Here is a 57,671-nt window from a genome sequence, read left to right as displayed (position 1 = left end):
ATGGCAGTTATTGCAGTAATGGTAGGTGGATTAGTTGCTTTGATGGAATATTTAGGTGGTATAGATTGGTTATTACATAGGTTAACTAGAAATGTTAAAGGAAGAAGTGGAGCAGAACTTGCAATTGCATTTTTAGTATTTTTAGTAGATGTAGCAACAACAAATAATACTATTGCAATAATAACTGTTGGACCAATAGCTAAGGATATATCTGAAGAATTTGGAGTTGAGCCAGCAAGAACAGCTAGTATATTAGATTTGTTTGCAAGTATAGGAAACGGTATCACACCATGGGCTGGACAAATACTTTTAGCTGCAGGAATAGCAAAAATATCCACCTTGTCAGTAGTTCCATATTCTTGGTACAGTCTTTTATTAGCAATATTTGGAATAATATTCATTATAATAGGATTCCCTAAAAATGTGACAAAAAAAGGTGAATAATTATGGAGTCAAAACTGCTAAATAACTTAGAAATTATAGATTATGTTGTAGAAAAAGGATTTTTTAAAGACAAATCTACTTTGGAGTGTGTAGAGATAGGTGATGGAAATATTAACTATGTATTTAAGGTTATAGACAAAAAAACTAACGAGTCATTAGTTATAAAACAATCTGACACCTTATTAAGATCATCTGGTCGACCTTTAGATATCAATAGGAGCAAAATAGAATATAATATTCTAAAAACTCAATATGAGATTTATCCTGGATCAGTACCAGAAGTCTATTATTATGATGAAGAGAAATCTATGATAATAATGGAAGATATATCATCTTATAAAAATTTGAGAGAAGAACTATCAAAAGGAAATATTTACAATCACTTAAGCGATAGTCTATCAGAGTTTTTGGCTAAAACTTTATTACCGACTACAGATCTTGTTATTTCTAGAAAAGAAAAGAAAGAAAATGTAAAAAAATATACTAATCCAGATTTGTGTGATATATCTGAAGATTTAGTTTTTACGGAACCTTACTATAACTATAAGAATAGGAATATAATAACCGAAGGCTTGGAAAGTTTTGTAGAAAAAGAACTTTACAATGATGAGGAATTAATAGGTGAAGTTTTAAAACTAAAAGATAAATTTCAAACAAATTCACAAGCGCTTATTCATGGTGATCTTCATACTGGAAGTATTTTCGTAGATGACAAAGGTATTAAGGTCATAGATCCTGAATTTGCTTTTTATGGTCCTATAGGATATGACATAGGAAATGTATGGGGCAATATAATATTTGCTTTAGCAAATAGTATTGTAATGGATGATGATAGAAAAGATAATCTATATAAATTATTAGAAGATACAATAGATAAAACAATCTATAAACTTGACAAAGCTTATGATACTTATGTTACTAATAATTATTTTAGAAATACATATTTTAAAGAATATTATTTAAAAGAAATAATTTCAGATTCTTTTGGGTATGCAGCAACAGAAATAATCAGAAGAGATGTAGGTGACTCTAAGGTTGAAGAAATAACATCTATAAAAAATAATGACTTAAGATTAGCGATTGATAAAAAACTTATTCTTATAGGTAAATATTTGATAAAAAATAGAAATGGAATAGGTAACTCAAAAGATTTAATTGATTATATAAAAAAATTGACTTGATGGTAGGAGGTAAATGTGAAAGTTTATGTCAGAGCACCGTATCCTGAAAATAGATTAAAAGAACTGGAAGAAATGTTTGATGATATTGTGTACGATCCTTGGACAAAAACTGGCGAAAGATTTTATGAGGATGAAATGCTGGAAAAACTTTTGTCAGAAAAGCCAGATATATTAATTACAGAACTTGATAGAATAACCGAAAAAGTTTTATCAGGTTATAATGGTTTAAAAATGATTGGAGATTGTAGGTCTAACCCTGCCAATATAGATGTATCAGCATGTAACAAGCATAATATACCTGTATTATGTACTCCTGGAAGAAACTCAACAGCTGTTGCAGAATATATAATTGGAATATTATTAATGAAGTACAGGCATTTAGATAAATCAATAGATTGGGTTAAAGATGGTGAATGGAAGGAAGGGACAACGCCTTATTACACCTGGATGGGCGATGAAATTGCAAATAAAAAAGTAGGATTAGTAGGTTTAGGTGCAGTAGGAAGAGAAATAGCAAAAAGGCTGGAAGCATTTGGAGCGGAAGTTTCTTTTTATGATCCATATGTAGAAAAATGTGGTAAATATATAAAAAAAGATTTAAAAGATATATTCAAAGATTCAGATATAATTAGTCTACACTTACCAGTAAATAGTGAAACAACAAATATGATAGATAAAGATTTATTAAATCTGATAAAACCAAAATCTGTATTAATAAACAGTGCAAGATCTAAAGTGGTAAACAATGATGATTTAGTAAAACTAATAGAGGATAAGGATGTAGAGGTTATATTAGATGTACTTCCAGAAGAACCACCAAAGAAAAACGATTTAGAATTTTTGAAAAATAAAAATGTAACTTTAACACCTCACATAGCGGGAGCAACTTACCAAGTTACTAATCACCAAGCTGACATTTTGAATGAGAGTATAAAAAAATATTTTAAAAAAGAAAATTTAGAAAAAATTGTTTACAATAAGGAGATACTGTAATTGAAAAGATATTATTTGTTAATAGATATAGGAACAGGTAATAGTAAATTATCAATTATAGACAATTTTGGGAATATAGTTAAGGATATATCATTTAAAAACGAATACAAGGTAGATAAAAGCTATGACGATTCTGTTTATTTTTGTCCCAATGAATATATGAAAATATTAGATAATAAATTAAAAAACTTATTATATGATTTTGACGAAAAAATAACTGCAGTTTCGTCAGCAAGTACAAGGCAATCAATAATTTTACTAGGCAAAGATAAAGCAAAGATAGGACTTCCAAATATTGACAATAGAGCAAAAAAATATATAAGCAAATTTGAAATGGAAGATATTTATAAAAAAACAGGTAAAAATTTTACTGAAGATTTTCCAGCAGCTAAAATAATGGCTTATAAAGAATTATATAAGAAAGATTTCGAAGAATTGTTTAGCTTTACCAGTGTTAGTGAATGGATTGGTTATGAATTTACAGGAGTTTTATCGATTGAGCCAAGCCAAGCAACGGATACTCAATTGTATGATATAAATGATTTAAAGTATTCTAAAAAATTAGCACAAAAATTAGGCATAGAATCCTTGACTTTTCCAAAGATTGTAAAATCTGGTGAAAAGCTTGGTGAAATTTCAAAAAGCTGGGTTAAAAAATATAAGCAGTTAGAATCTTCTATATTTATAGTAGGGGGAGCCGATACACAACTTGCCATGGAAAATTTTAATGACTATGAAGATTCCATATTAATTGTATCAGGGACAACAAGTCCAGTAATTGCATATGAAAATAACCTAGATAATCTTGTCGATGATGAATTATGGAAAAATTCATATTTAAGAGGTGATGGATATATATTAGAAATGAATCCTGGTATAACAGGTCTTAACTATCAAAATTTTAAAGATACTTTTTTGAAAGATATATCCTATGAAAAAATGGAAGAACATTATTCTAGAATTGAGGATGTGAAAGTTATTTCGCTACTGACGTCTTGTTCAAAGCCAAAATCTATACCCAAAAAGTCAGGAACATTTATAATAAAAACACCAATAGACTCATCGGCTGATAGTTTTGATTATTCATGGTCAATTTTAGCGGATATTACCTGCTCTGTATATACAAAAATAAGAAAATTAGAAACTTTAAAAAATAGGTCATATAGTAGAATTGTAGGAATGGGAAACGGATTTAAGTCAGATACCTTATGTAAAATGATATCTTCACTTAGTAATAAAGAATTGGTATTACCTAAAAATTATAACAATTCTACACTATTTGGTTTACTTAAAATATGTAATAAATATTTTGAAGACGATAAATCATATATAATAGATGAAGAAAATACTAAATACAAGGATGTTGAAAACAACTTAATAATAGATTACTATAATAAATGGAAATCTTATAATATTTACGAAACAAAAGGAGTTAAATAATGAATTATATTAAAGAAAGAGAAGAATTAGTTGAATATGGAAAAATGATGAGCACAGAGGGACTTAGTTCCGGAACAAGTGGAAATCTTAGTATATACGATGCTGAAAAAGGATTAGTATTTATAACACCTTCAGGAGTTGATTATTTAAAAACAAAACCAGAAGATATAGTTGTTATGAATTTAGAAGGAGAAATTATTGAAGGTGACAAAAAACCATCAAGTGAATGGCATTTGCACACTTTATTTTACAAGAATAAGCCTGAAGCTAGAGCGGTTGTACACACTCATTCTGTTTATTGCACAACTTTTTCATCATTAAGAATGCCTATTTATCCTATACACTATGTTATAGCAGATGCTAATGCTTTTGAGGTTCCATGTGCTAAGTATGAAAGATATGGAACAGAAAAACTAGCCAAAGCGGCAGTTGAAGCTTCAGGAAAATCAAATGCTGTTTTGCTTGCAAATCATGGTTTGGTTGTTTGTGGTAAAAATATGAAGTCAGCTTATGGGCTTGCTAAAGAAATGGAATATATTGCAGAAATTCAATACAGAGCAATGAGTGTTGGTAAACCTGTTTTCTTAACAGATGAAGAGATGGAAGAAGTTGCGGAAGGTTTTAAAAGTTACGGTCAAGCACAAAAGAAGGATTAATAAGAATGAATTCATTTACGTATTATAGCCCTACAAAATATATTTTTGGCCTAGATTCTCTTAACAAACTGGGCGAAGAGCTAAAAAAATTAAAAAAGAAAAATATATTAATAGTTTATAGTTCATCTTCTAAAAAAAATGGATTGGTAGATACAGTTGAGAAAATATTAGATGAAAATATGATTTCATATGTAGAATATAGTGGTGTAAAGACAAATCCTACTACAAATATGGTTTATACTTGTATTGATCTTGCAAGAGAGAATAATATAGATTTTATATTATCAATTGGAGGAGGAAGTTCAATTGATCTTGCAAAATCTGTAGCAGTAGGCTTATGTTATAGTGGAGATGTTTGGGATTTTTATACAGGTAAAGAAATAAAAAAAGCAGTTGAAATTGGTGTAATTCTTACAATAGCATCTTCAGGAAGTGAAAGTTCTCCAAACGCTATACTTACAAATAATAATACTTTAGAGAAAATGGCAATAGAAAGTGATTTGATAAGACCAGTTTTTGCAATAATGAACCCTGAATTAACGACGACTCTGACAAGTTATCAAACAGCTTGCGGAATTACTGATATAATATCACATTGCTTAGAAAGATACTTTACAAACACAGAAAATGTAGACTTAACAGATAGATTGCTTGAATCTATAATAAAATCAGTAATGAAAGAAGGAAGAAAAGCAGTATTTTGTAAAAACGATGTAGAATATAGAAAAAATATTATGTGGGCAGGAAGTTTAGCCCACAATAATATAATAGGTTGTGATAGAGAACAAGATTGGAATTCACATCACTTAGAACATGTTCTTTCAGCAAAATACGATTGCAATCATGGTGCAGGAATGGCTGTTATATTTCCAGCTTGGATGAGATATGTTGTGAAAAAACATAAAGTTGAAAGATTTGCTCAATTTGCAAATAGGGTTTTTGATATAGAAATAAATAATGATAATCCTATTGAAACTGCTATGATGGGAATCGAAAAATTTGAAGACTTTTTAGAAGAAATTAAAATGCCATTAAATTTTGTTCAGCTAGGAATTAGTGATTATGATTTAGATGAACTAGTAAAGTTGAATAATTTAAATGGGGGAAAAACAAGCGGTTTTTATTCTTTAAATGAAGATGATATAAGAGAAATTTATAAGATTGCAAGTGAAAATAGAATATAAATAATTAGATGCCAGCTCAATATTGATTAATCAACATTGAGCTGGCAGTTTTTTGTGGAGAAATTTAGCTCGTAAGTCAAAAATGAGTATTTAAATAATGTATACATATAATTTACAAGAGAATAAATTATTCTGTATGATTGATGAGTTAAATTTCAATTTGGTTTTATTTTTTATATAGCCAAAAAGTTTACTCTAAAATTTCAACTCCCATAGTTTTTTGGTATTTTTCAAGGTAGGTCATTGAGCCTTCTAGGTAGTAAATATTTTCTAGTTCTTGTTTTTGTAGGGTTTTTACTACGGATTTTGCCCTGTTGCCACTTCGGCAATAGATTAGGTATTTATTTTTGTTTTTGAAATCTTCTGGATTGATTTTCCCTACTGGTATATTTATGGCGGTTTTTATGTGGGATTTTTCAAATTCTTCTTTTTCTCTTACGTCAACTATGATAAATTCATCTTTTCTTTCCCCAAGTTCTGGAATTTCTATATTTTTTATTTTTCCTTCAAAAATATCTATAGCCTGACTTGCAAGAGTATTTAGGGCATCTTCTGGGGTGGAATAAATTGGTTGGTAGGATATTTCTGTATCGTATAGGTCGTAAATATCTGCTCCCATGCCAATTAGTCCTGCCACTATGTCAACTCTTTTTACTACATCGCCTTCTCCCACCGCTTGGAAGCCATAAATTTGTCCGGTGTATGGATCAAAGGAAATTTTCATATTCATAGGCTTTGAATAGGGAAGGATATTTACTGAATCGTTGTGGGTAATTAGGGTTGATTTGTAGGGGATTTTTGCTGTATCTAATTGTTTTTTGCTAAGACCGGTTGCTGCCACGTTCATATCAAATGATCTTAGGGCAAAAGATCCTATAAAAGATGGGGATTTTTTTGCTCTTCCCATTATGTGATTTGCTACAAATTTTGCTTGTCTGTGGGCAGGCCAAGCTAGGTTTAATTTTGCTTTGGTTTTTGTAAGCGGATTATAAACTTCTATTACATCCCCAATGGCGTAGATATCTGGGTCATTTGTTAATAAATTTCTATCGGTTTCTATCGCTCGGGATTTTGTAATTTTTAGGCCAACATCTTCTGCGATTTTTGAATTTGGTCTAACCCCAATGGCATTTATCAAGACATCATAGGAAATTTCTTTTCCGCTTTTTAAAAGAAGGCTTTTATCTTTTACCTCAACTATTTCGTCGTTTTTTATTAAATTTATATGGTCAGAAATATTTTCTTCTACAAATACTGCAAGCTCTTCGTCTATATTTCCCAAAACTCTGCTTCTTACAACAAGAGATACATCAAGGTCAAGTTCGTTTAGGTTTTCTGCACTTTCAATTCCTATAAAACCAGCCCCGTTTACTATAACTTTTTTTGCCTTGTTTTCTTTGATATATTTTCTAATATTTTCAACATCAATAACATTTTCAACCTTAAAGACATTTTTTCTTTCTTTTTCCAAACCCTTGATTGAATCTGGAACAAAAGGAGAAGCACCTGTTGCTATTATTAATTTGTCATAGTTTTCCTTGTATATTTCTCCTGTTTTTAAATCTTTGATTTCGACATATTTTTCATGGCGATTAATTGCAAGAGCCTCGCTAAAATTTCTTGCATCTATATTATTTTTCTTTTTAAATTCTTCGGGATATCTTGCAATCAAATCCTCTTTGTCATCAACCATATAGGAAAGATAATAAGGAATTTCACAATTTTTAAAAGAAGTGTCCCTGCCTTTTTCAATTAAAATTATTTCATTTTCATCAGAAAGTTTTCTAAGATTAGTTGCACAAGTAGCACCTGCTGCAACGCCTCCAATTATTAATATTTTCATAATTCACCTCTTAATACTTCTACCCAATTCTTGATTGAAGTTTATATTTTATATATAATGATAGAAAGTACAGAAAAATTATTTATGAAAAATAGAAATTCTTAAATTTGAGGAGAAAAAATGAAAAATATAATGATTACTGGTGGGGCGGGCTTTATTGGCTCTCACATTGCAGTTGAGCTTTTGAATAAGGATTTTAATGTTATAATTTACGACAACTTATCCAATGCCTCAGTAGAATCCTTAAAAAGAGTAGAAAAAATTACAGGGAAAAATTTGAAATTTTACGAAGCTGACGTTCTTGATGGTGAAAAATTAAGGGAAGTTTTAAAAGATGAAAAAATCGACCTTGTAATTCACTGTGCAGCTTTAAAAGCTGTTGGGGAAAGTGTAAAAAAACCTTTGGAATATTATCACAATAATATCACAGGAACCTTGAGTCTTCTTTCTGCTATGAAAGAGACGAATGTAAAAAATATAGTATTTTCATCATCTGCCACAGTTTATGGAGATCCTAAATCTTGCCCAATTACGGAAGATTTTCCAAAAGGAGAATGTACAAATCCATACGGCTGGAGTAAGTCTATGATGGAGCAAATTATGTCAGACTTGTATGTTTCTGACCATGAGTGGAAAATAATTCTTCTTAGATATTTTAATCCGATTGGAGCTCACAAATCTGGTCTTATTGGAGAAGATCCAAAGGGAATTCCAAACAATTTGATTCCCTATATTACAGGAGTTGCCATTGGGAAATTCCCATATCTTCATGTTTTTGGTGATGATTATGATACAGAAGATGGGACAGGAGTTAGAGATTACATCCACGTTGTAGACCTTGCTAAGGGCCATGTTAAGGCGATTGAAGCAATCGATAAACTAGAAGGAGTTGAAATTTTTAACCTTGCAACAGGACGTGGATATTCAGTTTTAGAAATGGTAAAGGCCTTTGAAAAGGCAAGTGGCAAAAAAATTGCCTACAAAATTGAAAAAAGACGTGACGGAGATATAGCAAAATGTTTTGCATCTGCAAAAAAGGCTGAGGAAATTCTTGGTTGGGTTTGTGAAAATGGACTCGATGAGATGTGCGAAGATTCTTGGAGATGGCAAAAAAATAATCCGAATGGATATAAGGGGGAATAATGACTACAAGTTTAGTAATTCTTGCAGCGGGAATTGGCTCAAGATATGGGGCAGGTGTTAAGCAACTTGCAAAAATGGACGAATATGGCCATACAATTATGGACTATTCAATTTATGATGCGAAAAAAGCTGGCTTTGACAAGGTGGTTTTTATAATAAGAGAAGAAATAGAAAAAGATTTTAAGGAAATTTTGGGAAAAAGAATTGAAAAAGTAATTGATGTGGAATATGCTTTCCAAAAAAATGAACTTCCACAAGGATTTGAAGTTCCAAAAGAAAGAAAAAAACCATGGGGTACAGTTCCAGCCATCCTTTCTGCAAAAGAATTTATAAATGAACCATTTTTAATAATAAATGCAGATGATTATTATGGTAGAGAAGTTTTTGAATTAATGTATAAATATTTAAATAATCCAGAAAATTTAAATAAAGATCAAATTCAAATCGCCATGGCAGGCTACAAATTAAAAAACACCCTATCAGACAACGGATCAGTAAACAGGGGAGTTTGCCTTGAAAATGATAAGCATGAGCTTATTAGTATAAAAGAAACCCACGCAATCGAAAACAAGGATGGAGAAATATTATCCAAAGAAAATCGTCCGGCAGATTTTCTAAATTTGGAATCCTTGGTTTCCATGAATGTTTGGGCATCTTTCCCAGAATTTGTAGAAATAAGCGAAAAATATTTTGAAAATTACCTAGAAAAAAATAAAGAAGATTTGATGAGTGCTGAATATATTTTGGCAGATATGGTAGAAGAGTTGTTGGAAGATAAAAAAGCAAAAGTAAAAGTAATCCCAACCGACGATGAATGGATTGGAATCACCTACAAAGAAGATTTAAAACCTGCCCAAGAAGAATTCAAAAAAATGTTTAAAAAAGGAATCTATTCCCCAAATTTGTGGGAAGAAAAGTAGGAGTTAGTTTGATTTAAATTTTTGGACTAAATTTAAAAAAATGATTGTATTGAGAAAATACTTCCATCTCGAGCTGATAAATATGCCTTGATTTGGCATATTTATCCCTAAAACTAGTGCAGATTTATAACCGTTGATTTCGGTTATAAATCCTGAAAACTAGTGCGAGAGCACGGAAAAATTTGCGAAGCAAATGAGTTTTCATGAGCACGGAAAAGTTTGCGAAGCAAACGGGTTTTAGTGCCGAGAGATTTCAAGGTTATAGAGTGCAAAATGCAAAGAAAATCAAGAGATCCCTCCACTGCGGTCGGGATGGGTATTTCTCTGGTTTAGTTTTCATTTGCGCTTAGTTTTTTTGAGATTTCATAGTTTGACTTTATTGGATGAGATTGTTTATATTTTTTATTTAAAATAAAATTTAAATTAAAAATCAGAACAAACGTAGAACTAAGTTAATATAATTATAACCCATCTTGAGCTTGTCGAGAGATCTCTTTTATTAAATTTTGCTTTACAAAAAAATTATTTAAAACCATATATCCATTATATATATTTCAAATTATTTCTTTTATTTAATATTTTCCCAAAATCGCTTATAATATAAATAATAATACGAAAAGAAAGAAAAAAATAGGTGGTTTATGGTAATTAATAGGTATATAATTTTTTATTTTTTATTTGCCCTTTTGGGTTGGGTTTGGGAGAGTGTTTATTGCACTATTCAAAACCAAAAATGGCAAAATAGGGGGTTTTTGTATGGGCCGCTTTGTCCAATTTATGGATTTGGTTCGATTTTTGCTCTTTTTGCTTATGATTTAATAAATGAGGGGATTTTGGAAAAACTTTCTCTTTTACAGATTTTTATTGTGGGATTTTTTGTTTCTATGGTTTTGGAATATCCAACTTCATATATTTTGGAAAAATTATTTCATGCTAGATGGTGGGATTATACGGACCTTCCAATGAATTTAAATGGCAGGACATCAGTTCCAACATCGGTTGGTTTTGGCCTTGCGGCAATTTTGGTTATGGAATATTTGATTCCAAAGGCTGAAGATTTTTATTCTTTCTTGCCAGAGATTTTGGCTGTAATTTTGCCTTTTATTTTAATTGGCATTCATTCTTCAGACATAACCCTTACAGTTGTGAACTTGACTAATTTCCAAAAAGAACTTGATGAAATTGAAGAAAATTTCCAAGAAAAAATGACCCAAAGAGTCGACAATTTTTACAGGAGAAAGAAATCTTTCAATCCAAAGACTTTAAAAAGGGTTGTTTCATTTAGGATGAGCGAGAAAAGAAATAAAATCGCAGAAAGAATTATTAAAAGTATTGAAAAAATTGAAGATGATATATAAGAATAATAAAATTGAAAAAAAGTCTGATTTTAGTATCGTAAAAGTATAAAGGAGATTGTATGATTTATAAAGCAGATTATGTAATATTAGAAGACAAAATCGAAAAAGATTTATTTGTAGAAGTAGAAAATGGGAAAATAAAGTCTCTTTCCAAAAACGAGCCTGAAAATTTCACTTATCTAGAAGGAATTTTGGCTCCAGGCCTTGTTGACACCCACATTCACGGCTACAAAAACGAAGATATAATGAATGCGAAAAAAGGAGCCTTGGATATAATTTCAAAGGGCTTGCTTGAAACAGGTGTAACATCATTTTTGCCAACAACTTTAACCGACTCAACAGAAAGGTTAAATGAAGCGGTAAAAGTTGTTGGAGAAGAATACAAGGATGTAAAGGGAGCAAAAGTAAGGGGAATATTTTTGGAAGGCCCATTTTTTACAGAAAAATACAAGGGCGCCCAAAACGAAAAATATATGTCAGATCCTGACATAGAAAAATTAAAAACATGGAAAGACTTGTCAAAAGGCCTTGTAAATAAAATTGCAATTGCACCAGAAAGAGCTGGGTCAGAAGAATTTATAAAAAAAGCAAATGCCATGGGAGTTTATGTTGCCCTTGGTCACTCCGATGCATCATATGATCAGGCGATGAAAGCAGTAGATGATGGGGCAAATATTTTTGTTCACACCTTTAATGGAATGAGCGGACTTCACCATAGAAATCCTGGTATGGTAGGAGCAGCTATGAATTCAGATGCAATTTCAGAATTAATTTGCGACGGCCACCACGTAAATCCAGCCGCAGCAGAAGTTTTAATAAACAAAAAAGGCTATGACAGAATCGCTCTTATAACAGATTGTATGATGGCAGGAGGCATGCCAGATGGATCATATATGTTGGGAGAATTTCCAGTAAAAGTTGAAAATGGAACAGCAAGACTAGAATCAGGAAACCTTGCAGGATCAATTTTAAAATTAAAAGAAGCCGTTCAAAATGTGGTTGATTGGGATATAGTAGATATTTTTGAAGCAGTCCAAATGGCATCCCTAATCCCAGCAAAATCCGTAGGAATAGATGATGTTTGCGGAAAAATAAAAGTAGGCTACGATGCAGATTTTATCCTCCTAGATTACGATTTAAATTTAAAAGCTACTTATTTGAATGGGGAAGAAAAATATCATGTTTAGAATAAATAATTTTTATGATAATCCGAATATAGAAATAAAAGAAGAAAAAGGACCATTTAAGGTTTTAGAATACCAAAAAAATCTTTCTGTTGATAAAAATTTCGCTATGAGCGAATATTTCTCATCAAAAATGCAAATAAGAAAAAGACAACTCTCATGCGATTTGTCAATTTCTCCAGTTACAAGCCAAACAGGGGCTATGCAATGGATGATTGGAGAAGTTGAATTAACAAGTGGGATAAAAGGAGTTGGAGATTTCTTTTCAAAATCTATTAAAGGTTCTGTCACAAAAGAAAGTGCAGTAAAACCTGAATATAAAGGAAGAGGTACGGTTGTATTAGAGCCAACTTATAAACACATAATTTTAGTCGACTTAAAAGAGTGGAATAATTCAATTGTATTAGAAGATGGATATTTTTTGGCTTGCACATCAAATTTAAAACAAAAAATAAAAACAAGAACTAACTTGTCATCATCTTTAATGGGCAATGAAGGAATATTTAATTTAAAATTAGAAGGAGAAGGAATTCTTGCCTTAGAAAGCCCAATAGCAAGGGATGATTTGATAGAAATAGAACTTGAAAATGATGAGATAAAAATTGATGGATCATACGCTATAGCTTGGTCAGATAGCCTAGATTTTTCAGTAAAAAAAGCATCAAGTTCACTATTGTCGTCAGCTATGACCGAGGAGGGCTTTGTGAATGTATATAAAGGAAGTGGCAAAATACTTCTAGCTCCTCTAGATTACAAGAATAAATAAATTGTAAATTAATAAAATTAAAATTACTTTCAATAAATATTAATTTTTTTAATAACTTGATTAATTTATTTAAACCAGTATATTAAAATAGAAATATTTAATAAATCGGAGGGATTTTATGAAATTTAAAAATTTAAAATATGGAGCATCAGCTCTTGCATTAGCACTTTTACTTTCAGCTTGTTCTGGAGAAAATGCTAATAAGGCAAAAGAAGATGCAAAAGATGCAGCAAGTAACGCAAAAGCTGCTGTTTCTGAGGAAGTTGCTTCAGTAAAAGACGATGCTGAAGAAAAAATTGACGAAGCAAAAGGAATTGAAGGAAAAGAATTTGATATTTCTCTTGATGATGCTGTTGATAAATTCAAAGAAGCTTTTGAAGTAGATGGCATAGAAGTTTCATCTCTTGAATTTGATGAAGATGATGGAAAATATGTTTATGACATCAGTGGATTCAAAGACGATGAAGAGTTTGAAGCAAAAATAGATGCTGAAAGCGGAGAAGTTTTATCAAAAGAACAAGATAAAGATGATGATACAAAAGATGCCATGGCAATTGACTTTACAAAGGTTAAAGCTCCAAAAGAAGCAATGGAAAAAGCTATGGAAAACAACAAAGGCTATGTAAAATCTTATGAATTAGATTTCAATGACCAAGGAAAATTAGTTTACGAAATTGACGTTGAAAACGGAGATGACGTAGAACTTGACGCTGAAACATTGGACATTATTCAAAAATAGGATTTAAATCCTTATAATTTTAAATTAAAGGCAGGATTTGTTCCTGCTTTTTGTTTATTTTTTAAGTATATTGATTTTAATTTTTTAGCTTGTATAATGAAAGTGTAAAGAAACTAATGTATTAGATGCATTAAAAAAGACAGGAGTTGCAGCTCCTGTCTTTTTTTCTTAATGTTTTGCATTATTCCCATTGTTTTTGCAAATAATATCATAGATAAAATTTGCTATTAAACTAAGAATAATAGAAACTAATATATCTCTAAGATGCATTTTTACCACCTTCCTACACAAAGTATAGAGATGTTTGCAAAACATCAAGTATATTTTATCATAAAGAAATTTTTAAAAAAATTAGAAAAAATAAAATTCCTAGTATCAATTCTATTAATCCTACTTTTTTTGCATACTTTTCATCTTTTAATCCATTTTTATAATCATTTTCAAAATTATTTATTAGCTTATATTTTTTCTTAAAATATATATTGTATCCAAAAAATGTGAAGACAATTGCCAAAGTTAAGCTTATTATTTTTAATATTTTCATAAATTTCTCCTAATAAGGAGCATTTTCTGGTTGGGCTCCTAATTTTTTTATTTCTACCCTTAAAATATTTGCAAGTTTTGGCAAGATTATTATTAAAACTATGGTGTGAAATACAAAGTTTATTGCCATTGTTGGTATTCTCATTGCAAATTGAACCGCAAATGGATTGCCAGTTAGTTGGCTAGTCCATAGGGTGTTTAGAAATAAACTTGTGACTAGTGAATTTGAAATCGTACATAAGACTATGTTTTTCCTTGTTATTTCTTTTCTATAGAAAAAGAAAGTATAAATTAGGGCTGAGGCGATTTTTGTTGTCACAAAGGGCAAGTAAAATCCTCCAGCTGTTGGGAAAATTAGGTTTGAAACTAAATCAATTATTATTGATGCAAGAACAGCAAGAGATGGGTTGAAAATTGAGCACATAGCTGCTGTTACTATAAAACCTAGACCGATTTTTCGACTTACTGTAGTTATAGAAAAAAATCTCGAAACTACAATTGATAGTGCTATAAAAAATGATAGCAAAATCAAAGTTCTGTTGTTCTTTAAATTTTTCATTTTTTCCTCCTATTTGGTAGTCTGCCATCATAGGAAATGATGTAGCGGATGCGGACTAAAATCTTTCGTCTAGAAACAACATCCCATTTTCTAGCACTTAACGCCTTAGCCCTACTCTACCTATTTATTTTTCTCTATAATTATAACATTTTTGCCTATAAATAGAAATTATATTAGTCTATTGATTTTTTTTAATAAATTTTTTTACAATTATAGGAGTGACTATACTTGTAAGAAAAACTGCCATAGCCAATTGTGATGTAGCAGTTTGGGATATTGTTGAAATACTTTGATCGGTAGTTTCCAAAATTTCTGGAACAGAAATTGAAAGACTGGCAATTGAAGAAATACCCAAACTTGTCATCCCGTTTTCCTTTAAAATTTTTCTCTCATAGAAAAATAGAATTGGAACAGTTAATATATAAAATAAAATACTTATAAGAATTCCCTGAAAACTCGCCTGAAAAGCATTAATTAAATTTATTCCTGCCCCAAAAGACCAGCCCATAAAAGGGGTTAGAATTGTAATGGCGGGATAAAAAAATTCAGCCATTTCTCGGTCGAGATTTCCAATTATTAAGCCTAAAATCAAAGGAAGTAAGATTGAAATAAGGGGAGTCCAATCAATTGTTGAGCTTTTTGAAATTGAAAAAATTAAAATTGGAAAAGCTGGCATACAGAAAATTTCTGCAAGGCCAAAAGCAGCAACATCGTTCTCATCCCCATAATCTTGAGCAAAAGCAAGGTATAGGGCAGGATTTAAAGAAGAAATGCCAGTTATAAAGGCAAGAGCAGAAATTCCAAAAATTCCATCAAGGCCAAAAAATCTTACAAATAAAATTCCTAAAACAAGAGAAAGAGCAAATTTTAACAAAATAATTGACCCTTGTTTACTTAAAATATTTTTTGAATTTTTTAAATTAAGAGAAGTTGCTGATAAAAAACAAATTAGGCCAATAATATAATTTATTCCTTTTTTTGTAAAAAAAGCCCCAGAAACTGCCCCGACATCTAAAAGATCTGGTGCAAAAGTATAAAATAAGGCGGAAATCAGCATAGGAATCAACAAAAGTCCGCCCGGGATTTTTTTCATAAATTTTAACATAAAAACTCCTTATTATAAAAAAAGAATTTTCCTAAAAACTTAAGAAAATTCTAATTTTTCAGTTATTTTCAATATCAAGTTTCAATTGGATATTGTATTCGTCCTTAATCTTTTCAATTAGCCTTTGGGCAATTTCTTCCACGTTTTCATCAGAAAAAATTTCCTCTTTTTCAACTTCCTTGTAAGGAAGAAGGACATAAGATATTTTGTTATTTTTTAAAATTACAGCTGAACCTTTTTTATCAGCAAGTCTTGCAATTTTTGAAAAATTTTCATTAGCCTTGGAAATAGAAACTATATTATCACCATTAATTTTCATACAAGCCTCCTATCCTATTTATAGCCATTTTACAAAAATTTAAAACAAAAAGACCCCAGAGGGTCTGATTGAATTTTAATATAAAATTATATATCCTTAAACTTTAGATTAAAAGTGGAGCTCCTGGTCCTAGTGGAAGTCCCAATAAATACCAAATAACCATAAGTCCTGACCAAGAAATCAAAAATGCAAATGAATAAGGTAGCATCATTGAAGTCAAAGTTCCAAGGCCTGCGTCCTTGTCATATTTTTGCATGAAAACAACAATCATTGCAAAATAAGACATAAGAGGAGTGATAATATTTGTTGAAGAATCACCAATTCTGTAAGCAACTTGAGTAAGAGCAGGAGAAAGTCCAAGCTCTGCCATCATTGGAACAAAAATTGGAGCCATAATTGCCCATTTTGCAGAAGCAGATCCCATAAATAAATTTAAAAATGCAGTAAGCAAAATAAACATCAACAATAAAGGAAGACCACTTAGGTGAATTGATTTCAAAAATTCCGCACCATTTTTTGCCAAAATTAAAGCGAGATTTGACTTTGAAAAATATTCAACAAATTGAGCTGCAAAAAATGCTAAAACCAAAAATCCACCCATTCCCGCCATAGATTTACTCATGGCATCAATTAAATCATGGCTTGTTTTTATTACACCAACAGTTTTACCATAAACAAGGCCAGGAATTAAAAACAAAAGCATCATAGCAGGAATAAGTCCGTAAGCCAAAAACTCATCTAAATTGATAAGACCTGTCTTCTCATCAAGACTTTTTAGGGGAGCATTTTTTGGAAACATCAATAAAGCCATGATTATTACAAAAATAATCAGAGAAATAAGAGCATTTTTAAGACCTTTTTTCTCAAGATCAGTCAAAGGCTCGTGATTAGCCTTATAAGATCCCTTGTATTCACCCAAGTTTTTTTCAACAATTCTTGTTGTAACCAAAGTTCCAACTATAGTTATCAAAAATGTAGAAACAAAAAGAAAGTAAAAGTTGCAAGTTGCAGAAATTCTAAGATCCATTCCTACGGCTCTCAACGCTTCATTTGTAATATTTGTCAAAAGTGGGTCGGTTGTACCCAAAAGTAAATTTGCAGAAAAACCTCCAGAAACTCCAGCAAAAGCTGCCGCAATTCCAGCCAAGGGATTTCTTCCTGCTGCCGCAAAAATCATAGCACCCAAAGGAACCACAACAACATATCCGGCATCAGATGCAATATTTGACATAATTCCTGCAAAAATTACAGCAACAGTCAAAAGAGTAGGAGAAACATCAGAAAGCAAATTTTTCAAAGTTGCATCAAAAAGTCCGCTGTTTTCAGCAACTCCAACTCCAAGCATGGCAACCAAAACAGTACCGATTGGAGCAAAATTCATGAAATTATCAGTAGCAGAATTGAAAATATATCTTAAACCTTCAAGATTTAGAAGAGAAATAGCTTTTTTCGTAACCTCTTCACCAGCCTTTGCATCAAAATAAGTAACAGAAAGACCAGCCTTGGCTGCAAAATGAGAAATAATTACAACAAAAATACTCAAAAATAAAAATATTATTGCAGGATGAGGCATCTTGTTACCAATTTTTTCGACAGATTTCAAAAATCCACCAACATCATTGGCATCCCTCATCTTTTTATCTTTTTTAGCCATAAAAACCTCCTTAGTAAAAAAATAAAAAATTGCCTTTCAATTTTATCAAAAAAAGAGAATAATTACAAATTTTAATCTAAAAAAATAAAATACAAAAGAAAGATTGCAAATAAAAAACAAAAAAAGACCCTTACAAAACCTATCACTTAACAAAAATTTCAAAAATTAAAATTGAATGGTAAATATCCAAACAAAATATTTAAAATCTTTAAAATATTGATAAATTTAAAATTGCAAGAGTCCTTAAAGATTAAAAATTAAAATCTAGAAAAAATCTTCAATATCTTCACTTTCAAAATCAATTTCTTCAAGACTTGACATAGTAGTAGCCCAATTTTTTTCAATAGCAAGAAGAGCCTTATCCAAATCTCTTTCCTTCAAAGATTTAATAATTTCAGCATGTTCATCAAAACTTGACATCTTGTGGCAGTCATTTTCAAAAAAATAAATATCAACCCTAGAAACCTTTCTTTTAAGAGCATCAAGGATAGATTCAATCTCCCCATTATCACAAAGCTTAATTATTTCCTTGTGAAAAGCTTGGTCAAGTTCCAAAATTTTAATGTGATTTTTTTTACTTTGAATTTTTTTGATTTTTCCATTAATATATTCAAGATCTTCAATTACTTGATCATCAAGATTTGAAAAACCAAGTTTTAAAGCAAGTTGTTCTAGGCTAGAAATAATCGGATAAATATTTAAAGTTTCTTCAACATTTATAGGAGCAACCATAGTCCACCTATTAGCCTTAGACAAAATAAGCCCCTCATCTTCAAGCCTTAAAATCGCCTCCCTAACAGGAGTACGAGAAATCCCCAAGGCCTCAGACATTTCGTTTATTCTAATTCTAGTTTTTGGTTTAAGTTCACCTGAAATAATTTTTGTAGAAATTAAATCATAAGCTTCATCTTTTATAAATTTTCTTTTAATAGGAGAAGGTGTAAAATCCATAATAAATCCTTTCGTGTTTCTTAATATGTATTATATCACATATTAAAATTTTTTTCTACTTGAAATTTAAAGAATTATTAATGAAAATTTTTAAAACTATAATTTAATTTTATAACAAGACGGCTTTAACTCTGATTCAAAATTTATAATTTACATAAAAAATTTGAAAATGAATCTAAATCTATGGGTTTTTATCGATTTTAAATTGTGTTGAAAAAAATTACAAGAAATGAAATAAATTTATCAAAATGTATTAAAGTGAAATATATTATAAAACATAGGCAAACGTAATTCTTTATGGTAGGATTTAGTTAAATAAATATATGTAAGGAGATGTAAATATGAGAACAAGTATACAAAAGTTCGGGAAAACTTTGATGGGACCCTTATCAATAATTGTTGCATCAGGTTTATTATTAGGTATTGTTTCTATTTTGCAAAATCCGTCTATTTTCGGAGAAAGCATACAAAATGGTGGATTTATTGCATCAATAGTTACAGGAGTAAATAGCATAGTTGGAATGATGTTTTCACTTCTACCTATATTATTTGCTGTTTCAGTAGCTATAGGACTTGCAGAAGAAGACAAAGAATATTCTGCTTTTGCTGTTGTTATTGCATTTTTTATTTTTCACATAACTCTTAATCATATTTTGACAACAAAGGGTATTAATGCTGAAAATATGAGTGTAGAAAATCTTTTAAAAGAAGGTTTGAGCAAGGTAAAAGCATTTGAACAGGCTAACAAATATGAAGTTTTGTTTGGAATATTTACCTATAGGATGGGAATATTTGGTGGAATTTTAGTTGGTTTGTGGACCGCACTTATTCATAATAAATTTCACACTCAAGAATTGCCTATAGCTTTTAGTTTTTTTGCTGGAAATAGATTTGTACCTATTATGACAATAATTACTGTTCCTTTCTTGGCAATTGCAATGTATTTTATTTGGCCATATTTTTCAGAATTAATTAATGCAATAGGAAGATTAATTTCAAATGCTGGAATTTTCGGTCCATTTATTTATGGTTTTTCAGAAAGATTATTAATACCAACAGGCTTACACCACATATTAAATCAGCTAATAAGATTTACTCCTATTGGTGGGGTTGCAGAAATTGGTGGAAAAACTTATACAGGAGCCTTAACAATTTTCCAAGCTGCATTGGCTGATCCTAATAGAGATATAAATGTTTTAAGACATGCTACAAGATTTTTAACTCAAGGAACTCATCCGTTTATGATTTTTGGTTTACCTGGAGCTTGTTTAGCTATGTACAAAACATCATTTTTAGAAAATAGAAATAAGGTAAAAGCTTTATTGTCAGCAGCAGCCTTGACTTCATTTTTTACAGGAATAACTGAGCCAATAGAATTTGCCTTTATTTTTATATCACCACTTTTATGGCTTTTCCATGCCTTTATGGCAGGCTTATCTTTCTTCTTGATGTCCTTGATGAAAGTTGCAGTTGGAAATGCAGGTGGCGGATTTATAGATTTAGCAATTTTTGGAATTTTCCAAGGAACATATACAAGATGGTTTTTAATAGTACCAGTTGGAATAATATATTTTATAACTTATTACTATGTTTTCAAAAAAGTAATATTAAAATATAATTTAAAAACTCCTGGTAGAGATTATGTTGAAGAAGTTGACATAGATGAAAATGAAAATAAAAATGCTAGCGTAAATTATGATGGCATTGGTCAAAAAATATTAAAAGCTGTAGGCGGAAAAGATAATATTAAATCCATCGACAATTGTATATCAAGATTAAGATTAGTTTTAAAGGATACAAGTCTTGTAGATGATAAGATTCTTAAAAACGAAACTGGAGCTATGGGTATTATAAAAATTGATAGTGAAAATATTCAAATTGTATATGGTACCAAGGTTGAAAAGATGGCTCGTGAATTGAAAAAAGCAGTTAAGGAGAGTTAATATGGAATTGATTATTGTAAAAAATTACGAAGAAATGAGTGAAAAAACATTTAAAATTATAAAAAATGTAATTAAAGAGAAAGAAAATCCGGTAATATCAATGACTACTGGTGGAACTCCAAGAGGCCTATTCAAAAAACTTGCTAATGCTTTTAATAACGATTTAAATATAGAAAAAGTTAAATTTTTAAATTTAGATGAATATATTGGCGAAAAAAATGCTCCATATACCGTATATAGATATATGAATGAGAATTTATTTGATTTGGTATCAAAAAAACCTCTTTCTTGGGATCATATTCATGGAGATGAAGAAAACATTGAAAAGGAAATTGAAAGATATAAAAATGTACTTGATAATACAAAAAGAGATGTTCAAGTTTTAGGTTTGGGAGTTAATGGACATATTGGAGCAAACGAGCCAGGTACACCTTTTGACTCAACAATATTTTTGGCAGATCACGATAAATCAACTATAGAAAGTACAGCAAATGAATATAATATAGATATATCTGATGCTCCAAATCAAATGGTAACTATGGGATTTGAGGAAATATTAGAGGCGGATAAAGTTCTACTTATGGTTTCTGGAAGCAAGAAAGCGGAAGCGGTAAAAAATGTTTTGAATGGACCAATTTCTACTGCTTGTCCAGCAAGTTACCTAAGAGATAAAGATAATGTAATAATGATAATTGATGAGGATGCGGCGTCTTTGTTAGAAAAATAAGGAAGAATAATGATATCAAAAACAAACCTAGAAAAATATTTAAAAGAAATAAGTAAAAATGGATATGAAGAAGGCAAAGGAGTTACAAGGTCCGCTTATAGTGAAGAAGATAAAAAAACTAAAGACTTCATTATAGAATTTGCCAAAAATCTTGGCCTAGAATATTGGGAAGATAGTGTAGGAACACTATTTGTGTATAAAAGCGGAGAAAGCAAAGATTTACCATGTGTAATGTTTGGATCTCATTACGACTCTGTGTTTCATGGTGGAAAATATGACGGAGTTGTTGGAGTAATATCTGCTATGGAAGTTCTTAGAAATCTTGTCGAAGAAGGGTTTGAAAATAAATATCCTTTAGTTTTTATAGCTATGAACGCAGAAGAAGGGGAAACTTTTGGACCAAGTACAGGTGTAACAAATTCAAGAGCTATGGTTGGAACTTTAACTGATGGTGAATTAAATAAAGTTAAAAATAGACATGGACTTACAAAAAAAGAAGCTATGTTAAATTATGGACTAGATGCAGATTTGAAAAAATGTATTTGGGAAAAAGGATCTATAAAAAATTTCGTGGAGATGCACATAGAACAAGGTCCAATCCTAGAAAATGAAGGAAAAACTATAGGAGTTATTGAATATTTGCCAGGAATTGGAAGATATAAACTTAGATTTTATGGTAAAAATGATGATTCAACTGCAAAAATGAGTAAAAGAAAAGATGCTTTACTAGCTGCATCAAAATTTACAGTAAAATTTAATGAATATATAAACTCTCTTGGAGATGATATAACAGGTTCTGTAAATGAAATGAATATTAGTCCTAACAGTAATCAATTTATTGCAAATTTTGTGGAAGCAAAGATAGAGATAAGAACATTTAGTAAAGAAATTTTAGAAAATTTAAACATAATCAATAAAATAAACGAGATTTTAGAAGATGTATGCGGTGATATTGGTGTAAAATTTGAAATTGAAGATATGAAAAGGATAGGATATCCTAATCCGACTCCTCCAAGTATAATGGAAAAAAATAATACAAAAAAACTTATGGAAATTTCAAAAAATCTTGGTTATCCAGCTATGATTATAAATAAGGGAACAGGCCATGATTCTATGATTATGACTGATTTTACTGATACAAATATGATTTATTTGCCTAGCCATAAAGGAGTTTCACATCATAAAGATGAATATACAAGTTTGGATGATATTGAAAAGGGTACTAATGTATTATTAGAGTTTATAAAATATTTAAGTAAATAATAGAAAGGCCTTAATATGTCTCTATCTGAATTGATAAACAGAAACTATGACAAACTAAATGAAAGTGATATTTATTTTTTTAACTATGTTAGAGATAATATGGAAAGTTTTCAAAAAATAAAAATATCTGTATTAGCAAAAGAAATAAATATGTCCAGTGCAGGAATAATAAGAGCATCGCAAAAATTAGGCTTTGATGGATTTAGTGAATTTAAATACTATATTGCCAATGAAGTAAGGAATAAAAAAATAGAATACAAAAATAGGTTAAATCTTAATAAACAATCTATAATTTTATCAGATGTTGTAGATACGAGTAAATTATACAGTCAAAATAATCAGATAGAGAATATTGTAAATTGTTTTAATAATTGTAAGAGAGTATTTGCTTTTGGAACTGGTTTTAGCCAACAGCTGATGATAAAAGAATTCATAAGATGCATGTTCAATGACCATACAATGATAATATATATACCAACAGTAACTGAGTTGGAGAATTTATGTTCAGATTTTGACGAAAATGATTTATTATTGTTTGTTTCATTTTCTGGGGATATATCTGAAAAATCTATTGATATTTTAAAACAATTAAAAATAAAAAAAGTTAATCTTGTTTCTGTTTCAATATTTACTCGAAACACCCTGGCGAAAATGTGTGATTATAACTTGTATTATCAAGTTTCAACTATTAGTTCAAATAATAGACTTAACACATCATCATATATCACTTTGAATCTAGTTTTAGCCTTATTATATGAAAGTATAATAAAATCTAAGCTTAGTGAAGATTTTAAGCTTGATTCATAAACAAGTATTATAAAGTTTTCAAAAAGATAAATCAAAAAAATTAAAAAAAATTTGCAAAAAAATATTTTGCTAGTAATATAGATTTATAAGAAAAAATAGATAGATGACGGGAAGAGTAAGGATTTTACTTTTTTTACAGAGAAAAAAGTGTTTGCTGAGAGCTTTTAATTGAGATTATCCCCAAGACCACCCCTGATATTTTCGGTAATACGAAAGGCATGACCTGCCTTAAAACATCAATGAGTATAAATTAAGGTGGAACCACGACACATCGTCCTTTGGGATGGTGTGTTTTTTTATTGTAAAATAGAAAATTTTCTTAATTTTTAAAAATTTTAATAGGACAGAAAATTGTGATTCTTAATTTAAAACGTTACGAAATTTTTCTAGATTTTTAGAAAAGTGTGGATAAAATTATAAGGAGAGAGAAATGATAAAAATCAAATTACCTGATGAAAGTGTAAAGGAATATGAAAAAGGTATAAGTGTTGGAGATGTTACAAAAGACATTTCTGAAGGACTATTTAGGTCAGCTCTTGGTGCTCTTGTTAATGGAAAAGTTATGGGTTATGCTGAACCTATAAATGAAGATTCTGATTTTAAGGTTGTAAAATTTGAAGACAAAGAAGGAAAAGAAATTTTCTGGCATACAACAAGCCACGTTATGGCTGCAGCTATTAAGGAAATCTGGCCTGATGCAAAATTTGCAATTGGACCTGCCATTGATAACGGATTTTATTATGATGTAGATCTTGAACATAGATTTGTTCCAGAAGATCTTCCAAAAATCGAAGAAAAAATGAAAGAAATTGCCAAAAAAGATTTGAAAATGGTTAGAAAAGAAATTTCAAGAGATGAAGCTTTGGAATATTTCAAAAAAGAAAATCAAGAATACAAAGTTGAATTGATTGAAGATCTTCCAGAAGATGAAATTATTACTCTTTATGAAATGGGTGATAATGTATTTGTTGATCTTTGCAAGGGACCTCACCTTCTTTCAACAAAAGCTATAAAGGCAATCAAATTAAATTCTATAGCTGGTGCTTATTGGAGAGGCGATTCTGATAGGAAAATGCTTCAAAGAATTTATGGTATAAGCTTTGAAAAGAAAAAACAATTAGATGAATACATTGAGCTACAAGAAGAAGCTAAAAGACGTGACCACAGAAAAATCGGTAAGGAAATGAACCTATTCTCTTTCCACGAAGAAGCTCCAGGCTTCCCATTCTTTAAAGAAAACGGAATGATTTTAAGACATGAGCTTTTAAATTGGTGGACAGATGTTTTGGCTGAAAATGGTTATGGCGAAATCCAAACTCCACTTATCATGAATGAAGAATTGTGGCACAGATCAGGTCACTGGGATCATTACAAGGAAAATATGTATTTTACAAAAATTGACGGGGAAAATTATGCGGTAAAACCAATGAACTGCCCTGGATCAGTTTTAGTTTATGGAGAAGAACCACATTCATACAGAGATCTTCCAATTAGACTTGCAGAATACGGTCAAGTTCACAGACACGAATTATCAGGAGCCCTTCACGGACTTTTCAGAGTAAGAACATTTACTCAAGATGATGCCCACGTTTATTGTCTTCCAAGCCAAGTAAAAGACGAAGTATTTAAAATGATCGACCTTGCAGACCTTTTATATTCAACATTTGGCTTTAAATATAAAATAGAATTATCAACAAGACCAGATGATTTTATGGGAAAAATTGAAGAATGGGATTTTGCAGAAAAAGCCCTAGAAGATGCTTTGATTGAAAGAGGAATTGATTATACAATAAATCCAAAAGACGGAGCTTTCTACGGACCAAAAATAGACTTCCACTTGGAAGATGCAGCAAAAAGAACATGGCAATGTGGAACAATCCAACTAGATTTCCAATTACCACAAAACTTTGACCTAACATATATAGACGAAAACGGCGAAAAGAAAAGACCAGTAATGCTTCACAGAGCTTTACTTGGATCAATCGAAAGATTTATCGGTTCAGTTACAGAACAATTTGCAGGAAGATTCCCACTATGGATTAATCCAAAACAAATTGCAATCATTCCAGTATCAGATAAATTTGCAGATTTCGCAGACGATTTAGCTAAAAAAATCAAAGAAGCAGGTTACAGAGTAGATGTTGATCACAGAAGTGAGGGAGTAGGATATAAAATTAGACAGGCTCAACTTATGAGAACAAATTACATGCTAGTAGTAGGCGAAAACGAAGAAAATTCTGGTAAATTAACAGTAAGAAATAGAGACGGAGAAGAAACAAAAGATGTATCTTTCGAAGAATTTATTGAAAAATTAAATCAAGAAAGAGATTCTAAGGCTCTTGAGTCTGTATTTTAGGAAAAATTATTTATAAATTAAAATTCATTTGATTTTTTTAAAAAAAGAATTAGAATAATTAAGTAAATAATAAATTAAAAAAAATAGCGGCTTTTGCCGTTATTTTTCTGTTCTTATATAAAGAAAGGAGTTTTGATGGCGGAAGTAAAATCAGAAAAACTTGGGACTATGCCTGAGGGAAAATTGTTGTTTGAAATGAGCCTTCCTATTATAATTTCTATGCTTGTCCAAGCAATTTATAATATTGTTGACTCAATTTTTGTAGCTAGATTATCGGAAAAAGCCCTTACGGCTGTAACAATTTCTTTTCCAATCCAAAATATAATTATTGCCTTTAGTGTTGGCTTATCTATTGGAGTTTCAGCACTTTTGTCTAGGTATTTGGGAATGAAAAACGAAAAAAAGGCCAGTAGCGTTGCGGTTCACGGTATAATTCTTGCAGGTTTTATGTCTTTGATTTTTGTTATTGTCGCAATATTTTTTGTTGAACCTTTTATAAAAATGCAGACAGATGATCCGACAATTATCTCTTACGGAATTGATTATCTTAAAATAGTTTGCTCATTATCCTTGGGGGTATTTTTCCAAATATTTTTTGAAAAACTTCTCCAATCAACAGGACTTACAGTTTATACTATGGTAACCCAAGTTATTGGGGCGGTTATAAATATAATTTTGGACCCAATATTTATTTTTGGACTTTTTGGCTTTCCAAGACTTGAAGTAAAAGGAGCTGCTATTGCAACTGTTACTGGACAAATTTTGGGAGCTTTGATAGGACTTTTGTTAAATTTAGTAAAAAATAAGGAAGTAAAACTATCATTCAAAGGCTTTTCCATGTCTCATTTGATTTTAAAGGAAATTTTTTCAATTGGACTTCCAGCAGCTTTGATGAATGCAATTACATCCTTTGCAACATTTTTTATAAATACAATTCTTGCAGGCTTTGGCCAATCAGCCATAGCAGTTTATGGGGTAATGTTTAAGCTTCAAAGTTTTGAATTTATGCCGGTTTTGGGCATATCAAATGCTATAGTACCAATAATTTCTTATAATTATGGGGCGAAAAATAAGGAAAGAATAAAAAAATCCATTAAATTATCAATCACATGGGCGACCCTGATGATAATTTTTGGTATGATAATATTTATGGCCTTTCCAGAGGCAATTTTAAATTTATTTTCAGCAACACCAAAAATGAAAGAAATTGGAATACCGATGATAAGAATTGTTGCGATTTCATATTTGCCAGTAGGATTTTCCATAGTCTGTGCCTCAATTTTCCAATCCCTATCAAGTGCAGGTATAGCGCTTTTCGAACCGTTTTTAAGGCAATTTATAATATTGTTACCTTTGATGTATTTTATTGGACAAAAAACTGGGGATATTGATAAAATCTGGTATTCATTTATAATAGCAGAATTTTTGGCAGGACTTTACTGTGTATATTTTTTAAGACGAGATTACAAGGAAAAAATAGAAAAAATAATGTAAAAAAAGGGCATCAGCCCTTTTTTTTGTCTTTGTGGATACCCAAAAACAGGTAATCCAAAAATCCTAATCTTATTTGGAAAAATATTATTGCAAGGAAAAATACTACAAGTCCTGTTGCTACATATAAAATTGGTTTTGAAAGTTTTAAGAAATTTCCCAAAATTATTTTTGTAAAAGGAAAAAGATATAAAAGCCCGCTTAAAAAATATTTTTCAAACTCAACTGGGTATATGTTTGTTTTTAAAATTAAATAAATTATCAAAATCACAGAAATGTGAAAGCCGATAAATATTTTGTACTTGTCTATAGCAAGAATTTCTATAAAAAATATTAAAATCGTGATTATGTAAAGGTACTTGTTTACTTCTTTTGCAGGCAAAATTCTTGCAAAGGAGAAATATACAAAAATATAAAAAAGATAATTTTTGTATTCTTTAAGATCTGGCAAATATTTTGTATTGTAGATTATTAAATACAAAATTAGGCAAATTATCCCAAGACCCATAGAAAAATAGGATCCAAAAACCTTTGTAAAAAATCTCTCCCCTATATATAAGAGGAAAATTCCCACTAAAAGTAAATAATTTTTAGAAATTATGGAGATAAAATTATCTTTTACTATATTTATGTTGTAAATATCTACTTTATTTAATAAAATAAGTATAAGACTTAAAGTTAAAAGGGGAATAAAAAAATAAAATACTTTTATATCCCTTTGATTTGAAAAAATCACCGCGAAATATGCACATAAATACACAAAATAAAACTCCATAAAGGTTACTTTATTAGTAAATAAGGGTAAATATATTATAATCAGTGTAAATATTATTGCTAAAAAATCTGCTATTATTAATTTTTGTTTTTTCATAGTATCACCACTTTGATTATATAATAATATCAGTTTAAAATAAAATTATTTAGGGGAAATTATGGCAAGGAAAAAAAGAAGCGAGCGTTTTGCTGAAAGAAATCAAATAGACAGACTTGAAAGAAAAGAAACTAGGGGCGAAAGAATAAAAAAACCAAAAAAACAAGTCAAAAGAAAAAGAGGAAAGAAAATCAACATATTTGCTCTTGTTCTTGTTATTCTTATAATCCTAAGTCCTTTATTAATTTATCAAAAATTTATAAACACCCCACAAAGGTCGATAAATAAGGCAGTTGAATCAATCCAAAAATTAGATTACGAAGAGCAAGAAAAATACTTTGATAAATTGGTCAAGGTAGAAGATGTTTTGAAAGAATCATATTCAACAGACAAAAAAGAACAAGAAGAATTTTTAAAGGCGAATTTTTCTAATCTGAAAGTCGATATAATAAGCCAAAAAAAGACCAAGGACGGCCTAGAAGTAATTGTAGATGTGACAAATATTTGCTATGTCGATATTTACGATAATTTAGAACACAAAGACGAAGATATACACAAAGAATATGTAAAAAAATTAAAAAATAAAAATCAAGACAAGCTCACCACAACAGCCAAATTAATATTGGACAAAAAATTCACCTATTACGAAATCTATGAATCCAGAGATTTTGTAAATGGAATCTTGGGCGGAGCCTTGAAATATTCAGATATTGAATAAAAATAAAAAGCTGTAGTACTCCTACAGCTCAGATTGTCGACAAACTTAATTTTCACCCATTTCGAGCGAACGTAGTGAGTCGAGAAATCTCATGAGATCTTTCCATGCGTTAGTTTCACTCACTTAGTCGAGATTGGTTGCAGCGTAATTTTATTTTTAAATTAATAATAAATTACTAAACTGACTTTGTCTACGCTCTGAGCTGTAGAATTCCTACAGCTTTTTTTGTAAAACACATATATATTTTTAAAATTTAATTTTAATATCCAGGTTTACCCAATAATTTGAACATTTGAGACTTATATTCCTCAACTCCAGGTTGGTTGAAAGGATTTACACCTTGCATGTATCCACTTACACCAACAACAATTTCAAAGAAATAGAATAATTCTCCCAAACTTTTTGCAGAAACATCGTCAAGTGTTAGCAAAATATTTGGAACATTTCCCTTAACATGGGCAATAATTGTTCCCTCCATTGCCTTTTCATTGACAAAAGACATTTTTTTGCCAGCAAGATAATTTAAACCATCAAGATTTTCCTCATCTTCCATAATAGTAAGATCTTTATCGACATTTTCAACTTTCAAAACAGTTTCAAATAAATTTCTCTTACCATCTTGAATCATTTGACCAACAGAGTGAAGATCAGTTGTATTATTTACAGAAACTGGGAAAATTCCCTTGCCATCTTTTCCTTCACTTTCAGCAAATAATTGCTTCCACCATTCAGAAACATATTTTAATTTTGGCTCATAATTAACCAAAACCTCAATATCTTTTCCATTTTCATTTAACATATTTCTAATAGCTGCATATTGAATTGCCACATTTTCATCAAAAGAATCTTTAGTATAATTTTCAATTCCCTTTTTAAATCCTTGGACAAATTCATCAATATCAAGGCCAGCCACACATAAAGGCAAAAGACCAACTGCAGAAATTACAGAAAATCTTCCCCCGATATCATCAGGAACAACAAAAGTTTCATAGCCTTCCTTTGTAGCCAAGTCTTTTAAAGCTCCCTTTTTTCTATCAGTTGTAACAAATATTCTTTCCCTAGCTTCTTCTTTTCCATATTTTTCTTCCAATAATTCTTTTACAAATCTAAAGGCGATAGCAGGTTCAGTAGTAGTACCAGATTTAGAAATTACATTAATAGAAAATTCCTTTTCCTTTAGATAATCCAAAAGATCATGCAAATATTCCCCAGAAATTTGATGACCAGCATAAACTAATTCAGTCTTATCACTTTTTGGAAAATATCCTTTCATAGCATAATCTACAGCCTTAGTGCCAAGATAAGATCCGCCGATTCCAATAGTTACCAAACAATCAGAATTGTTTTGGATTTTTTTGCTAGCTTTTTTAATTCTTTCATATTCTTCAACGTCTAGGTTATTAGGCCTATCAATCCAACCCAAAAAGTCATTACCTTCTCCATCTTTGTTCATCAAAGTAGAAAAAGCCTCAAGACTTTTTTCCTTATAAGAGTTTAGATTTGATAAGTCAACATTATTAAAGTTAATTTTCATTACAAATCCTCCTTTGAATAAATTATACCCAAAAAAAATAATATAGGAAATTTAATTTAGAAATTTAGATAAGTAAATAAGGAAAATTTTAAAAGTAAATTAATAAGAGTTTGCAGGAGAAATTTTCGTTAGTACGGGGATATAGGGGGAAATCCCAATGAAAAGAAAAACGAAAAGATAGAAATAATAAAGAGATCTCTCGACACTAAAACCCGTTTTCTTCGCAAACTTTTCCGTGCTTCCCACTAGTTTTAGGGATAAATTTGCCAAATCAAGGTATATTTATCAGCTCGAGATGGGTAATGAATTTATTAAATTAATTACTGCAGATGAATATAATTTGATTAAGTTTAAAGTAAAAAATAATTGTTAATAAGATAAAAAAAGTAAAGGATATGATTTTTTTGATAATCTTAATTTATTTAATGAAGGGAGTAGATATAATAAATGAAAAATTGTCTAAAATTAATAATAAAACAATGAAAAAGAAAAATTAAAATCCAAAAATAATAAAGAGATCTCTCGACTAACGCTCGAGATGGGTAATGACTTTATTGAATAAAAACTAAGAATGAATATAAATTAATAGATTTTAAATACAAAAAAACAAAAATTTTTGAATAAAGCTTAAAAACAAGAAATAGAAGTATATATAAACTTTAGAGTTTGATAAAATCCACAAATTACCCATCTAAAGTGAAATTCCAGAGATTTTTATTAAAAAACTAAATAAAACTTAAATAATAACATTGAATTAAACACAAAAAACTAGAATATAAGAAAAAAAACTAAAACTTTAGCAATTGAAAATTTCCACCCCAAACCCATCTCGAGCGAAAGTCGAGAGATCTCTTGCAAAAAAAAGAACAAAACTTAAAATAATTTCCTCGAACTAAAACTTAAAAATATAAATCCTAAAATAATAAAATATACGGTTAAAAGTAAGAAAACATTCTCAAATTGATAATGATAATAAAAATCACTATTTAGAATGATTAAAACTTTAGAATGATTCTTGACAAATAAAAAAAATAGTATATACTAATAATTGTAGAGATGATTACGGAAATATATTAAATAGAAAGGACTTACATATGCCAGAATTAAAAGGAACAAAAACAGCTAGCAATTTAATTACATCTTTTGCAGGTGAATCTCAAGCAACAATGAGATACAACATTGCAGCAAAAATTGCTAAAAAAGAAGGATACGTTCAAATTCAAGAAATTTTTGAAGAAACAGCAAGAAACGAACAAGAACACGCTAAAGTTTTCTACAAATATTTAAAAGAAGAATTCAAATTAGATGCAATTGAATTAAATCCAGATTATACAGCTTTCCCAGTTGTATATCATGATACATTAACAAACCTTGAAGGTGCAATCGGCGGAGAAAATGAAGAAGCTGAAGATATGTATCCATCATTTGCAAAAGTTGCAAGAGAAGAAGGATTTGAAGAAATCGCTAGAAGCTGGGAACACATTGCTCATGTAGAAGCTGCTCACAGAGATAGATATCAAAAATTACATGACAATATCGAAAATGGCAAAGTATTCGAAAAAGAAGAAAAAATTACTTGGAAATGCCTAAACTGTGGATACCTTTACGAAGGTAAAAAAGCTCCAAAGATTTGTCCAGCTTGTAAACATCCACAAGACTTCTTTGAAGTTGCAAACTTTAATTATTAATAAGTAAACATATACACGAAATAAAAAAATAAAAAATTAGAATCTTTCAAAAAAAATCCTGCTTATAGCGGGATTTTTTTTGTCCAAAATTATAAAATATTTAAATATTTGCTCTAATGTGCTAAAATATTTGTAAGAAAACAAAAGGAGATAATATGAAAGCTATTTTAACAATAATTGGAAATGACAAACCTGGCATAGTTTATAAGGTGAGCGAATTGCTTTATAAATTTAATATGAATATTTTAGATTTTAACCAAACTATAATGGAGAAAAATTTTGTTGGTATTATGAATGTTGACTTGACAAATGCTAATGAATCTTTTGAAACTATAAAAGATGAACTTACTAAGTTAGGTGAAGAAATAGGCCTTGAACTAAGACTTCAAAATGAAGATCTTTTTGATAAGATGGCAAGGATTTAATATGGATACAAAGCAAATTATTGAAACTATAAAAATGCTCGACCAAGAACACCTTGATATTAGAACCATAACCATGGGCATATCTCTTCTTGATTGTGCAGATAGCGATTATAAAAAATCTTGCCAAAAAATTTATGATAAGATGATGAAAGAAACTGAAAATTTCATCAAAACTACAAAACTTGTCCAAGAAATTTATGGTGTTCCTATAATTAATAATAGGATTTCTGTAACCCCAATTTCTCTAGTTGCGGCAAGTTCAAAAATTGACGATTATACACCTTATGCAGAAGTTTTGGACAAGGTGGCAAAGGAAGTTGGTGTAGATTTTATTGGGGGATTTTCTGCCCTTGTTCACAAATCTATGACAAAATCTGACCAAATTTTGATAAATTCTATTCCAAATGCTCTTGCTAATACTGATTATGTTTGCTCATCTGTAAATGTCGGCTCAACAAGGTCAGGAATAAACCTTGATGCGGTAAAACTTTTGGGTGAAAAAATCAAAGAATTGGCAAAATTAACCAAGGACCAAGATTCTCTTGGTTGTGCAAAATTTGTTGCCTTTGCAAATGCGGTTGAAGATAATCCTTTTATGGCAGGATCTTTTCTTGGAGTAGGTGAAGGCGATACAGTTATAAATGTTGGAGTTTCAGGACCTGGAGTTGTAAAAGCTGCTATTGAAAAAGATAGGGGAAAACCAATCAACGAAGTTTACGAAACAATCAAAAAAACAGCCTTCAAAATTACCAGAATGGGTGATTTGATAGGACGTGATGTTGCAAAAAGACTTGGAAAAGAATTTGGAATTTTGGATCTTTCTCTTGCCCCAACACCTGCAATTGGCGATAGTGTTGGAAGAATTTTGGAAGAAATTGGAATTGAAAATGTCGGGGGACACGGAACAACAGCTGCCCTTGCCATGCTAAATGACGCTGTCAAAAAGGGAGGCCTTATGGCATCATCATCAGTCGGCGGACTTTCTGGAGCATTTATTCCAGTAAGTGAGGACGAAGGCATGATAAAGGCTGCCCAAGCTGGACACTTGACTTTTGATAAACTTGAAGCCATGACTTCAGTTTGCTCAGTTGGTCTTGATATGATTGCAATTCCTGGCGATACACCAGATTCAACAATTTCTGCCATGATTTTGGATGAAGCTGCTATTGGAGTTATAAATCAAAAAACAACAGCCGTTAGGGTTATACCAGTTTATGGCAAGAAAAAAGGAGAATTTGCAGAATTTGGAGGACTTTTGGGTTATGCACCAATTATGGAAATAAACAATTCAAGTGCAGAAAAATTTGTAAACAGGGGAGGAAGAATCCCTGCCCCAGTCCATTCATTTAAAAATTAACTTAAATCTTTCAAAAAAATAAAAGTCCAGTAAAATATTATTGTTAATAAGAAAAGATAAAGGAGAAAAAATGAAAGTAATAGTTTCAGATTCATACGAAGAATTATCAAAAAAGGCAGCCGACCTTTTTATAAGTATATTACAAGAAAAACCCCAATCAAAATTGGGACTTGCAACAGGTTCATCACCAATAGGCCTATACAAAAATTTAATAAAGGCTCAAAAAGAAGGAGAAATTTCCTTTCATTGGGCAAAAACAATAAACTTAGATGAATATGTAGGAATAGATCCCAAAGATGACCAATCCTACCAAACATTTATGAATGAAAATTTATTTGACCACGTAAATATAAAAAAAGAAAACACCCACCTACCAAAAGCAGACACAAATGATGAAAAATTTGCAGAAGAATATAATAAATTATTGGATGATTTTGGAACAAGAGATCTACAAGTTCTAGGTCTTGGACCAAACGGGCACATAGCCTTCAACGAACCAGGAGAATTTTTAAATAAAAGAACCTCAATAATAAAACTTGCAGATGCAACAATCGAAGCAAATTCAAGATTTTTTGACTCAAAAGAAGATGTTCCAAAATACGCCATATCAATGGGGATGGCAGATGCCTTTAATGCAAAAACTCTAATAGTAATTGCAAGCGGCAAAAATAAAAAAGAAGTAGTAAAAAAATTAATAGAAGGAAAAGAAATCTCCCCAGATTTCCCAGCATCCTTCCTATCACTTCACCCAAATTGCTACCTATTCGTAGACAAAGAAGCAATGGGAGAATAAAAAAATGCTCTTGTAGAAGAAAAATTTCTCTACAAGAGCATTTTTAATTTTAATTTCAACAAAATTCAATTAAAAAAATCACAGAGCAATTTCATCAAAAAAGTCCACAGACTTTCTCATTTTTGACAAGTCTCTGGCAAATTTCATATACATAATCTTGCTAGCATTGTTAAAATTATTTTTCAAAGCCCTGTCCCTATTAAGACTTGAAAGAGTCATCCCGTTTTTAAGGATAATAGTAGAATTTTCAATGTTTTTCACATAATAACAATTGACAAAACCACGCCTTAAATCATCATTATCAGTTTGGTTGATTTTAAAAGGAAAAAACACATTAAAAGCATCAATACAATAAGGTAAATTCCTAGAAACCTTGAGAATTTCTCTCATATTTTTGTGCATGAGCTTAATGGAGATTGACCTTTTGCTAGCCAAATGTTTCAAAAAAATCTCACAAGATCTCCTATCAACAAAAACTTTCGAATTTGTATAAATTTCACATCCTACACCAAAACCCTTGATTTCAGTAGGAAGAATTGCTACAATCCTGTCCATAAATCCTCCTTTCCTAAAAGAAGAAAGACTTCTCTAGACATTAAGTGTATAATAAAATACAAATTAAGTCAATAAAAGACTAAAATAAATCATGATTTATAAAATATTTTCTCAATTTTCTAACAATATTATAATGATAATTAGTAATAGACTTTGTAGAAAGATTCAAAAGCCTAGCAATTTCCTTGTGAGGCAAATTTTTATCATATTTTAAATACAAAATTTCCCTTTCCTGTTTTTTTAAAGTTTTAATAGCCTTATAAAGCTCATCAATTTCAATATTTTTAATAAATTCATCTTCCAAAGAATTTCTATCCTCAATTTTTTCAATAATTTCAATCCCCTTCCTATCCTTATCATTTAAAGAACTGACCCTTTCTTTTTTGCATTCATTTAAAAAATAAAAATAAAGTCTATACTTCAAATATCCACCAAAAGATCCTTTTTCAGGGTCAAAATCCAAAACAATATCAAAAACCATATCCCTAGCCATAATATAGGCCTCATTTTTATCAAAAATCGGAAACCTATTAGCCATAGAAAGCAAAAGAGGCTGGTACTTTTCAATAATCGCATTCAAATTTTCTATACATATTTTCATAAAATTTTCCTAACTGCGATCGCTTAAATTTGTCGACACCATAATTCTAGTAAAAATTTCAAAAAAAGTTTAATAGGATAAAAGCCAATAAAAAAGGAAAAATAAGGCTAAAAGAGTTTTGCCGAGGTAAAAATTATAATAAATGGAATATGAGGTGAAAATTTATAAATAAAATTACTAAAGAAAAAAATAAATTTAAATATAAAAAGATACAGAGATCTCTCGACTCATTGCATTCGCTCGAGATGGGTAATAAGTTGACATAATTTTATAATCCAAAATATATTACAAGCAAAAATCCAAAAATAAAAACTTTAGCAATTAAAACCAGCCAATCATCACCCATCTCGACCTTGTGGAGAGATCTCATAAAAAACTAGGACAAAATATATAATATGTATTCAAAAAATAATCCGAAATATGTGCCAAGTAAAAATCAAAATACAAAAAATACAAGAGATCTCTCGACTCATTACATTCGCTCGAGATGGGTAAGAAGTTGGCATGATTTTATACTTCTAATAAGCTTAAATTAAATCATAATAAATAGAATATAAATTTACATAAACTTCAGTAATTAAAGTAAATATAACAAACCCCATCTCGAGCTAAGTCGAGAGATCTCATAAAAAACTAGGACAATATAATATGTATTCAAAAAATAATCCAAAATATATGCCAAGTAAAAATCAAAATACAAAAAATAAAAGAGATCTCTCGACTCATTACATTCGCTCGAGATGGGCAAGAAGTTGGCATAATTTTATAATTCGAAATATATTACAAGCAAAAATCCAAAAATAAAAACTTTAGCAATAAATTAATCTAATAATCACCCATCTCGAGCAGATAAATATGCCTTGATTTGGCATATTTATCCCTAAAACTAGTGCAGATTTATAACCGTTGATTTCGGTTATAAATCCTGAAAACTAGTGCGAGAGCACGGAAAAATTTGCGAAGCAAACGGGTTTTAGTAGTCGAGAGATCTCACAGTAAAATTAAGTAAAAAAGAAAAATCTAAACGAAGATATCACAAAAACACCTACAAATAAATACAAAAAAACCGGGGATTTCCCGGTTTTTCTTCTAGCCTATATTAAAATCTTCTCTTGATACGCTTTCCATATAGGCCTTATTAATTGTGCTTATTTTGCCTTCTTTTGTTTGGAGAACTTTTGAATTTATCATTGCCTCCATTTGTGCTTTTACGACTTGATCGTTTAAATCTGCCTTTGGATGGTCGATACTTACCATCTTTGTTTTTCCTTTTGCATCCTTAAATGATAATTTTAGGGTTTTAATTTGCATATTTTCTCCTTTCTACTAGTTAATTTTTTCTTCTGTTATTTTTTCAAAACTGTATGATTCAACTTCGCTTAGGGCAATGTATGCATTGGCAAAGTTTTTTAGCTCTTCGTTTGTAAGAGCCTTGTCAAGATTTGAAAAAGTTCTAGATAATTTTTTTACCTCTTGTCCCTTGTTTACTTCAAATTTAATTCTTAGTTTCATATTATCGCTCCTTTCATATATAGATAAGAAAAATTTGGAAAATGTCCATAAAAATTTTATGATTTTTTTCGTTTTTATAAAAAGTCCTTTATTTATAAGTATTTTTGGTGTAAGATTAATTCTAGTAAGAAATATTAAATTATGGTGATAAAATGAAAAATAAAAAGAAAAAATCAAAGAAATCCAATATTTTGTGGAAACTTATATTTTTGGTGGGAATTCTTGTCCTTTTGTATCCAATAATATCAAGATTTTACTACAGAATTGATTCTAATAACCAAGTTGAAGTCTTCAACCAAGGAAAATCAAAACTTGATAAGGAAGAAATCCAAAGAAGAATGGGCCTTGCAAAAGCCTACAATGATTCCTTGTCAGGCGGACCTACAAATGATCCTTTTACTGAAAAAAGATATAAGGAAGGTAGGAAAGAATATGCGAGGATGCTTGAAGTTGAGGAAATGATTGGTCATATAGAAATTCCAAAAATAAACCAAGATCTTCCTATTTATGCTGGAACGAGCGAGGATGTTTTGCAAAAAGGCGTGGGCCATTTGGAAGGAACTTCTCTTCCAATCGGGGGAAACAATACCCACACAGTCCTCACAGCTCATAGGGGTCTTCCTGAAAAAACCTTATTTACAAATTTGAACGAACTGGAAGTCGGCGATAAATTTTATATTCACAATATAGAAAAAACATTGGCCTACCAAGTTGACCAAATAAAAGTTATAGAACCAAGTAATTTTGAAGACTTGATGATTGCACCAGGTCACGACTATGCAACCCTTTTGACTTGCACACCCTTTATGATAAACTCTCACAGACTTTTAGTCAGAGGTCACAGGGTAGAATATGTAGAAAGTGTAGATGAAGAATTGATTAAAGAAAATAAAACAAATTGGATATTTAGAATATTATTCTTCCTAGCCTTGATTATAATAATTATCCTCTTGTGGAGAATTAGAAAATTGAGGAAAGAAAACAAAAAAACATCAAGTAAAATTGATCAAATAAAAGAAAAACTAGATAAGCTAGGTGAAAATAATGAGAAGAAAGACTAATATAAAGAAAAATCTTCCCTTTATCCTCATATTTTTGCTTGGATTTTTGATCTTTTCATATCCTTTCATAAGCCAAAAATTTTATGAAATTAAGGCTAATGATGAAATAATAGTTTTTAATAAAGAAAAAGAAAAAATTGATAAAAAAGAATTAGAAAGAAGGATGGAGCTTGCAAGAATTTACAACCAAACTCTTGATCCATCAAAACTTGTAGATCCATACGACAAAAAAGTAAAAGATGCCAAGGCAGAATATGCAAAAATGCTTGAAGTTCACGAGATGTTGGGTCATGTAGAAATTCCAAAAATTGCAGTCGACCTTCCAATATATGCTGGAACAAGCGATGATGTTTTGGAAAAAGGAGCAGGCCACTTGGAAGGAACTTCACTTCCAATAGGGGGCAAATCAACTCACACAGTTATAACCGCCCACAGGGGTCTTCCAAACGCCCTTTTATTTAGAAACCTAAATCAAATGACAGAAGGCGATATATTTTATATCCACAATATAAAAGAAACTTTGGCATACAAGGTCGATAAAATTCAAGTTGTAGAACCATCAAATTTTGAGCCGGTTTTGGTTGTAGAAAAAAAGGACTACGCAACCCTTTTGACTTGTACGCCCTATATGATAAATTCCCATAGACTTTTGGTAAGAGGGTACAGGATTCCTTACACCCAAGCCATAGACGATGGAACAGCTAACACACCAAGACTAAAACCAAATTTTTTCCAATTGTTTTTAGTACTTTTGCCAATACTTTTATTTACCATAATGATGTATATTAGAGAAAAAAGAAATTCCAAAATAATGCAAATGGAGGTAGTAAAATTTGAAAAACAAATCAAAGAAAAAGAAATTTAAAATTTTAGGCTTCATTTTGATACTTTTTGGACTAATAACCATAGCCTTTCCATTTTCAAAAAGAATTTACTCAAATATAGAAAACAAATACAGGATTCAAAGAGTAATAGAAGCCCAAAAAAAGGACGAAAAACTTGACCAAGTCGAAGAAAAAGCCAAAGAATATAACGAGATAGTAAAAAAATCTGACATATCCATGGTAGATCCCTTCACAAGCAAAAATTTGGGATCAGTAAATATACTTGATAATCAAGACGATATATTTGCCTATATGACTATACCGAAATTAAACAAAAATTTCCCTATATATCTTGATGCAAGTTATGATCATATAGCAAAAGGACTTGGACAAGTTTCAGGAACATCAATTCCAATCGGAGGAAAATCTACCAGAAGTGTACTAGCAGGCCACAGAGGATGGTGGACGGATACAATGCTTTTTTATGCAGATGATTTGGTAGAAGGCGACAGAATGTATATAAAAAGAGGAGATAAAACTCTAACTTATGAAGTTTTTTCAAAAGAAGTAATAGGCCCCTATGATTGGGAAAAATTAAAAGTAATAGAAGGAGAAGATCTTGTAACTCTTTTAACCTGCCACCCAATAAGATGGCCAAGTCCAAATAGACTTTTGATAAATGCAAGAAGAGTAGAAGAAAAAGAAGAAGTCGCAACAAATAAAATTGAAAGTACAGAAATAAGCAAAAACGTAAAAATCTCAAATTATCTTTATATAGGATTTTTAATAATAGATTTTCTTTTGATAGTATTTGTAATAATAAAATTGATAAAAACAATATTAAGATAAAAGCTTAATAAATAATAAATAAAATCAAAACCCATTCCAAGCGATAAGGAATGGGTTTTGTTTTGGGAAATTTTATGAAGAAAAAATTATTATTAAAATAAAAAATAAACAAAACGAAGAAATTCCTATGAAAAGATAAAATTAATGGCAAATTTAATCAAGAGATCTCTCGACTGCGCTCGAGATGGGTAACCTTAATACGTACTAAGAAACTTCGAACATATAAAATCTTCTAATTTTTAATTTTAAAAATAGAAAATAAAAACAGGAATATAAAATAAATAAAAGCTAAGTAAATAAATTTAAACTTTAAAAACAAATTAAGCACGCTATAAACCCATTTCGACCTGATAAATATGCATTGATTTGGCATATTTATCCCTAAAATTAGTGCAGATTTATAACCGTTGATTTCGGTTATAAATCCTGAAAACTAGTGCGAAAGTACGGGAGAATTCACGTAGTAAATGAGTTTTCATAAGCACGGAGGAATTTGCAAAGTAAATAGGTTTTAGTGCGGAGAGATCTCGTATTAAAGCAAGCGAATGTAAAAGTGAAATTAAATTTTTCTAATAAAAATTCAAAAAAATTTAAAAATTTGCAATATATTGAGATTATAAGAAATTTTAAATATATCTTAAAAACTTAAAAATATGTAAAAATTTTGTTGACTTTAAAAAAATCAGGATATATAATTAAATAAACTTAGAATAAAAAAATTCTAAATAGATACTAATTTTAAAGAAGATGATAATTTTTAGCCGCGCACTTTAGCTAAGTATATTGAAAAAATATTAGGAAAAAAATATTATGTTTATTTCTACATCCCATATATTTTCTAAAGAATGTACAATCGCCTACTAAAAGTCAGCGATATTTAGTTAATTTTAACAAAACCGAAATTAACTAAAACCACCATGAAGGAGTTATTATGAAAAAAACACTTAGAAAATTGATGTCATTTTTTATGGCGCTTTTTATGGTTTTGCAGGTTATGTTACCAGCCTTTGCAACGAGGTCGAAGGCGGAAGAAGAAAATCCGAATTCAATAAAAAATATTGAAAATCTTAATCCGGATGATGAATCCTATTTCTCAATCACTGATTCCCAAAAAATTTATGATGAAAAGAAAATAAAAAAGGATGAAAACAAATTTTCAATAGCACTTGGTCTTCCTTATACAAGTTCAAATTTTAAACTTGTAAAAAGAAATGACCTAAAACTTTATGATGATGGAATCTTCCCTACAAATGAAGATGCAAGTAAGGAATATTGGCGCATAAAAGATATGCTAAATGACCAAGGCCTTGATCTTGATCTTGAAATAATAAAAGTAGACCAAGGATACAGAATCATCACTAAAGAAGATTTAGAAAATTTGGAAGATGAAAAAGAAGACAAAAAATACGGAGAAAATTATTCTTATATAAACTTTAAAATTTTGGATGATTTTGATTTCAATGAAAAGGGAAATCAAAAAATCCTAGACCAAGACAAATTAGTATTTAATTTAGAATTTATTACAAATATATCACCTGATCCAAACTACAACCTATTCGAAAAAAACGAAGAAGGAAAATGGACAGTAAAAAACGAGGGAGATATATTTGCCCTTGTAAATAATGACAAGGTAAATGTGTATGATACAAGCTCTTTGACAAACGACTTAAACAGTCTTGAATCATATAAAGAAGAAAAAACACAAGCCGAAGAAAAGGCAAAAAAAGAAGCCGAAGAGAATAAAATAGCTGAGGAAGAAGCTAAAAAGAAAGAAGAAGAGAAAAAGCTTCAAGAAGAAAAAGAAAAGGCTGAAGAAGAAAAAAAGGCTCAAGAAATAAAACAGGCTGAGGAAGAGAAAAAACTTCAAGAAGAAAAAGCTATAAAAGAAGCTCAAGAAAAATCTCAAGCCGAAAATAAAGAAAATCCAAAAGACGAAAAATCTGTACTAGAAACAGATAAGAAAGAAAATAAAGACGAAAAATCTTCTGATCAAAAATCTATAATAGAAAAAAAACAAGATGAAAAACCAGAAGAAAATATAACCCTAACAAATCTTGAAAAAGCAGACAAAGAATTAAAAGAAGCTTTAAAAGATGAAAATAATTCTATTGGAGATATACAAAAACTTCTTACAGAACTTGGGGAAAAATATAAACTATCAAGATTAGACCAAGAAAAATTAATGTCAGACAACGACAAGGCTATAAAGAATCTTGTAGAAAAAGATAGGAATGAAAACTTTAGGACTTTGATGCTTAGGCAAAATGAAGATGATGGTTCAAATTCTTTTGAAGGTAAACTTTTCCACCTAAATCTTGACATGCACGTCAAAGCATCCCCAGCAAATCCAATCCCAGCAGGTTGGTATTTCGATGTAAAAGTTGGTCCATATTTAAAAGAACACCCAGGTCAACAGATAAAAGACCTAACAGATGAAAACGGAAGATTTGTTGCTTATGCTACTTATTATGAAGACGGTCGCTATATCAGATATAACTTCATAAGAGAAATTACTAGTGATACTACTCTTACTGTTGATCAAAATCTTGCTTTTGATACAAAAAATATAGGAGATAAAGAAAGTGTTGATATTGATATCAAGGTTGCACCAAAAAACAACCCTGTTCAATCAATGGATACTATAAATGTAAAGAAAAATTCACCTTCTCCAGTAGAGTCAAAGTACACTGTAAAAGAACAAGGTCCAACAACAGAAATAACTTACCCTTACCAACTTTCATATGAAACAAAGCCTACAGTAGTAAAAGACTCCAAGGGAAATAAAGTTGGAGCAGACACTGACCTAAATGGCGCTTATGTAGAATGGAATATAGTTGTTGATACATCATCTATAAATAAAGAAAATCTTGATTTTAATAAGCTAAACCTAACAGTTTTTGGTTCAAACAATCAAGGACTTAAAAACTTCAAATTTAAAGCATCTACAAAAGAGGCTGACCTTGATGATAGATCAGGATATAGATCATCAGCATCTAGTAATGAACTTTTATTCCAAAACTCACTTATAGATAAAAAAGATCTTGGAGATAAGCTTTATATCAGAGTAAAAGGATATATAGATGATAACCATCCACATCCAGAATACTCTATTGGCTTTAGGATAAATCCTGACAACAACTATGTAACAAACATGTTAAAGGATTTCCAAGACAAATTTAATAGTCTCCCAACCCCACTAAAATGGTTAGAGGGGGTAGAAGATGCAAAAAGATTTGCTGATATTCCATTTAACTTAGTAGAAACTATGATTCCTGCAAGAGTTAATCTAAAAGATAATTTTGCGAACGAATATTTCTACTACGATCATACTAGAACTATAGTTGCAACTAGAGAATCAGATACAAGAGTAGATTGGCACGCACTCGATTTATTAAGAATCGACGAAAGGGAAGACCCAGGCCTTTCAAATCCAGAATTCTTATTAAACGGTTCAAATAATGAAAACCCACCAAAAATAAAAAAGGTCTACTATGTTCCTCTTCAAACAGGCTCTTATAGAAGAACTAATAATATAAATGATGTCCTAAGAGACGACGGTAAATTTTATCCAGGAACAATAGTTGCTTATGAGTATGTTAATCAAGAAGGTAGTGCAGATGATGTTTACAATATGATAGCAAACATCAAAGAGAAAAAAGTAGACCATCTGGATCCTTCTTATAACGCTCCGACAGAAGGTGGAATCGCTAATTTATTCATAGAAAAGGTATCTAGTTCTTCACTCAGAGATAACTATATTGCCTATATTGAACACCCTTACAATGTAATGCGTATCAACAAAAACTTTGATATGGTTCAATGTTTTAACTCCGGTATTCAAGATCCAACCTATAAGGGCAACAATGGAGTTTTCCTTGATATTCATGAGGACGTATCCGGTGATTATCTAATATCAAGACTTAACGAATCTATCGGAAAACCATCATATGAACACAGTTTGGTAAAAATCCTTAATGGTACACCATATGACGGAGTAAACTTTAACCCTAATGGTAAGCCTCAAGGCGAAGCTATGGAAGATTTGATGAAAAGAGTCTACTTCTATGGTGAAGAGGTCAAAAAACAATACGCTAATAACGACTATGGAGAAAACAGAGAAAAAGAAGAAATGCATAGGATGATAGAAACATCCATGTATCAAAGGGTAATCCACCACCTAACAGACGGAAAAGGCTTAGGAGAAGATTATTTTAAAGCTCCTTCAGAGTACAACGTTACAGAATGGAAAGTTCCTTATACTCTAACAGGTAGAAGACAAACTCATCCAAAAACAGGTTATGAAGGACAATATACAGGAGGTAAAAATCCTCAAGAAGATCGTTACCTAACTAGCCCAGATAAATTAAGAAAATTAAAAGATAACGAAAAACAAATATCAAACTGGCCACCAGTTCAAGAAACTGAATATAGAATGGCCGAGAAATTGTGGGAGAAGGTAAAGGCTTCTTATGGAACAAACTCAGATTGGGATAAGGCTAAGGCTGATTCTGTTCAATTAGTATTCTATAGTCACACCGAATCTAAAAAGTACCAAGAGCTAATCACAGGCCGTGTAACAGAACCTATCCAAATTGATAAATACGATGCAAATGGACAAAATAAACTAGAAGGTGCTGAATTTACTTTCTATAACATCTACACTGGTGAAGAAACAAAGTGGACATCATCAAAAGATGATAAAGAACACAAGCTTTACCTAAAACCAGGTAACTACAGAGTAAGAGAAACAAAAGCTCCAACAGGTTATCAAAATCTTAAAGAGTTTACTATAGAAGTTTCAAGAAAAGCTATAAATGCAGATAAAGGCCCTTATGACTTTGTTAAACTTCCAGAAATTCATGTAAATGATGGATACAAAACAAAAATAACCCTAGATGAAGTACCAGTATCAGCCACAGGCAAGGAAATGGTAGAAATTGATGATAAAAATAATGAGATAAAAGTTAAAGTTATCAATATCGAAGATAATCTAGGAAAAATCAAATTTACAAAGAAAAATAAATTCACTAAACTAAACGGTGCAGAATTTACTCTAAGAAAAATAAAGGCTGATTCATTAGAAAATGCAAGAGCACAAGTTAATAATCCAACTTATGACGAGAATGCTTACAAACAAGTTTCATCTGGTCAATACGGAGTTTTCGAATTCGACCAAATCTCAAAAGGTTACTATGTATTAGAAGAAACAAAAACACCTTCTGGTTACAAAAAGGCAGATAACAAACTTATAGTAGCTACAGCTGGAGAAGACGCTCAAGGAAAACCTACAATAGATGTCAAGTTTGATGACAAAGAAGTCTATAAAAATGATGAAGCTGTTATAGTAAATGAATCAAAAGATACAGAAATCGAATTTAGAAAAGTAAGACAAGAATATATAGGTAATAATAACAAGGAACACTTAGGTCTTGCCAATGCTAAATTTAGACTAGAATCTATTTGGACTGTAGATGGATCTACCTACCTAAAAGAGGTCTTCTCAGACTCTCCAAAGGCAACTCCTGAAGGCACTCCAAAAATAGACGGAGACCAATCACAAGGCGGAGGATATTTCAAATTCACAAATCTTCCAATAGGTGAATATATACTAAGAGAGCTTCAACAACCAAACGGTTTTGAAAAAACTAACCTATATGGATGGAAACTTGTAGTAAAAGAAGGCAAAGATAAAAACTTAGTCTACGAATTATACGAAGTTCCAAATTATGAAGACCTAAATAAAACAAACCTAAAAAAAGTAGAACCTGAAGATATAATTGTAGGTGAGGGCAAGAAATCAGTCTACCAAATAGGAAATAAACCAAGAACTAAAGATTTCAAATTCGATAAAGATCTTGGACGTCTAAAAAGAGATAAAAACGGAGAACTTATAAAAGATGAAGATGGTAACCCTATAATAGAAACAACTCCTTATAGTAAAAATAAACTAGATGGTAAAGATGGAAAACCAGTAAGTTTTGATCTTTATAAGGCAGACTTCTATGGAGCTATCATCAAAGACAAAAATGGTCAACCTATCAAAGTCAACAAAGAACCAATTACCCAAGATGATGATGGCAATTTCACCCTCAAAGGTTTGGAATTTGGTGGATACTATGTATTAAGAGAAACAAATCCTCCAAAAGGTTTCGCTAAGTCCAATGACATTTTATTAAAAGTTGAAGCAGAGGCCATAGCAAGCGAAGGGGAAATGAAACTTATTGTTAGAGACCCTAACAACAACTCCAAAATAGGCGCTCATGCAGTATTTGAAGGAGTAATCGATTTTAAAGAGGGCGAGAAATTTGGTAAATTCTCAATTAAAAAGACTGGTAATGCTATAGGCTTTGTAGACGATGATGGTGAACCAATAAAAGTTGGTCTAAGACGTGCTTACTTTAGGTTATATACTGCTGATGAAAACTACGTAGTAGCTAAAAATGAAGCAGGGTATCCTAAAGAATATATCCAAAAAGTAACACCAGGAGTTCCTATCATTAGATATAAAACTGATAAAGACGGAAACTATATTCTTGATAGTAATGGTAAGAAAATCCGTGAAGGAGTTGATCCAAAAGAGTTGCCTCCTAACCAAGGTATCGTAACTTTTGATAACTTAAGACCAGGCTATTATGTATTAGAAGAATACAGAGGACCTGCAGGTTATGAAAAGAGTACAGAAAAGTGGAACATTAGAGTTGATGATAACGGAAATGTAACAAAAACCAAGGCTAATTCCACAAATAAAAATCCTAATAAAGCTAATTCTTTATTAAAATCAAATAGGTATGAATTAAATAATCTTAATCTTGAAAAACAAAATTTACCATTAAGACAAAACTCTAGCAATGATCAACTTGATGAATTAACAAAGAAATTTGAAGATACAACAGGGAAATTAGATATTACAGTTAACCCTAAGGCGGTAGATAGAAAAACTGGCGAAAGGGAAATAAACATATCTATAAGTCCAAAGCAAAAAGAACAAAAAGAACAAATACCAACAAATGTTCAAATGGTATTTATGATAGATAGATCGAAAGATTATTCTATAGATAATAAATTTGCAAATGGAAGAACCCTAGATAAAAATATCAACAAAATCATAACTGATATTGCAAAGAAAGCTAAGGAAAATAAGACTAATATAGATGTAACTTTTATAGAATATAATAATCAAGGTAATGGTATAAAAGGAACACCAAACCAATCTTTGACAAATCTTTATGACCAAATAGCAACTCAAAGTTATAAAATGAAAATTGCAGGATCAGCAAGTGAAGTTGATACTGAATATAAAGATTTTATAAAACAAGTTGGAATAAAAGATAGAAATGGAGTTGTAATTGATCCTTCAGAAATTCTTTACAAAAATATTGACACATATTTAGGAAAAATAAAAAATAATAAAGAATATGACAAAAAAATCCTAGTAGATTTTACTAACTTTCTAAGTACAAATGCAAAGAAGAACAAAACAACTAACAATTTCTATAAAAAAGATATAATCAATAAGTTCACAGGTTTTGATGCTTATGTAAGACACATTGATCAAAGAAAATCAATAGCTAGTGAATATTCTGAAACTATGTCTAATGATAAAACTATGGACTTTGATTTACACGGTGATATAGAAGGTCAAAATAGTCAAGCTCAATTTGTACACAAATCTTTACTAGATAAATTGTTAAAAGATGAAAATTTCTTCAAATTAGCAAAAGCAGATAGATATATAGTAGAAAATGCAAATTTAAACATTTCTTTAAAACAAGCTATAAAACTTATTAGTACTAGTGCAAAAATAGGAGAAACTACTTTAGATCCAACAATTGATCAATCTTCGGGAAAAACTTCTATAAATCTTGATAAGATTAGTTTAAAAGCTGGAGAAAGCCTAGATTTAACCTATAAAATTGGTATAAAGAACCCAACAGAAGATTTAACATATGTAATACATGATAGTATTAGTTTTAATGATGGAGATAATAAAACAAACATACCATCAGATTATATGGAAACTATAAAAGAAAGTAATACTACTCCAGATCCAGATCCAGAACCAAGTCCAAGCAAAAATAAATTAAGAGTAAAATTATCCTACTTATCAGATCCTAAATTGCTAAATGATAATGATAAGGTTGGAAGCTTGTACTTGCAAGAAAAAAATAATACATCTACTGTAAGTGTATTTTCTGTGAAACAATCTAGATTAGCACCAAGTCTTGGATGGACTACAGTAGATAAAAAAGATGCCCCAGCAGACGGTAAAGTAGAATTTGAAAATCTTGACCCTACCAAGCAATACAGATTAGTTTATGAAAGAGACAATCCTTATTATACAGATTGGGGATATGAACAAACTTCCTACTATGATATTGATTTTTCAAAGGCTAAAAAAGAGGGAGAATATAAAGTAAATATTATCAATATTGAAAATGGTAATATGCTTGAAATCTTCAATATCGATGAAACAGGATTTAGAATTCCACTAAGGATTACAAAAGTAAATGAAAACAGAGGTCTACTAACAGGCTCACAATTTAGAGCGCGTAAGATTATAAATGGAGACTCAAAAGAAGATAAGTATTACGATGAAAAATTCGATGCTGTATCAGAAGCGACAGGTCTACCTGGAGATAACTACTTTAGAGAATTAACTCCTGGTATCTATGAACTTTGGGAAACACAGACACCAGACGGTTCATATAGACTTCCAACAGATGAAAAAGGAAATCCTGTAAAATGGTACTTTAAGGTAATGGTTCGAGAAGGAAAAGTTCCTTCAGATGACGATTACATGAAAATCGAATTTAACTTCGAACACAAATTTAAAGAAACAGACGATTGGAACAAAGACTATCCTGCTGATGAAAAAGCAAAACTTCTTGGAAAAACCATCCATGGTATAGATAAAGGTTATAAAGACAAAAACGGAAACGAAGTCTACGACCTTTATACAGAGGTAGTACCAGACGATGGACGTTCAGACCCAGCCAGACCGGATGCTCCATACAAGGGCATAGACGATGTTTGGGTAACAAACTACATGACAACAACAGAACTTAAATTTATGAAAAAAGACTCTGAGACCCAAAAGAATTTGGAAAATGCAGTCTTTACCCTAAAGAAAGTTCTAGTTGATAAAGATGGTAATGTAGAATTTGATGCAGATGGCAAAGCAAAAGTTGATCCTCAAACAGGAGTAAAAGAAGAAGAAAAAGCAAAACCAGAACCATATAACAAAGAAAAAGGCTATGCAGAAGCTACAGCAAGTAAGGTTTCTGGAGTTCACTTTACAAATATCCAAGAAGGAACTTATATCCTAGAAGAAATCAAACCTGCAGATGGTTACAAATTAAATGACGATAGTTTTATAACTATTAAATTTACACCAGGTAAGGATGGTTCTTGGACTCAAGAAGTCAAAGGATACAAGAAAGATTCAAACGGAAAATATCAAGAAATTCCAGATGCAGATACTTCGCTATTTACAAAATCTGAAAAAGGCGATTTAGAAAGTATAGCAAACACCCAACTAAAAATAAATCTTAACTTTACAAAGATGAACGCTTCTACCAATACAAAATTAAATGGTACAGGCTTTAAGGTGGTTGAGGTTGATAAAAAGGGCAAGAAAATTCCAGATGGTTACGAAAGAGAAATAGCTGGATTTGGTAGTGCAATTTATAACTTTAGAAATTTAACTGTGGGTCGTTATAGACTTGAAGAAACTATAACAATCGAAGGTTTTGCAAAACCAGAACCATGGTATTTCAATGTAGTTCAAGATTCTAAGACCTTAAAGCTAAAAATAGAGTTTGAAAATAAAGATAAGTCTATTGACTTTAAAACAGATCAAGAAGGAAATCTTCAAGATGTTAAAGTAAACAACTATCCAAAGATTCCACTAAGATTCAAGAAAGTAACAGGTGATGATAAACCACTAAAAGATGCTTACTTCGTACTTAAAAAAGTAAGAGAATCAATGGATGATAAGAGTATGAGCTTTGATTATTATGAAAATGGTAATCTAAAAACTCTAGTCAAAGATAGTAAGACTTATTCTTACCTAGAAAATGGTGAACTAGATAAAATTGACGATACAAAAGTAACTGGCAATGCTAGATATGACTCCATATCTGGAGCTACAAAGAGATACTACAAAGCAAATGTCAGATCTCAAGAAGACGGTGAAGTTAACTTCAGAGATTTGGATGAAGGTATCTATGAGCTAATAGAAACAGACATCCCAGACGGCTACGAAGACGCAACCCAACAAACCAGATGGATAATTGAAGTCAAAAAAGGTGAAAATGGTCTAGAAGTCATCTATAATAAGAAAACTGAAGATTCCTATTATAAAACTTACAAAACTGAGTACTACAAGACCTATACAAAAAATAATTTCAAAACTAATACTAACTTTGCTAAATTAACAGATGATCCTGACTTCCAATACAAATTGATAAACAAGAAAAACACTATAGATTTGAAATGGAAGAAATATAGCGGAAATGACACAACAAATTTAATCAAGAAATACACCAGATTTGATTTGATAAAGGTCATCCCAGATCCAAAACCAGATAAAGATGGTAAAGTTGCTGATCCTATGGATGAAAAAAATGCCTTGACTGGTCAATCTTACGGTGGAACTAGAAATATAGCTGCAAGTACGAACGGTATATTTGAAGTAAAAGACCTATCAAAAGGTATCTATGTCCTCTATGAAACCCACGCTCCAGAAGGCTACAAGTTGATGGATAGGCAAATAGTTATAAAAGTCTATGAAGACGAGAAGGATAACTATAAGCTAAAGAAGAAATTCTATGAGATAAAAGAAGATAATGAAGGTAAGAAATCACTAGTAGAAAATGAAAATTTATCTTATATCTTCACTCAAACAAATCCAAAAACTCAACAAGAAGAACCATTTATCCAAGATGGATACTTCTTCGTAAATAACCGAGAAAAACCATACCTTGTTCTATCTAAAGGATTTATGGCTCAAGTAAATGGTGTAAATAAATTTAACCATATAAATAGTGGTGAGCTAGAATTATCACTTTACAAAGATCCGAAAGATGATAAAAATACTGATACCAATGTTTATAGTCACACTATAAACTTAGGCAAAGATCAATATTATAGGTTCCCATTAGAAGATATTCAAACCGATGTAAAATACCTCTTAGAAGAAACCAAAGCTCCAGCAGGCTACGTCAAATCTAAGAATAAATACAAGATAGAATTTAGAAAAGTTGGCACAACAATAGCTCCATACCTAGTAGGAGTTGTAAAACCTGATGGTACTGATCTAAAAGATAAAGAAGGTAATCTAATTACAGATACCGGAGCAAGGTTAGATACAGGTGGTACAAAGATAGAGCTAACTGGAACACTTGCTAATGCATCATCAAGCTTCAAAATTGTAAACAACAAAACAGAAGTTGAATTTACAAAAGTTGGTAAAGATACTGTAAAAGATGGTGATAAACTTGTAGATAAAGAAACACCACTAAAAGACGTCTATTTCTACCTAGAAAAACAAGACCAAGATAGAAACTACTATCCAGTAACAAATAACTTAGAATTTATCAAAAAAGATGATAAGGGTTATTACATCGAAAAAGCTAATGGTGAAAAGGTAAGAAAAGATGGACCAGTAGATGTAAGCATTGAAAAATCTGCCTACTCTTTCACATCAAAATCTAATGGTAAATTTAAAATTACAGGTCTAACAGATGGTTTCTACCAATTAATAGAACCAACTGCTCCAAAAGATAAAAATGGCGAAGAATACATTAAAGTCCAAGGAGCTGTCAAGAAATTTAGAATTCTTGAAGGTGAAGTTTATATAGAAGATGACAAATCTGAAATAAAACTAGACGAAACTAATAAGGAAAAACTTGCAAAAATCACCAACGTAAAACCTGGTAAGGGCGAGTTTGAACTTAATAAAACTGATGATGAAAATAATCCACTTGAAGGAGTAACATTTAAACTTTACGATACTGAAGGAAAAGAAGTAAGCGAAAAAGTTACAGGATCTGATGGAAAAATCAAATTTAGTGATCTTCCTTTCGGTTCATATTGGATAAAAGAAATAAAGACAAAAGATGGTTATATCATTGATACTAAGAAGAGATTGATAGCTCTTGGAGGAGGAGATTGGAAAACACCAGCGAAAAAAGAAGATGTTTCACAATCAATAACCTTTGAAGGAGCACAAAAAGAATTAGTTTCAACAGCGGATACACCAAATAGTCAAACAGTTTATCCAAACAAAGCTGAAGGAATGATAGCTAATTTCAAATTTAAAATCGATCCAGAAAAAGAAATAAAACCAGGTGATTATTTCACAATCAATTTCTCAGAAAATGTCGACCTTGATGGAATATATAAAGATAATGAAGATAATGGTAAAATGCCAGATTCAAAATTCGATATAATAGGACCTGCAGGAAAACTTGCTGAGGCAAAAATAAATCCTGATAGAAAATCAATAACCTATACTTTCACAGATTATGTAGGAGATTACAAACCAGAATCTATGGCAATGTATCTTCAACTTTTCGCAGATAGAAGACAAATTGACCACAAACAAGACATAACTGTTACAGCAGATATAGGAAATAATAAAGATGAACAAAATAATGCTTATCATTATTCAGATTCTATAAATATTGATTATAGAGGATATAATTCTAAAGAGAAATATAATGGATACCAAAATCCAAATTCCGATATATCATCATATAACTTAAGACTTAACCCAAAGGATAAGACCTTTACGGCAATTGTCTACTACAATCCTTGGAATAAATATTTAACAAATAAAAATATAAGATTTACAACAGACAAGGAAATAGACCAAAATTCTCTATCAGTTAAGACTTATAGAAAATCAGGATGGGGTTCTCATAAAGATGAATGGCAAGAAAATGACTTACCAGATTCATATGATGTTGACTTTAGTAGATCTGATTTAACATATATTGGTGACCAGTACCGATATACTGGAAATTCTGATCAATATGGAAGATACAATGGTAATACCAATGAGATTTTCATACCACAAAAATATCTAAATCAAGATGGGTATGAGAAAAACACCTATGTAATAGAAATAAAAGGTAAGCTTGCAAGTGAAACAGCTAATTCATTGAAAACTGTTGTACATTATGCTAACCACAATGTTTATGAATTAGTAAATAATGGATGGTACTATTTCAAAGCAGGTTACACAGGACACTTTGAAACTTGGTCACAATTCTTTAACCCTGGAGCAATTGGAGATACAAACAAAACAATTTCTCTAATAAACTTCAAAAACAGAATTGAATACACAAAAATCAATGATGGAATAAGGGGAGTAGCTGTTGATAAGAAAAAAGATCAAGAAGAAAACTCAAATAATGAAAATGAAGAATTTTCAAATGGAGTTGGAAGTCCACTAGCAGGAGCAAAATTCGAACTTAGAAAGAAACCTACAATAGGTGCTGCTACAAAAGTAGAAGGATCAGAAAGAACTTCAGATAAAAATGGTAAATTCTTCTGGAAAAAACTTTCACCAGGAAATTATGAGGTTTGGGAAACAGAAGCTCCAAAAGGATTTAAAACACCAGATAAGGCAGTTTCAACCTTTACAGTTGATGAAAATGGAAATATTGTAGACATAAAAGGTGGTAAACTAACCATAGAAAACAACAAAAATGCTCAAATAAAGGTTAGAAAAACTGACCTAAATGGAAACACACTAGATGGAGCAAGTTTCTTACTAACACAAGAGACTGGATCAAAAAAATATGAAGCAAGTGTTGGTAAAAAAGATGAGACTAATAAGACAATAGTCTTTGATGACCTGCCAGTAGGAACATACAAACTAGAAGAAAAAAGGGCCCCATCAGGTTTCATAAAATCTAACAAGACTTGGAAAATAGAAGTAAGAAAAGACGGTACAGTAAAATGGCTAAACTCTTTTGATGATTCAAAAGATACAATGAATACCATAACAAATCCAAATCACATTGGAGAAAATGGAACAAATATCACAAGCGAAGTTATTGGAATAAACACAAAAGATAAAATCTTTAGACAAAATTTCACAATAAAAGCAAAAGCGAGTGAAATAAAAGATAAAGCCATAACAATCGAAAGTTTAGCAAATGATATTAAACTAACAGATGCAAACACAAAAATAAGGCTTGTGGCAAGTGATGATGGTAATATAATTTCTGATAAAGATAACTCATCTTACAAGGTTGAATACAATAATAATGAAAATCCAAACTTGAAAGTTACAATAAAACCAGAATCAACAAATGAAGATAAGGAAAAAACCTATATCCTAATTGTAGATATGCCATACAAAGAAGCCACAAAAGTAGGAGCAAAGATAAACTACAATAATCAAATAGTTTCTAGATACCTACAAAGCTTTACTGCAGAAGAAAATACTTTGGATATGAAAAACTATCAAGAAAAATACCTAGACAGAGACATAAACAAAGTAGAACTTCTAATATCAAACAAAAAAGGAGAATATCCATTTACTGGAGGTCCAGGAAATTGGATAGGATTTACTATAATAGGATTATTAATAATGTTTGCAGGAGTATTGACCTTTTACAAAAGAAAGTATAAACTAGTAGTAGGAGAAGTCTGAGAATTTAGATAATTAACCTAATAATAACTTGCAAGAAAAATAAATTTTCTTGCAAGTTAGGGTTATTATAAATGTAGGAACGTTTCTAGTATAAATCTTGAAATACAGATTATACATAATTGATAAGGCGAAAGCCAAAACATATCAAGGCAAATTGACAAAAAAATAAAAAGGAGAAAATTATGAAACACAAAATTTTGTCATTTTTAACAGCATTCGCAATGGTTGCATCAATACTTGTAGCACCATTTACAAATGCTAGCGCTGACCAATATTACACAGGCACTCAAAAGCCAACAACAAAAGAAGGCGCACCAGCTGATGAAGCAGAAGCTTCAACAACTTCAACAATTGACATCCACAAAATTGTTATGGATTCAGCTGATTTAGCAAATTGGGATCCAGAACAAAATAGAACAAATGGTGGAAAGATCACAGAAATTCAAAAATTCTTTGGAGAAAAATCTAAAGAAGTAGCTAATGTTTACTTTGAAGTTTACAAAGAAGTACCAGCAGGAACAGCAGGAACAGTAACTGGAGAAGAATTAAATAAAAAATATCCTTCAAAAGAAATTGATACAACAAAAGCTTATCAAAAAGTTGCTGAAAAAATGACAACTGCTAATGGTACAGGAAGTATTGATTTAACTCAATTCCTTGACAAAGACGGAGATAAAGTTAAAGATACTAAATTTGTAATCGTTGAAAATCTTGAAAAATCAACATACAAAGAAAACAACAAAACATTAAGTAAAGAAGGTAAAGCTATACCATCATCAATAGTTCTTCCAGCAACAATTATGGGTGGAAATGTTCTACATTTATATCCAAAGAACACTGATGCAGAAGCACCAGAAGTTGTAAAAGACTATAAAGATGAATTTAAAGAACCAAAAGCAAATGATGCTCTAAATAACAAAAGAGATCAAGAAACTATAAATAATGATAAAAAAGATCATCAAATAGGCGATAAACTTGACTACAGAGTAGAAACACTATTTAAAGAAAACACATCTTATCAAACTGCATACTGGCAAGATAGTATGACAGCTGGTTTAACATACAATAAAGACTTAAAAGTATTTATTGATGGACAAGAAGCAGCTGCAGAAGATTATGAAATTGAAAAGAATGATGCAACAGGTTTCTATGTATCATTAACAGAAAAAGGTCTTGCAAAAGTTAATGGAGCAGAAAAACACTTAGTAGCTCTTGAATATTCAGCAACACTTAACGAAAAAGCTATCGTTAATATTCCTGAATCAAACGACGTTGACTTCTTCTATGGTAACGATCAAAAAAGAGGAAATACTCCAAAAACAACAAAACCAAAAGATAAGAAAATAACTGTAAACAAAGAATGGGATGATGGAACATTTGCAGATGGCGAATCAGCAACATTCCAACTTTATGATGCATCTACTGGAGAAGCAGTTGGTGATCCTGTAACAATTAATAAAGACAAACCAACACATACTTGGGAAAATCTTAATAATGAAAAATCATACAAACCAGTAGAAATTAACAGACAAGAAGGCGAAGAAACTTCTTATGAAGTTACTGAAGAAGGTACAATTAAAGTTGTAAACTACAAAGGTAACAATAAAGAAGTAAATCCAAAAGAACCAAAAGTTGTTCAACACGGTAAAAAATTCGTAAAACTTGATGAAAAAACTAATAAAAGATTAGCTGGAGCAGAATTCGTAGTAATGAACTCTGACAAAACAGAATATTTAGTTCAAAAATCAGCTGAAAAAGTAGCTAATGATAGACAAGAATATACAAAAGAAAAAGCTATCTACGATCAAATGATTGCTGATAAAGTTGAACAAACAACAGCAGACGCTCAATATGAAAAAGTAAAAGCAGCTTATGAAAAACTAAACACAAAATATGAATGGTCTACTGATGCTAAAGATGCTAATTTAGTAAAATTAGTTTCTAACGAAAATGGACAATTTGCAATCGACGGTCTTAAAGATGGAAAATATTATCTAAAAGAAACAAAAGCTCCAGAAGGATACGCTGAAATAAAAGAAGAAAAAGAATTTACAATAAGCGCTGATTCTTGGGCATCTAAAGGTAATATTGAATTTACTAAGAACCAAGATGGTAAAGACAAAATAGCAGCTGAAGGAACATCAGCTATGAAAGTTGAAAATAGAAACTTAACAATCCCACAAACAGGTGGAATTGGTTCAATCATCTTTGTAATAGCTGGTCTTATGATTATGGGACTTGCAGCTTACAAAATGAAAGCTAACAAAGAACAAGCATAATATTAACTAACAGAGGAGTTACTATGAAAAAGTTCAATAAAAATTTAATATCTGTAGTAGTCCTTGCGATTTTTCTACAGCTAGTTACTCCTCTTTTAGCTTTCGCTAAAAGCGGAAATAATAGCCTAATAATTAATACAAATTACACCGACAAAGATTTGGGAAAAGAAATTGTAATTGATTATGTAGATTATTGGAAAATCCCAGATGAAAAGACAGAAGATTTGAAAAATTCTCAAAGTCAACTTGATTTTGCTAATCTTTATAAAGAAAAGACAAACGAGGAAATTTCAAAAGATTTGGGAGAGATGAAATCATCTAATAAGTCAGAAAAAAATAAAAATAATGGCATGTATTTTGCAACAAT

Annotated in this window: 42 protein-coding genes and 1 riboswitch (2 of these 43 running past the window's edge); of the genes, 29 read left to right on the top strand and 13 right to left on the bottom strand. The window is 30.6% G+C overall.

Going from position 1 to position 57,671, the window contains the following annotated elements; all coding sequences use genetic code 11:
• The 6 genes in view from BN3265_RS08850 to BN3265_RS08825 are tightly spaced (at most 15 nt apart) and all read left to right on the top strand, a layout consistent with a single transcriptional unit that may run on beyond the window.
• Positions 1 to 444, top strand: partial view of a Na+/H+ antiporter NhaC family protein gene (locus tag BN3265_RS08850; protein ID WP_058991209.1) — the 3' portion only. 876 nt of this gene lie to the left of the window's left edge; the window shows 444 of its 1,320 coding nt (coding positions 877–1,320); its start codon lies beyond the left edge, outside the window; it ends in the stop codon at positions 442 to 444.
• Positions 445 to 446: 2 nt separating this feature from the next.
• On the top strand, positions 447 to 1,625 hold the full coding sequence (mtnK, locus tag BN3265_RS08845; protein ID WP_058991208.1) for an S-methyl-5-thioribose kinase: 1,179 nt from the start codon (positions 447 to 449) through the stop codon (positions 1,623 to 1,625).
• Positions 1,626 to 1,640: 15 nt separating this feature from the next.
• The gene (locus tag BN3265_RS08840; RefSeq protein ID WP_058991207.1) at positions 1,641 to 2,618 is read left to right on the top strand and encodes a 2-hydroxyacid dehydrogenase; all 978 of its coding nucleotides are present in this window, start codon (positions 1,641 to 1,643) and stop codon (positions 2,616 to 2,618) included.
• Entirely contained in the window at positions 2,619 to 4,058 is a 1,440-nt protein-coding gene (locus BN3265_RS08835) for an FGGY family carbohydrate kinase (protein ID WP_058991206.1), read from the top strand.
• Positions 4,058 to 4,714, top strand: a complete 657-nt coding sequence (locus BN3265_RS08830) for an L-fuculose-phosphate aldolase (protein WP_058991205.1) — start codon at positions 4,058 to 4,060, stop codon at positions 4,712 to 4,714. Before BN3265_RS08835 ends, BN3265_RS08830 begins: the two co-directional genes overlap by 1 nt.
• Positions 4,715 to 4,719: 5 nt before the next feature.
• Positions 4,720 to 5,898 carry an iron-containing alcohol dehydrogenase gene (locus BN3265_RS08825; protein ID WP_058991204.1) on the top strand — a complete coding sequence of 393 codons (1,179 nt, stop codon included), beginning with the start codon at positions 4,720 to 4,722 and terminating at the stop codon, positions 5,896 to 5,898.
• 190 nt (positions 5,899 to 6,088) lie between these two features.
• Here BN3265_RS08825 and BN3265_RS08820 read toward each other — a convergent pair whose 3' ends face one another.
• Entirely contained in the window at positions 6,089 to 7,741 is a 1,653-nt protein-coding gene (locus BN3265_RS08820; protein ID WP_058991203.1) for an FAD-dependent oxidoreductase, read from the bottom strand.
• Positions 7,742 to 7,861: 120 nt separating this feature from the next.
• Here BN3265_RS08820 and galE point away from each other — a divergent pair, with 120 nt between their 5' ends.
• From galE to BN3265_RS08790, 6 genes are all read left to right on the top strand, one after another.
• Entirely contained in the window at positions 7,862 to 8,884 is a 1,023-nt protein-coding gene (galE, locus tag BN3265_RS08815; RefSeq protein ID WP_058991202.1) for a UDP-glucose 4-epimerase GalE, read from the top strand.
• Positions 8,884 to 9,804, top strand: a complete 921-nt coding sequence (locus BN3265_RS08810) for a sugar phosphate nucleotidyltransferase (RefSeq protein ID WP_058991201.1) — start codon at positions 8,884 to 8,886, stop codon at positions 9,802 to 9,804. The genes galE and BN3265_RS08810 overlap by 1 nt, the downstream gene beginning before the upstream one ends.
• A 641-nt stretch (positions 9,805 to 10,445) precedes the next feature.
• A complete protein-coding gene (locus BN3265_RS08805; protein WP_058991200.1) occupies positions 10,446 to 11,162 on the top strand; it encodes a putative ABC transporter permease in 717 nt (238 codons plus the stop codon).
• A gap of 59 nt (positions 11,163 to 11,221) precedes the next feature.
• A complete protein-coding gene (nagA, locus tag BN3265_RS08800) occupies positions 11,222 to 12,349 on the top strand; it encodes an N-acetylglucosamine-6-phosphate deacetylase (protein WP_058991199.1) in 1,128 nt (375 codons plus the stop codon).
• Entirely contained in the window at positions 12,342 to 13,112 is a 771-nt protein-coding gene (locus BN3265_RS08795) for an AIM24 family protein (protein ID WP_058991198.1), read from the top strand. The genes nagA and BN3265_RS08795 overlap by 8 nt, the downstream gene beginning before the upstream one ends.
• A 118-nt stretch (positions 13,113 to 13,230) precedes the next feature.
• A complete protein-coding gene (locus tag BN3265_RS08790; RefSeq protein ID WP_058991197.1) occupies positions 13,231 to 13,851 on the top strand; it encodes a PepSY domain-containing protein in 621 nt (206 codons plus the stop codon).
• 328 nt (positions 13,852 to 14,179) lie between these two features.
• Here BN3265_RS08790 and BN3265_RS08785 read toward each other — a convergent pair whose 3' ends face one another.
• From BN3265_RS08785 to BN3265_RS08760, 6 genes are all read right to left on the bottom strand, one after another.
• On the bottom strand, positions 14,180 to 14,395 hold the full coding sequence (locus BN3265_RS08785) for a hypothetical protein (protein WP_058991196.1): 216 nt from the start codon (positions 14,393 to 14,395) through the stop codon (positions 14,180 to 14,182).
• 9 nt (positions 14,396 to 14,404) lie between these two features.
• Positions 14,405 to 14,953: a folate family ECF transporter S component gene (locus BN3265_RS08780; protein WP_058991195.1), complete on the bottom strand. Its 549-nt coding sequence runs from the start codon at positions 14,951 to 14,953 to the stop codon at positions 14,405 to 14,407.
• 40 nt (positions 14,954 to 14,993) lie between these two features.
• Positions 14,994 to 15,074, bottom strand: a riboswitch (THF riboswitch).
• Between the two features lie 57 nt (positions 15,075 to 15,131).
• Positions 15,132 to 16,058 carry a 2-keto-3-deoxygluconate permease gene (locus BN3265_RS08775; protein WP_058991194.1) on the bottom strand — a complete coding sequence of 309 codons (927 nt, stop codon included), beginning with the start codon at positions 16,056 to 16,058 and terminating at the stop codon, positions 15,132 to 15,134.
• 58 nt (positions 16,059 to 16,116) lie between these two features.
• A complete protein-coding gene (locus tag BN3265_RS08770) occupies positions 16,117 to 16,377 on the bottom strand; it encodes a type II toxin-antitoxin system Phd/YefM family antitoxin (protein WP_058991193.1) in 261 nt (86 codons plus the stop codon).
• Positions 16,378 to 16,480: 103 nt separating this feature from the next.
• Positions 16,481 to 18,031 carry an AbgT family transporter gene (locus BN3265_RS08765; protein ID WP_058991192.1) on the bottom strand — a complete coding sequence of 517 codons (1,551 nt, stop codon included), beginning with the start codon at positions 18,029 to 18,031 and terminating at the stop codon, positions 16,481 to 16,483.
• 264 nt (positions 18,032 to 18,295) lie between these two features.
• Positions 18,296 to 18,982: a GntR family transcriptional regulator gene (locus BN3265_RS08760; protein WP_058991191.1), complete on the bottom strand. Its 687-nt coding sequence runs from the start codon at positions 18,980 to 18,982 to the stop codon at positions 18,296 to 18,298.
• A 341-nt stretch (positions 18,983 to 19,323) separates the two neighbouring features.
• Between BN3265_RS08760 and BN3265_RS08755 the strand changes: the two genes are divergently transcribed.
• The 6 genes from BN3265_RS08755 to BN3265_RS08730 all read left to right on the top strand — a co-directional run bounded on the left by BN3265_RS08755 (position 19,324) and on the right by BN3265_RS08730 (position 27,572).
• Entirely contained in the window at positions 19,324 to 20,925 is a 1,602-nt protein-coding gene (locus BN3265_RS08755) for a PTS transporter subunit EIIC (protein ID WP_058991190.1), read from the top strand.
• A 1-nt stretch (position 20,926) separates the two neighbouring features.
• A complete protein-coding gene (locus BN3265_RS08750; protein WP_058991189.1) occupies positions 20,927 to 21,652 on the top strand; it encodes a glucosamine-6-phosphate deaminase in 726 nt (241 codons plus the stop codon).
• Between the two features lie 9 nt (positions 21,653 to 21,661).
• Positions 21,662 to 22,915 (top strand): hydantoinase/carbamoylase family amidase, encoded by a 1,254-nt coding sequence (locus BN3265_RS08745; RefSeq protein ID WP_058991188.1) that lies wholly within the window; start codon positions 21,662 to 21,664, stop codon positions 22,913 to 22,915.
• Between the two features lie 15 nt (positions 22,916 to 22,930).
• The gene (locus BN3265_RS08740) at positions 22,931 to 23,722 is read left to right on the top strand and encodes a MurR/RpiR family transcriptional regulator (RefSeq protein WP_058991187.1); all 792 of its coding nucleotides are present in this window, start codon (positions 22,931 to 22,933) and stop codon (positions 23,720 to 23,722) included.
• A gap of 430 nt (positions 23,723 to 24,152) precedes the next feature.
• Positions 24,153 to 26,078, top strand: coding sequence for a threonine--tRNA ligase (gene thrS / locus BN3265_RS08735; protein WP_058991186.1), 1,926 nt, complete (start codon positions 24,153 to 24,155; stop codon positions 26,076 to 26,078).
• Between the two features lie 135 nt (positions 26,079 to 26,213).
• Positions 26,214 to 27,572, top strand: a complete 1,359-nt coding sequence (locus BN3265_RS08730; protein ID WP_058991185.1) for an MATE family efflux transporter — start codon at positions 26,214 to 26,216, stop codon at positions 27,570 to 27,572.
• A 10-nt stretch (positions 27,573 to 27,582) separates the two neighbouring features.
• Here BN3265_RS08730 and BN3265_RS09705 read toward each other — a convergent pair whose 3' ends face one another.
• Positions 27,583 to 28,077 (bottom strand): hypothetical protein, encoded by a 495-nt coding sequence (locus BN3265_RS09705; protein ID WP_245191108.1) that lies wholly within the window; start codon positions 28,075 to 28,077, stop codon positions 27,583 to 27,585.
• A 424-nt stretch (positions 28,078 to 28,501) separates the two neighbouring features.
• Here BN3265_RS09705 and BN3265_RS08720 point away from each other — a divergent pair, with 424 nt between their 5' ends.
• Positions 28,502 to 29,158 (top strand): hypothetical protein, encoded by a 657-nt coding sequence (locus BN3265_RS08720; RefSeq protein WP_058991183.1) that lies wholly within the window; start codon positions 28,502 to 28,504, stop codon positions 29,156 to 29,158.
• 259 nt (positions 29,159 to 29,417) lie between these two features.
• Here the strand turns inward: BN3265_RS08720 and BN3265_RS08715 are convergent, their stop codons facing one another.
• On the bottom strand, positions 29,418 to 30,692 hold the full coding sequence (locus BN3265_RS08715; protein WP_058991182.1) for a glucose-6-phosphate isomerase: 1,275 nt from the start codon (positions 30,690 to 30,692) through the stop codon (positions 29,418 to 29,420).
• A gap of 1,094 nt (positions 30,693 to 31,786) precedes the next feature.
• Here BN3265_RS08715 and rbr point away from each other — a divergent pair.
• From rbr to nagB, 4 genes are all read left to right on the top strand, one after another.
• The gene (rbr, locus tag BN3265_RS08710; RefSeq protein ID WP_058991181.1) at positions 31,787 to 32,380 is read left to right on the top strand and encodes a rubrerythrin; all 594 of its coding nucleotides are present in this window, start codon (positions 31,787 to 31,789) and stop codon (positions 32,378 to 32,380) included.
• A 155-nt stretch (positions 32,381 to 32,535) separates the two neighbouring features.
• Positions 32,536 to 32,805, top strand: a complete 270-nt coding sequence (locus tag BN3265_RS08705) for an ACT domain-containing protein (protein WP_049690309.1) — start codon at positions 32,536 to 32,538, stop codon at positions 32,803 to 32,805.
• A 1-nt stretch (position 32,806) separates the two neighbouring features.
• Positions 32,807 to 34,162, top strand: a complete 1,356-nt coding sequence (locus BN3265_RS08700) for a PFL family protein (RefSeq protein WP_058991180.1) — start codon at positions 32,807 to 32,809, stop codon at positions 34,160 to 34,162.
• A gap of 70 nt (positions 34,163 to 34,232) precedes the next feature.
• Entirely contained in the window at positions 34,233 to 34,955 is a 723-nt protein-coding gene (gene nagB, locus BN3265_RS08695) for a glucosamine-6-phosphate deaminase (protein WP_058991179.1), read from the top strand.
• A 78-nt stretch (positions 34,956 to 35,033) separates the two neighbouring features.
• Here nagB and BN3265_RS08690 read toward each other — a convergent pair whose 3' ends face one another.
• From BN3265_RS08690 to BN3265_RS08675, 4 genes are all read right to left on the bottom strand, one after another.
• A complete protein-coding gene (locus tag BN3265_RS08690) occupies positions 35,034 to 35,510 on the bottom strand; it encodes a hypothetical protein (protein ID WP_058991178.1) in 477 nt (158 codons plus the stop codon).
• Between the two features lie 79 nt (positions 35,511 to 35,589).
• The gene (locus BN3265_RS08685; protein WP_058991177.1) at positions 35,590 to 36,111 is read right to left on the bottom strand and encodes a sigma-70 family RNA polymerase sigma factor; all 522 of its coding nucleotides are present in this window, start codon (positions 36,109 to 36,111) and stop codon (positions 35,590 to 35,592) included.
• A 1,089-nt stretch (positions 36,112 to 37,200) separates the two neighbouring features.
• Complete coding sequence (locus BN3265_RS08680; RefSeq protein ID WP_058991176.1) at positions 37,201 to 37,422, bottom strand: DUF2922 domain-containing protein; 222 nt, start codon at positions 37,420 to 37,422, stop codon at positions 37,201 to 37,203.
• Positions 37,423 to 37,437: 15 nt separating this feature from the next.
• On the bottom strand, positions 37,438 to 37,623 hold the full coding sequence (locus BN3265_RS08675) for a DUF1659 domain-containing protein (RefSeq protein WP_058991317.1): 186 nt from the start codon (positions 37,621 to 37,623) through the stop codon (positions 37,438 to 37,440).
• A gap of 152 nt (positions 37,624 to 37,775) precedes the next feature.
• Between BN3265_RS08675 and BN3265_RS08670 the strand changes: the two genes are divergently transcribed.
• The 6 genes from BN3265_RS08670 to BN3265_RS08645 all read left to right on the top strand — a co-directional run.
• Complete coding sequence (locus tag BN3265_RS08670) at positions 37,776 to 38,684, top strand: class C sortase (protein ID WP_058991175.1); 909 nt, start codon at positions 37,776 to 37,778, stop codon at positions 38,682 to 38,684.
• Entirely contained in the window at positions 38,668 to 39,549 is an 882-nt protein-coding gene (locus tag BN3265_RS08665) for a class C sortase (RefSeq protein WP_058991174.1), read from the top strand. The genes BN3265_RS08670 and BN3265_RS08665 overlap by 17 nt, the downstream gene beginning before the upstream one ends.
• Entirely contained in the window at positions 39,518 to 40,357 is an 840-nt protein-coding gene (locus BN3265_RS08660; protein ID WP_058991173.1) for a class C sortase, read from the top strand. The genes BN3265_RS08665 and BN3265_RS08660 overlap by 32 nt, the downstream gene beginning before the upstream one ends.
• 931 nt (positions 40,358 to 41,288) lie before the next feature.
• The gene (locus BN3265_RS08655; RefSeq protein WP_058991172.1) at positions 41,289 to 55,025 is read left to right on the top strand and encodes a SpaA isopeptide-forming pilin-related protein; all 13,737 of its coding nucleotides are present in this window, start codon (positions 41,289 to 41,291) and stop codon (positions 55,023 to 55,025) included.
• Positions 55,026 to 55,207: 182 nt separating this feature from the next.
• Complete coding sequence (locus tag BN3265_RS08650) at positions 55,208 to 57,304, top strand: pilin N-terminal domain-containing protein (protein WP_058991171.1); 2,097 nt, start codon at positions 55,208 to 55,210, stop codon at positions 57,302 to 57,304.
• Positions 57,305 to 57,327: 23 nt separating this feature from the next.
• Positions 57,328 to 57,671: the 5' end (the start) of an MSCRAMM family protein gene (locus BN3265_RS08645; protein WP_058991170.1), read on the top strand. 910 nt of this gene lie beyond the right edge of the window; 344 of the gene's 1,254 nt are visible here — the first part of the coding sequence; its start codon is at positions 57,328 to 57,330; its stop codon lies beyond the right edge, outside the window.

Source organism: Anaerococcus rubeinfantis (genome assembly GCF_001487145.1).
GTDB lineage: Bacteria > Bacillota > Clostridia > Tissierellales > Peptoniphilaceae > Anaerococcus > Anaerococcus rubeinfantis.
The sequence above is the reverse complement of the archived record's forward strand: the minus strand, read 5'-3'. Positions and strand labels throughout refer to the sequence as shown.

Bases quoted from the DNA above. Each gene is read 5' to 3' on its own strand.
- BN3265_RS08690 (WP_058991178.1), bottom strand. From the start codon at position 35,510: ATGGACAGGATTGTAGCAATTCTTCCTACTGAAATCAAGGGTTTTGGT.
- nagA (WP_058991199.1), top strand. From the start codon at position 11,222: ATGATTTATAAAGCAGATTATGTAATATTAGAAGACAAAATCGAAAAA.
- nagB (WP_058991179.1), top strand. From the start codon at position 34,233: ATGAAAGTAATAGTTTCAGATTCATACGAAGAATTATCAAAAAAGGCA.
- BN3265_RS08720 (WP_058991183.1), top strand. From the start codon at position 28,502: ATGGCAAGGAAAAAAAGAAGCGAGCGTTTTGCTGAAAGAAATCAAATA.
- BN3265_RS08775 (WP_058991194.1), bottom strand. From the start codon at position 16,058: ATGTTAAAATTTATGAAAAAAATCCCGGGCGGACTTTTGTTGATTCCT.
- BN3265_RS08745 (WP_058991188.1), top strand. From the start codon at position 21,662: ATGATATCAAAAACAAACCTAGAAAAATATTTAAAAGAAATAAGTAAA.
- BN3265_RS09705 (WP_245191108.1), bottom strand. From the start codon at position 28,077: ATGGGTCTTGGGATAATTTGCCTAATTTTGTATTTAATAATCTACAAT.
- BN3265_RS08730 (WP_058991185.1), top strand. From the start codon at position 26,214: ATGGCGGAAGTAAAATCAGAAAAACTTGGGACTATGCCTGAGGGAAAA.
- BN3265_RS08665 (WP_058991174.1), top strand. From the start codon at position 38,668: ATGAGAAGAAAGACTAATATAAAGAAAAATCTTCCCTTTATCCTCATA.
- mtnK (WP_058991208.1), top strand. From the start codon at position 447: ATGGAGTCAAAACTGCTAAATAACTTAGAAATTATAGATTATGTTGTA.
- thrS (WP_058991186.1), top strand. From the start codon at position 24,153: ATGATAAAAATCAAATTACCTGATGAAAGTGTAAAGGAATATGAAAAA.
- BN3265_RS08715 (WP_058991182.1), bottom strand. From the start codon at position 30,692: ATGAAAATTAACTTTAATAATGTTGACTTATCAAATCTAAACTCTTAT.
- BN3265_RS08805 (WP_058991200.1), top strand. From the start codon at position 10,446: ATGGTAATTAATAGGTATATAATTTTTTATTTTTTATTTGCCCTTTTG.
- BN3265_RS08755 (WP_058991190.1), top strand. From the start codon at position 19,324: ATGAGAACAAGTATACAAAAGTTCGGGAAAACTTTGATGGGACCCTTA.
- BN3265_RS08785 (WP_058991196.1), bottom strand. From the start codon at position 14,395: ATGAAAATATTAAAAATAATAAGCTTAACTTTGGCAATTGTCTTCACA.
- BN3265_RS08795 (WP_058991198.1), top strand. From the start codon at position 12,342: ATGTTTAGAATAAATAATTTTTATGATAATCCGAATATAGAAATAAAA.
- BN3265_RS08760 (WP_058991191.1), bottom strand. From the start codon at position 18,982: ATGGATTTTACACCTTCTCCTATTAAAAGAAAATTTATAAAAGATGAA.
- BN3265_RS08810 (WP_058991201.1), top strand. From the start codon at position 8,884: ATGACTACAAGTTTAGTAATTCTTGCAGCGGGAATTGGCTCAAGATAT.
- BN3265_RS08820 (WP_058991203.1), bottom strand. From the start codon at position 7,741: ATGAAAATATTAATAATTGGAGGCGTTGCAGCAGGTGCTACTTGTGCA.
- BN3265_RS08650 (WP_058991171.1), top strand. From the start codon at position 55,208: ATGAAACACAAAATTTTGTCATTTTTAACAGCATTCGCAATGGTTGCA.
- BN3265_RS08780 (WP_058991195.1), bottom strand. From the start codon at position 14,953: ATGAAAAATTTAAAGAACAACAGAACTTTGATTTTGCTATCATTTTTT.
- rbr (WP_058991181.1), top strand. From the start codon at position 31,787: ATGCCAGAATTAAAAGGAACAAAAACAGCTAGCAATTTAATTACATCT.
- BN3265_RS08705 (WP_049690309.1), top strand. From the start codon at position 32,536: ATGAAAGCTATTTTAACAATAATTGGAAATGACAAACCTGGCATAGTT.
- BN3265_RS08765 (WP_058991192.1), bottom strand. From the start codon at position 18,031: ATGGCTAAAAAAGATAAAAAGATGAGGGATGCCAATGATGTTGGTGGA.
- BN3265_RS08655 (WP_058991172.1), top strand. From the start codon at position 41,289: ATGAAAAAAACACTTAGAAAATTGATGTCATTTTTTATGGCGCTTTTT.
- BN3265_RS08790 (WP_058991197.1), top strand. From the start codon at position 13,231: ATGAAATTTAAAAATTTAAAATATGGAGCATCAGCTCTTGCATTAGCA.
- BN3265_RS08770 (WP_058991193.1), bottom strand. From the start codon at position 16,377: ATGAAAATTAATGGTGATAATATAGTTTCTATTTCCAAGGCTAATGAA.
- BN3265_RS08825 (WP_058991204.1), top strand. From the start codon at position 4,720: ATGAATTCATTTACGTATTATAGCCCTACAAAATATATTTTTGGCCTA.
- galE (WP_058991202.1), top strand. From the start codon at position 7,862: ATGAAAAATATAATGATTACTGGTGGGGCGGGCTTTATTGGCTCTCAC.
- BN3265_RS08700 (WP_058991180.1), top strand. From the start codon at position 32,807: ATGGATACAAAGCAAATTATTGAAACTATAAAAATGCTCGACCAAGAA.
- BN3265_RS08685 (WP_058991177.1), bottom strand. From the start codon at position 36,111: ATGAAAATATGTATAGAAAATTTGAATGCGATTATTGAAAAGTACCAG.
- BN3265_RS08680 (WP_058991176.1), bottom strand. From the start codon at position 37,422: ATGCAAATTAAAACCCTAAAATTATCATTTAAGGATGCAAAAGGAAAA.
- BN3265_RS08675 (WP_058991317.1), bottom strand. From the start codon at position 37,623: ATGAAACTAAGAATTAAATTTGAAGTAAACAAGGGACAAGAGGTAAAA.
- BN3265_RS08740 (WP_058991187.1), top strand. From the start codon at position 22,931: ATGTCTCTATCTGAATTGATAAACAGAAACTATGACAAACTAAATGAA.
- BN3265_RS08670 (WP_058991175.1), top strand. From the start codon at position 37,776: ATGAAAAATAAAAAGAAAAAATCAAAGAAATCCAATATTTTGTGGAAA.
- BN3265_RS08750 (WP_058991189.1), top strand. From the start codon at position 20,927: ATGGAATTGATTATTGTAAAAAATTACGAAGAAATGAGTGAAAAAACA.
- BN3265_RS08830 (WP_058991205.1), top strand. From the start codon at position 4,058: ATGAATTATATTAAAGAAAGAGAAGAATTAGTTGAATATGGAAAAATG.